Genomic DNA, 57,671 nt, shown 5'->3' on the forward strand with positions numbered 1-57,671 from the left:
CTCGCTCACGTGCCGATTGACAACGCAGGCCAAGCCTTAACTACCCGGCATTGGGTTCTAACCGGTCTAAACACTCACGACCCCGATCAAGGCAGCCAGCGGCGGGCTTTCGTTATCTCGTCAGGCGAAAGTCCTTCGCAGGCGCGGATCTCGCCCTTGCGGACATCCACCAGTGTCGTCGCCAGTTCGGCGCCGAAAGTGGAGTTCAGCAGCTCGTCCGACTCGAACGCGGCGACGGCCTCGGCCAGCGTGGACGGCAGGCGTTCCGCGTCGGGGAGGGTGCCGGGGTCGACGTCGAGTGGCTCCGGCAGTTCCGCGTGGCCGAGCATTCCGTCGAGTCCGGCGAACAGCAGCGCGGCGACCACGAGATACGGATTCGCGGTCAGGTCGAAACACTTGACCTCGAGATTGGGTGAGCGCCCCGCGATCAGCCGCAGCGGCGCCTCGCGGTTTTCCAAGCCCCAGCAGCGATACACCCCGGCCCAGTGGTGCGGTTCGAGCCGCAGGTAGCTGACCACCGAAGGCGTGCCGATCGCCATCAAAGCGGGCAGGCGCCGAAGGATCCCGGCACTGAAACCCTCCGCGAGCGCGGTCATCCCGAACCGCCTGTCCCCGCCGCCGAACAGGTTCTCGCCACCGGCGGACACGCTCAAATGCACGTGTCCGCCATTGCCGACGCCCTCAGGCGCGAACTTCGGCGTGAACGACGCGCGCAGCCCGTGCGACTGGCTGACCTTGCGGATCGTCTCCCTGACCAGCACCAGCGTGTCCGCCGCGCCGAGCGGGTCCTCCGCGCGGACGGACAGTTCGAACTGGCCTGCCGCGTACTCGGGATGGATCTGCTCGACCTCGACCCCCTGACCGTCCAAAGCGGACACGACGGCGCGCAGGTAGTCCGCGTGCTCGGAAAGCCGGGTGTACCCGTACGCGGGACCGCCGACCGGCTCGTCCAGCACGGCCATCCACTCGACCTCGAAGGCCAGCTCGACGGTGAAACCGCGGGTGCCGAGCATCCGCGTGGCGTGTTTCGCGAGGCCGCGCGCGTCCTGCGGGTGGACCGCGCCGTCCTGGGTGCGCCGGTCGCCGGGTGCCCACGCCCAGCCCGGCTGCGCGGTGAGCACGGTCAGCCGGTCCAGGTCCGGGTGCAGCCGCAGGTCGCCGACGGGACCGCGGGAGTACCGCCCGCCGGTGATCTCGTCGTTGAACAGGAAGAAGTCGAACGAGTTCGACGCGCCGACGCCCCAGGCGGCGGCTTCGGCCAGCTTGCGCAGCGGGACCGCCTTGGTGCGGACGATGCCGCTGTTGTCGACGAACGTGGTCGCGACCAGTTCCACACCCTGCGCGGCCAGCGGGCCGGTCAATTCCTGGGCCCTTGCCTCAATGGCTGCCCGATCGAACTCGCTCATGGCTCCCCTATCGCGGTTGAATGCGGGTCATGTCCGGACTCAAGCGCACACTGTCGGTCTGGCAGGCCGTGGGCCTGTCCGTCGCACTCATGGCACCCAGCATGGCCGCGAACATCAACCCGCAGCAAACCGCGGCCGCGGCCGGGCGCGCCGTCCCGCTGGCGTTCCTGCTCTCGGCCGTCGGCGTGCTGCTGGTGGCCTACGGATTCGTCCGGATGTGCCAGTACTACCAGCACGCCGGGTCCGTGTACGCCTTCGTCGGGTCGACGCTCGGGCCGCGCGCCGGGGTGGTGTCCGGGATCGGCCTGCTGGGGACGTACACCTTCTACGCCGTGGTCACCTGCTCGGCGGCGGGCAACCTGGGCACCGCGTTCCTCACCCAGATGGGGGTCTGGGCGAACCCGCCCTCGTGGGCGCCGTTCGCGTTGACCGGCGTCGCGCTGGCGGGCGCCTTGCTGCTCGCGGTGGTGCCCGCGAAGCGCGGCACGAGCCTGCTGCTGATCGTCGAGTGCCTGACGGTCGCGGTCATCCTGCTGATCACGGTGATCATCGCGGTCCGGCTGGGCTCGCGCTCCGAGGTGCGACTTGACGTATTCCAACCCGAAACCGGACCGTCCGGCCTCTTCTTGGGTGCGGTGTTCGGGTTCCTCTCGTTCGCCGGGTTCGAAGCGGCCGCGACGCTCGGCGAGGAGACGCGTGACCCGAAGCGCAGCATCCCGCGCGCGATACTGTGGACGGCCTTGTTCGGCGGGGTGTTCTTCGTCGTGGTCACCGCGGTCGAGATGCTCGCTTTCGGCTCTGACGCGGCGAAATTCCACGATTCACCGTCGCTGCTCGGTGACCTCGGAACGGCCTATGTCGGCGCGTGGGTCGGCGATGTGATCACGCTCGGCGCGGCCGTCAGCGCGTTCGGCTGCTGCCTAGCCTGCGTGGTCGGCGGGTCGCGGCTGCTCTTCGCGCTCGGCCGGGACGCCTTCGAGGGCCGTGGGGTCGCCAAGACCTCCGAGAACGGCGCGCCCGCGGTCTCGGCGACCGTCGTCACCGGACTCGCCGCGCTGATCATCGTGGTCTGCGCGGTGTTCTTCGGTGCCACTCCGGCGGACACTTTCGCCTGGTCAGGGTCCATCGGGACGCTGATTCTGCTGATCGTCTACCTGCTCACGACACTCGGCTCGATCCGGCTCGTGTTCATCCAGCGCAAGCTCGCCGTGCCGCGCTGGCAGCTCGTTTTCCCACTCTGTGCACTCGTGCTGCTCGGATACACGGTCTATGTCAATGTCATCCCCTATCCGGAGTCAGGTCCGGCACAATGGTTCCCGGTGGTCGCCGCGACGGTGCTCGTGCTCGCCGTCGTGGCTGTGCTCGCCAGGCCAGCGTTCGCCCGTCGAGTGGGGGAGCGGTTGTCCCTCGCCGAAGGAGGAGCGTGACGGTACTGCCTTTCGTGGAGGATCTGCCGTTGGTGGATCACCACTGCCACGGCCTGGTCACCGCGGAACTGGACCGCGCGGGCTTCGAGGAGATGCTCACCGAGGCCGACACGGTGTCCCCGCTGGGCACGACCGTGTTCGAGTCGCTGATCGGGCTCGCGGTGCGCCGCTGGTGCGCGCCGGTGCTCGACCTGCCGACCCGCGCGCCGGCCGCCGAATACCTCGAGCGCCGCGCCGAACTCGGCGCCGACGAGGTCAACCGGCGCTTCCTGCGCGCCACCGGCATCACGGACTTCCTGGTCGACGGCGGATTCCAGCCCGACAGGCTGACCACGACCAAGCAGCTCGCCGGGCTCGCGGGCGCGCGGGCACACGACATCGTCCGGCTGGAGGTGGTCGCCGAGGACGTGGTCCGCGGCGGCACCACGGCGAGCGGTTTCGGCGACGCGTTCGCCGCCGAGCTGGCCCGTCGCGCGGCGGGCGCCGCCGGGGTCAAGTCGATCGCGGCCTACCGGGTCGGCCTCGCGCTCGCGGGGGAGCGCCCGAGCGCGGCGGAGGTCGCCGAGGCCGCGGGCAGCTGGCTGGCCAAAGTGGACACCGGCGACGAGGTCAGGCTGGTCGACGAGGTACTGCACCGGTTCCTCATCTGGACCGCGATCGATCTGCGGCTGCCGGTCCAGCTGCACGTCGGCTACGGCGACTCGGACGTCGACCTGCACCGGTGCGACCCGCTGCTGCTGACCGACCTGCTGCGGTCGACGCGCTCGTCGGGTGTGCCGATCCTGTTGCTGCACAACTATCCGTTCCACCGCAACGCCGCGTACCTCGCGCAGGTCTTCGAGCACGTGTTCGTCGACGTCGGGCTCGCGACGCACAACACGGGCTACCGGTCGTCCGCGGTGATCGCGGAGACGCTGGAGCTGGTGCCGTTCGGGAAGTTCCTGTTCTCCACGGACGCGTTCGGCCTCGCCGAGCTGTACCACCTGGGCACGCTGTTCTTCCGGCGCGGGCTCTCGGATTTCCTGTCGGCGGGACTCGAAGCGGACGAATGGTCCGAAGAGGACGCACTGCGGACCGCGTCACTCGCCTGCTTCGAAAACGCCCGTCGTGTATACCGGTTGGCAGAATGAACGACTTGCACGGACTCTGGGCGGATTGGCGCGCCGCCGTGTCTCACGAACTCCCCTTCGCGACGACGTTGCGCCATCGTCTGCACGCCGACCCCCGCATCTCCGGCGACGAGGAGGACACCGCGCTCGCGGTGCTCGAAGCCATGCCAGCGGGTGAAAGCCTGCGCGTCGCGAAGACCGGCCGCGCGCTGCGGCTGGGCTCGCCCGACGGCCCCGCGGTGGCGTTGCGCGCGGAACTCGACGCGCTGCCGGTGCTCGAACGGACCGGCGTCGCCTGGGCGTCCGAAACGGACTTGATGCACGCGTGCGGGCACGACGTGCACCTGGCCGCCTTGGTCGCGGTGTGCCGCGCGGCTGCCGAAATCGACTTGCCACAACCGATTCTCGCGTTGCTGCAACCGCGCGAGGAGACGCCGCCGTCGGGTGCGCTGGACATCGTCGACTCGGGAATGCTGCGCGACCAGCAGGTCACCGCGGTCATCGGCGCCCATGTGCAGCCGCGGTTGCCCGCGGGCGTGGTCTCGGTGGTGCCCGGCCCGATCAACGCGTCGACCGACGAGTTCGAGGTGGTCGTCACCGGCCACGGCGGCCACGCGGGCTACCCGCACCTGCTGCGCGACCCGATTCTGGCGCTGGCCCAGATCGTCGTGAGCCTCCAGCAGATCGCGTCCCGGCGGATCGACCCGGTCTCCGGGGCGGTCTGCTCGGTCGGGCGCATCCAGTCGGGCACGGCCGCGAACATCGTCCCCAACCAGGCGACGGCACTCGGCTCACTGCGCGTGATGCGCGACTCGGACCGTGAAGCCGCGTTGGCCAACCTCCGCGAGATCGTCCACGGCACCGCCCGCGCCTACGGCTGCGAGGCCGAACTGCGCATCATGCCGTGCGAGCCGGTGCTGCAGAACGACTCCGCGCTCGCGCTCGGCGCCGCCGGGTGGCTGACGGGCGGCGGTGTCACGGTCGACACGGCGTTCCGGTCCTTCGGCGCGGACGACTTCGCGCACTACTGCGGCTCGACGCGCGGGCTGATGATGTTCGTCGGCCTCGGCGACTCGGCGGGCGCGCCGACCTTGCACGACGAACGCTTCCTGCCACCCGACTCGTCCATCGAACTGGTCGCCACAGCGCTGGTCGCGGGCTACCTCGCCGCTCTGGGGTCGTGAGTGTTTTGACCGGTTAGAACCGGCCGTACCACTCACGACCCGAGCAGGCGGTGGCCGAGCTTGGTCAGGGTGAGCCGGACGCTCTGGCCCGCGCGGCGCGTGGTGAGCAGGCCGGCGTCGCGCAGGACCTCGAGGTGCGCCCAGATCGTCGACTGCGGGACGCCGAGCCGGATGGCCAGCTGGGTCGCCGACGAGGCGACCTGGAGTTCGGTCAGCACGCGGGCCCGCTCCGAGCCCAGCAGCCGCCCGAGCGTGCTGGACTGGCCGAGGTCGGCGCACGGGTAGACGAGCACCGGCGGCTGCTCGGGGTCGACCATCGTCACCGGCGCGCCCCAGCAGAAGGACGCGGGCACCAGGGTGAGGCCGCGGCCGCGGAGGTGGATCGTGTGGTCGCAGAGGTAATCGGCCTCCAGCACCGGGTAGCGCCAGCGGATCGACGGGTGCAGCCCGTTCAGGAGGCCGTCGACGCCGGTGCTCAGCGCCTGCCTGGCACGCAGCGCCCGGTCCGCCTCGACGGCCCGGCGCACGTCGGGCCAGCGGGTCAGCAGCGCCGACTCGTGGAAGTCGCGCAGGCCGGCGACCAGCCCGTCCAGGCGGCCGGTGTCGTGTGCTTCGCGGGCCCAGTCCGGGACCGTCGAGCCGTAGGTGAGCTCCAGGTCCTTGCGGACCGAGCGTTTCGGGAGGTGGAGCATCGCGTCGAAGTGCGCATCGATGTCGGCGTCGTCGAGCGGCGGGGTGAGGAAGTCGGGGAACGAGGTGCCCGGCGGGGCGAGCGCGGCGATCCGGCCGGCGTCGGCCGAGGCGCGCCAGGGCCGGAAGCGCTCGGGGGCGGTGTGGCTGTGCAGCGTATTGATGCCCAGCACCAGTTCCCAGAGCGGGTGCGGGTGCTCGGCGACCCGGACGCGACTCAGGTCGTCACGTGTGAAAACGATGCGCAGGACCATGGATTCCCCCACGGCCATCGTACCCGGCAATCGTTTGCCGGGAGGCTCACCGGGGTGTTCTCCTCCCGGGGGTGGGCGCGGCACGTTACGGTGACCCCGTGATTTCCGCTGCCGCTCCGTTACTGGCCACGATCCCCAGCCCTGATCGCGGGGTATGGCATCTCGGGCCGATCCCGATCCGGGCCTACGCGCTGTGCATCATCGCGGGCATCGTGGTGGCGCTCTGGTGGGGCGAGCGCCGCTGGATCGCGCGCGGCGGCTCGAAGGGCGCGGTCGTCGACATCGCCGTGTTCGCGGTGCCGTTCGGCCTGGTCGGCGGCAGGCTGTACCACGTCATCACCGACAATCAGCTCTACTTCGGCGAGGGCAAGAACCCGCTGAACGCGCTGCGCATCTGGGACGGCGGCCTGGGCATCTGGGGCGCGATCGCGCTCGGCGCGGTCGGCGCGTGGATCGCGTGCAAGCGCAAGGGCATCCCGCTGGCCGCGATGGCCGACACGCTCGCGCCCGCGATCGTGGTCGCGCAGGCGATCGGGCGGCTCGGCAACTACTTCAACCAGGAGCTCTACGGCGACCACACGGACCTGCCGTGGGGCCTGGAGATCTACGAACGCATCGACGCCGCGGGCAACCGTGACCTGCTCGGCGGTGTCGCGGTCGGGCACGTGCCGCTGGCCGACAGCCCCGTGCACCCGACCTTCCTCTACGAGCTGCTGTGGAACCTCGGCGTCGCGCTGCTCGTGGTCTGGGCCGACAAGAAGTTCAGGCTCGGGCACGGCCGCGCGTTCGCGGTGTACGTCGCGGGCTACACGGCGGGCCGGTTCTGGATCGAGAACATGCGCTCGGACTCCGCGAACCACATCTTCGGCCTGCGGGTCAATGTGTGGGTCTCGCTGCTGGTGTTCGTCGGCGCGGTCGTCTACCTCGTGCTCGCCAAGAAGAAGGGGCCGCGCGAGGCGCCGGAAACCTTGCGCGGCAATGATCCCGACGACGCCGAAGACACTGTGGACAGTCCGGAGACGCCGGTCGAAGAGCCCGAGAAGAAGGCCGACGAAGAGCCGGCCGACGTCACGGCCGGTGCGTCAGCGCCGGACGAGGCCCCGGCCGGTGACGAGCGGAAGGTCGAGGGCGGTCAGTAGCCCCGGAGGCGCCGCCACCACGGCCGGGATCGCGTTCACCAGTCGCATCGCGGTGGCCTTGAGCCCGGCCGTGTTGTGGTCGCCGTCGGTGCCGAGCAGCCGCAGGTCGAGCGTGTAGTTCGGCTCGCCGGTGACCTGCACGCGATAGCACCCCTGGCCGGTCGGCTGCTGCCAGTCGGGGCCGAGATCGGGCCGCAGCCGCGTGATGTGCTCGAGCACGCAGACCGGGCGGCCGCCGAGCATGCCCCGCACCTCGAAGTGCAGCGCCGCCACGGTGCCCTCCTCGATCGTCCCGGACGCGATCTCGAACGTCTCCGGCGCGGGCAGGCGCTCGTAGCTCTCCTCGACCGAGTCGAGTTCGACGTCCAGGCCGGCCGCGAGCTGACGCACGACACTGCCCCAGGCGAGGCTGAGCACGCCGGGCTGCAGCAGCAATGGCAGCTCGTCCATCGGCTTGCCGAAGCCCATGATGTCGAACAGCACCTTGCCGTTGTCGTACGTCGAGTAGTCGAGGATCTCCAGGCAGCGCACCTCTTCGATGCGCTCGCACACCCCGGTCAGCACGAGCGGCAGCCAGTCGTTGGCGAAACCGGGGTCGACGCCGTTGACCCACAGCGAAGCTCCGCCCGCCCGCGCGGCCTCCCTGATCGGGTCGCTCAGTTCGGGCGGCACGACGCCGTCGGGGTACTGCAGGAACACCGGGCTGCTGGAGACGACGTTGATGCCGGCCGCGAGGAACCGCTTGAGGTCTTCGACGGCTTCCATCAGCCGGTCGTCGGCCATCGCGGTGTAGACGACGCAGTCCGGTTTCAACGCCAGCAGCGCGTCGGCATCCGTGGTCGCGGTGACGCCGAGCGTCCTGCCGAGACCGGCCAGCTCACCGGCGTCCTTGCCTTCTTTGTCCTTTGAGGACACCCAGACGCCTGCCAGTTCGAGATCCGGCCTGGCGTCGATGCCCGCGATCGCGTGCCTGCCGACGTTTCCCGTGCTCCACTGAACGATCTTCATAGGTCGGGCAGCCCCAGTTCCAGGTTGGGTGTTTGCAGTCCACCGTCCACTTCGAACACTTTGCCGGTGACGAACTGCCCGGCTCGTGACACGAGATAGACGATGGTGGCGGCGATGTCTTCGGCCTCGCCGATCCGGCGCAGGGGAGTGGCGTCCTCCATTTTCCCGCGCAGCTCGGGGTTGTTGACCACGATGTCCAAAGCGGACGTCGCGACCGAGCCGACCGAGATCGCGTTGACCCTGATGCGCGGCGCGAGGTCCGTCGCGGCGAGCCGGGTGTACTGCGCGAGAGCGCCTTTCGCGGTGCCGTAGGCGAGAAAGCCGCGCCCGGCGAGCCTGCCCATCACCGACGAGATGTTGACGACCGCGCCGCCGTCGCCCCCGAGCATGGCGGGTGCGGCGGCCACGGTGAGCGCGTGCGCGGTGGAAACGTTGAAACGAAAGGCTTCTTCGAGGAAGTCGGTCGACGTTTCGAGTATCGGGCGGGGATAGGTCCCGCCCACGTTGTTGACGACGATGTCGAGCCTGCCGAACGCTTCTGTCGCGGCCTGTGCGAGTTCGGCGGCTTTGGCCGGGTCGCTCAGGTCGGCCGCGACCACGTGCGCGCGGCGTCCGGTGGCTTCGACCTGCTTGGCGACGAGGTCGAGCTGATCACGGGTGCGGGAGGCGATCACCACGTCGGCGCCCGCTTCGGCCAGCGCGACCGCGGTGGCCGCGCCGATCCCTCGTCCGGCGCCGGTGACCACGGCGACCTGCCCGGTGAGCTGGAAACGGTCCAGGATCATGGGGCAAAACTGTAACACGTTCTACTGTGGAAATCCCGCACTGAAGAAGAGGGGCCGGGGCGTTACGATCGGAAGGATCGAGCGCGACCTATACTTAGCGGTACGAAGCACTCGCGTGACATCAAGAACGACGTCGTTCTGACCATCCAGATCGTTACCGTTCAGGTGAACAGTGCGTCGCATCTCATGCTGCCGATACGTTTCCTGGGTGTTAAAGTCGCGCTAACGAGCGGGCCATCGTCGTCCCGTGCGCACTGGACCTGGGGATTTCCACCACTGAGCACGAATACGACGAAGGAGGTCCCTTCATGATCTTCTCCGCCATGCCCGAGAAGCAGGGTCTTTACGATCCCGCCGCCGAGCAGGACTCCTGCGGCGTCGCCATGGTCGCCGACATCCATGGGCGACGCACCCATGGCATCGTCACCGACGGACTGGCCGCCCTCACCAACCTTGACCACCGCGGTGCCGCGGGCGCCGAGCCGACCAGCGGCGACGGCGCCGGCATCCTCCTGCAGCTGCCTGACGAGCTGCTTCGCGACGAGGTCGACTTCGAGCTTCCTGAGGCCGAGCAAGGAAAACACCGTTACGCGGCCGGGATCGCGTTCCTGCCCGCCGGCACCGAAGACCGTCGCAAGGCCGTCGAGCTCATCGAGCAGGTCGCGACCGAAGAGGGCTTGAACGTACTCGGCTGGCGCGAGGTGCCGATCGATCCTGACAAGGCCTATCTCGGCCCGACGGCGCGGTCGGTCATGCCGCATTTCGCCATGTTGTTCGTGGCGGGGCACGGACTCGGCCCGAGCGGGCTCGAACTGGACCGGCTCGCGTTCTGCCTGCGCAAACGCGCCGAGCACGAGACCGAGGCCGCGGGCGTCGGCACCTACTTCTCGTCGCTGTCGTCGCGCACGCTGGTCTACAAGGGAATGCTCACCCCCGAGCAGCTCCCGCTGTTCTTCACCGACCTGGCCGACACCCGGCTGGCCAGCGCCATCGCGCTGGTGCACTCGCGGTTCTCGACCAACACCTTCCCGTCGTGGCCGCTCGCGCACCCGTTCCGGTTCGTCGCGCACAACGGCGAGATCAACACCATCCGCGGCAACCGCAACCGCATGCGCGCCCGTGAGGCGCTGCTCGAGTCGACGCTGGTGCCCGGCGACCTGAACAGGCTCTTCCCGATCTGCTCCGCCGACGCGTCCGACTCCGCCTCCTTCGACGAGGTGCTGGAGCTGCTGCACCTCGGCGGCCGCACCCTGCCGCACGCGGTGCTGATGATGATCCCGGAGGCGTGGGAGAACCACACCACCATGGACCCGGCGCGGCGCGCGTTCTACAAGTTCCACGCCAGCCTGATGGAGCCGTGGGACGGCCCCGCCTGTGTCACCTTCACCGACGGCACGCTGGTCGGCGCGGTGCTCGACCGCAACGGCCTGCGCCCGGCGCGCTGGTGGCAGACCGCCGACGGCCGCGTCGTGCTCGCCAGCGAGGCGGGCGTGCTCGACGTCGCACCCGCCGACGTCGTCGCGAAGGGACGGTTGAAGCCGGGCCGGATGTTCCTGGTGGACACCGAGGCCGGGCGGATCGTCAACGACGACGAGGTCAAGTCCGAACTCGCCAGGCAACTTCCCTACGAAAGTTGGTTGCACGCCGGGCTGCTGCAGATCGCCGAGCTGCCCGACCGCGACCACATCGTGCAGAGCCACGACTCCGTGCTGCGCCGCCAGCAGTCCTTCGGCTACACCGAAGAAGAGCTGAAGATCCTGCTCGCGCCGATGGGCGAGAAGGGTGCCGAGCCGCTCGGCTCGATGGGCACCGACACCCCGCCCGCGGTGCTGTCGCAGCGATCCCGGCTGCTCTACGACTACTTCAAGCAGAACTTCGCGCAGGTCACGAACCCGCCGCTGGACGCGATTCGCGAAGAGCTCGTCACCTCGATGAAGCGCATCATGGGCCCGGAGCAGAACCTGCTGGAGCCGGGCCCCGCGTCCTGTCGCCACATCCAGCTGCCGTACCCGGTCATCGACAACGACGAGCTCGCCAAGCTCATCCACATCAACGACGACGGCGACCTGCCGGGGTTCTCCTGCTCCGTCCTTTCCGGACTGTACGAAGTGGACGGAGGAGCCGAGGCGCTGGCCGACGCGATCGAGCGGGTCCGGCGTGAGGCGTCCGAGGCCATCTCGGCTGGCGCGCGCACGCTGGTGCTGTCCGACCGGGACTCCGACCACCGGATGGCGCCGATCCCGTCGCTGCTGCTCGTGTCCGCGGTGCACCACCATCTGGTGCGCACCAAGGAAAGGCTGCGCGTCGCGCTGGTCGTCGAGAGCGGCGACGCCCGCGAGGTGCACCACATCGCGCTGCTGCTCGGCTACGGCGCCGCGGCCGTCAACCCGTACCTGGCCTTCGAGTCCATCGAGGACTTGATCGCCACCGGCGCGCTGCCGCAGATGGAGCCGATCAAGGCCATCCGCAACTACGTGCAGGCGCTGGTCAAGGGCGTACTGAAGATCATGTCCAAGATGGGCATCTCGACCGTCGGCGCGTACACCGCGGCGCAGGCGTTCGAATCCTTCGGCCTGTCACAGGAACTGCTCGACGAGTACTTCACCGGCACGGTCTCGAAGCTCGGTGGCGTCGCGCTCGACGTGCTGGCCGAAGAGGTGGCCGTGCGGCACCGCCGCGCGTATCCGGACAACCCGACCGACCGGGTGCACCGCAGGCTCGACACCGGCGGCGAGTACGCGTACCGCCGCGAGGGCGAGCTGCACCTGTTCACCCCGGAGACCGTGTTCCTGCTGCAGCACGCCAGCAAGACCGGCCGCGAAGAGGTGTACCGCAAGTACTCCGACGAGGTGCACCGGCTCTACCGCGAGGGCGGCACGCTGCGCGGGCTGTTCGCGTTCAAGACCACCCGCGAGCCGATCCCGGTCGACGAGGTCGAGTCGGTCGAGGCGATCTGCAAGCGGTTCAACACCGGCGCGATGTCCTACGGCTCGATTTCGGCCGAGTCACACGAAACACTGGCCATCGCCATGAATCGCATCGGCGGCCGGTCGAACACCGGCGAGGGTGGCGAGGACCCGGAGCGGCTCTACGACCCCGAGCGGCGCAGCGCGATCAAGCAGGTCGCGAGTGGACGGTTCGGTGTCACGAGCGAGTACCTGGTCAACGCCGACGACATTCAGATCAAGATGGCGCAGGGCGCCAAGCCGGGCGAGGGCGGTCAGCTGCCGCCGAACAAGGTGTACCCGTGGATCGCGCGGACCCGGCACTCCACACCGGGCGTCGGGCTGATTTCCCCGCCGCCGCACCACGACATTTACTCCATTGAGGACCTCGCTCAGCTCATTCACGACCTGAAGAACGCGAACGAGCAGGCACGGATCCACGTGAAGCTGGTGTCTTCACTGGGTGTCGGCACGGTCGCGGCCGGTGTGTCCAAGGCGCACGCGGACGTCGTGCTCATCTCCGGCCACGACGGCGGCACCGGCGCTTCGCCGATGAACTCGCTCAAGCACGCGGGCACGCCGTGGGAGATCGGCCTCGCCGAGACGCAGCAGACGTTGCTGCTCAACGGTTTGCGTGACCGGATCACCGTGCAGGTGGACGGCGCGATGAAGACCGGCAAGGACGTCGTGATCGCGGCGCTGCTCGGCGCCGAGGAGTACGGTTTCGCGACCGCGCCGCTCGTCGTCGCGGGCTGCGTGATGATGCGGGTGTGTCATTTGGACACTTGCCCGGTCGGCGTCGCGACCCAGAACCCGGAGCTGCGCAAGCGGTACACCGGCCAGGTCGACCACGTGGTGAACTTCTTCAAGTTCGTCGCGCAGGAAGTCCGGGAAACGTTGGCTTCACTGGGTTTCCGGTCGCTCGACGAGGCCATCGGGCACGCCGAGTTCCTCGACACCGACGAGGCCGTCCAGCACTGGAAGGCCTCCGGGCTCGACCTCAAGCCGATCTTCGAGATGCCGTCCGAGACCCCGTACGGCGGCGCGAGGCGGCGCACGCGCGGGCAGGACCACGGGCTCGAGCACGCGCTCGACCGCACGCTGATCCAGCTCGCCGAGGCCTCGCTCGAGGACGCGCACCCGGTCAAGCTCGAACTGCCGGTGCGCAACGTGAACCGGACGGTCGGCACGCTGCTCGGCTCCGAGATCACCCGGCGCTACGGAGGCGAAGGCCTGCCGGAGGACACGATCAACGTGGTGCTCACCGGTTCGGCCGGGCAGTCGCTCGGCGCGTTCCTGCCGCGCGGCATCACGCTCGACATGGTCGGCGACGCCAACGACTACGTGGGCAAGGGCCTGTCCGGCGGGCGGATCATCGTGCGCCCGCACCCGGACGCGAAGTTCGCGGCCGAGCGGCAGACCATCGCGGGCAACACGCTCGCGTACGGCGCGACCGCGGGCGAGATGTTCCTGCGCGGTCAGGTCGGCGAGCGGTTCTGCGTGCGGAACTCGGGCGCGACCGTGGTCGCCGAGGGCGTTGGCGACCACGCCTTCGAGTACATGACCGGTGGCCGGGCCGTGGTGCTCGGGCCCACCGGGCGCAACCTGGCGGCCGGCATGTCCGGCGGGGTGGCGTTCGTGCTCGACCTCGACCGCAAGAAGGTCAACCACGAGATGGTCGATCTCCAGCAGCCGCAGTCCGATGACATGGCATGGCTGAAGAAGATCGTGCAGAAGCATTACGACCTGACCCGCTCGGCCGTCGCGGCTTCACTGCTCGGCGACTGGCCCCGGCGGTCGGCGTCGTTCACCAAGGTGATGCCGCGTGACTACCAGCGGGTGCTGGACGCGGCGAAGGCGGCACGCGCGGCTGGCCGCGATGTCGACGAGGCGATCATGGAGGCGGCTCGTGGCTGACCCGACCGGTTTTCTGAAGCACGACCGCGAAGAGCCGAAGAAGAAGTCCACTGAGGACAGGCTCGCGTCGTGGGGCGAGGTGTACGCGGACATCCCGCCCGCGGTGCGCAACGAGTCCGTGCGCAAGCAGGCTTCGCGCTGTATGGACTGCGGTATCCCGTTCTGTCACTCGTCCGGTTCCGGGTGCCCGCTGGGCAACCTGATCCCCGAGTGGAACGACCTGGTCCGCCGCGGCGACTGGGAAGCGGCGAGCGACCGTCTACACGCGACTAACAACTTCCCAGAGTTCACCGGGAAGCTGTGCCCCGCGCCCTGCGAGGCGGGATGCGTACTGTCCATTTCGGACCTGTCAGGCGGCCCGGTCTCGATCAAGCGTGTCGAGCAGACGATCGCGGACCAGTCGTGGGAAGCGGGCTACGTCCAGGCGCAGGTCTCGTCCGTCTCATCGGGACAGAAGGTGGCCATCGTCGGCTCCGGCCCGGCGGGTCTCGCGGCGGCCCAGCAGCTGACGCGTGCCGGTCACGAGGTGACCGTGTACGAGCGCGACGACCGGCTCGGCGGCCTGCTGCGCTACGGCATCCCCGAGTTCAAAATGGAGAAGAAGGTCCTCGACCGCAGGCTCACCCAGCTGCGCAAGGAAGGCACGAAGTTCGTCACCGGCTGCGAGGTCGGCGTCGATCTGTCCATTGAGGACCTGCGAGCCCAGTACGACGCGGTGGTGCTGGCCGTCGGCGCGTTGCGTGGCCGTGACGACAAGACCACCGAGGGCCGCTCGCTTGCGGGCATCCACCTCGCGATGGAACACCTGGTTCCCGCCAACCGCCAGGTCGAAGGCGACGGACCGTCCCCTGTGGACGCTCAGGGCAAGCACGTGATCATCATCGGCGGTGGCGACACCGGCGCCGACTCGTACGGCACCGCGACCCGCCAGGGCGCGCTTTCGGTCACCCAGCTCGACCAGTACCCGACCCCGCCCTCGGTCCGCGACGACGACCGTTCGCCGTGGCCGACCTGGCCGTACATCCTGCGCACGTACGCCGCGCACGAGGAGGCGGGCGAGCGCAAGTTCGCGGTCGCGGTCAAGCGTTTCGTCGGCGACTCCGACGGCCACGTCCGTTCGATCGAGCTGCAGCGTGTCCGTGTCCAGAAGGACCGCGCGACAGGCCGCCGCGAGGTCATCCCGGTCAACGACGAGATCGAGACCCTGCCCGCGGACCTGGTCCTGCTGGCGATCGGCTTCGAGGGCGTCGAGCACATGGCGCTCCTCGACGGACTCGGGTTGTCGCTGACCCCGCGCGGCACGCTCTCCTGCGGCCCGGACTGGCAGACCGAAACCCCGGGCGTCTTCGTCTGCGGCGACGCCCACCGCGGCGCTTCCCTTGTCGTGTGGGCGATCGCGGAAGGCCGCTCGGTCGCGCACGCGGTCGACGCCTTCCTCACCGGCGCCTCGGACCTCCCGGCCCCGGTCCACCCGACCGCCTTGCCGTTGGCTGTGGTTTAAGGGCTCGTGAGCGTTGCGGGCGGTTCTATTCGAGGGGAAAGCCAAATGTGGCGTGCCCCAGGGCAGTTGGGTGAGGGCCTCTCTCACCCAACCCAAGTTTGATGAGGGCCTCCCTCACCCAGATATGCGGGTGAGGGAGGCCCTCACTCGAGCCGGGGAGTGCACGAGCACGCCACCTTTGGCCTTCCGTGCGATAGCCGTCGAAAACGCTCACGGCCCCCGGCCGGTGGGTCGCGTAGCGTGCCCGTGTGCGCAACGTCAACTTGATGGGCACCGGGATCGCCGGGCTGCCCGAGTCGCTGTGGGATTCGGCCGACCTCGAAGTGCTGAACGTCGGCGATAACGAGCTCGATGTCTTGAGTCCCCGGATCGCCGAGCTCGCCGGACTTGTCGAGTTCTACATTCACGGCAACCGGCTGACGGCCGTGCCCGACTCGATCGGTGAACTCCGCGGCTTGACCGTACTCGACCTGGGGCACAACCGGCTCGAACAGCTGCCGCCCGGCATCGGCCGATTGTCCTCATTGGAGTTCCTGTACGTCAGCGACGGCGCGCTCGAGGAATTGCCGGAAGAGATCGGCGAGCTGGCTTCGTTGCGCTATCTCGGCGCGACGGACAATCGGCTGGGTTCCTTGCCAGCGGCCATCGGCAGCCTCAAGAAGCTGGTGGAACTCCGGTTGTACGGCAACCGGCTCACCACGCTCCCGGACTCGATTTCCGGCTTGGAGCGGTTGCTGGAACTGCACTTGGACAGGAACCGGATCACTCACCTGCCCGCGGGCGCCGCGGGGCTGTCCGAGTTGCGCATACTCAGCCTGCGCGGCAACGCGCTGACCGAGTTTCCCAGTCAGATAGCGGGATTGCCGCGGCTTCAGTACCTGGATCTCCGGTCGAACCGGATCCGCCGGTTGCCGGAGACACTCGCGGGGCTGCCCGCGCTGGAGAAGTTGGACCTGCGCTGGAACCCGCTGACCGGAGAGCCGCCTTGGCTGCGGGCGCTCATCGAACGCGGATGCCGCGTCTACCGATCGCGGACGGCGGCTTTGGGCTGAGGCTGTCAGCCGCGCAGCGCGGCCAGGATCGCCCAGAAACCGAAGCCGCCGACCACCAGTCCCATCACGGTTCCCGAAAGCACCTCGGCGAGCGTGTGGTCACCCAGCTCGACGCGCGACCAGCACACCCAGGCCACCAGCGGCAGCAACACCCATGCCCACGGCCCGTACGTGAAGAGCAGCACCACCAGCGCGCTGACCGCGACGGCCGCGTGCAGCGAGATCTTGAACTTGAAGCCGAACGTGATCGCCACGCTCACCACGAGCGAGGCCAGCATCGACGCGGCCAGTGCGATGATCTCGTCCGGCGCGTGCCACGCCACCAGGACCACGAAACCCGTGCCGAGCGAAATGCCCGCCACCAGCAGCGGCACCGCTCGGCCGGCGCGGTTGGTCACGTGGTGGCCGTCCCACTTCCCCTTGCGGGCGCCGCGGACGATGACGGCCATCGGGATCAGGGAGCCGGTCACGGCGACGAGCAGGCCCCACAGCAGGGTCGGGCCGAGGCGTCCGGTGGCCATCCAGGCGACGGCTAAGGGCAGGCCGAGCACCCAGACCCAAGGCGCCAGCAACTCGGTGCCCCAGCGGGCGAAGCGATGCACGGCGAAACCGTAGCGGGTAGCCCGAATGGCCGCGCAGAGCGGCCGATCAGCGGCTTGTACGCAGAGTAGTCAGCGACTTACTTTCGAGTAGCTCTTTCGGCAATTCACCGTCAACGCAGAAGGTGGGTGTGTCATGAAGCGAACTTCGCTGGCAGCGCTTCTGGTGGCGCTTTTCGGGCTGGTGGCTCCACCGGCTCACGCCGGGCCCGAACACTGGACCGCGCAGGACATGCGCGAAGCCATCCCGATGGAACAGCTTGTCAGGGCACCCGCCTTCACGCCGAAGGATGTCGAAAAGGGTCTCCCGATGAGCATCCCGAACGGCGGGGGCGCGTGGACCGGCTCCGGCAAGATCACACAGACGGCGGGGCGGGTGTTCTTCACCATGCAGGGCCGGAAGGCCTCGTGCTCCGGTGACGCCGTGACCAGCACCAACGGCAGCGTGGTCGTCACCGCCGGGCACTGCGTCAAGTACCAGGGCGCCTTCCACACCGACTGGGTCTTCGTGCCCGGCTACAACAACGGCAACGCCCCGTACGGCCAGTGGGCGGCCAAGACCACGCTGACCACGCCTCAGTGGCAGGCCAGTGAGGACATGAACTACGACGTCGGCATCGGCGTGGTCAACCAGCTCAACGGCCAGCGCCTCACCGACGTGGTCGGCGCGCAGGGGATCGCCTTCAACCAGGCACGCAACCAGTCGATGTACACCTTCGGCTACCCGGCCGCGGCGCCGTACGACGGCACCAAGCTCATTTACTGCAGCGGGTCCACGATCACCGACTTCCTGCTCACCAAGGACCACGGGATGAGCTGCAACATGACCGGCGGATCGAGCGGCGGGCCGTGGTTCCTGAACTTCAACGAGGCCACGGGCACCGGCATCCAGGCGTCGGTGAACAGCTTCGGTTACGTGTTCTTGCCCAACTACATGTTCGGCCCGTATTTCGGCACCGACGCGCAGAACCTGTACAACAAGGCCCAGACCACGTAGTTCCACTTTTTGAGAGAATCGTCCCGGCGGGCGGGAGGAGATCGGGGAGCTTTATCCTGGTCGAGTGAACTGGACAGTGGACGTTCCCGTCGACACGCTCCCCGAACTCCCCCCGTTGCCACCCGAGCTGCGTGCGCGCCTCGACGAAGCACTGTCGAAGCCGGCCGCCCAGCAGCCGGAGTGGCCAGACCCCGAGCTCACCAGGCGCGTTCGCAGCCTGCTGGAGAGCGTTCCCCCGATCACCGTGCCCAACGAGATCGACCGGCTGCGCTCGCACCTGGCGATGGTGGCGCGCGGCGAGGCCTTCCTGCTGCAGGGCGGCGACTGCGCCGAGACGTTCGAGTCCAACACCGAGCCGCACATCCGCGCCAACCTGCGCACCCTGCTGCAGATGGCCGTCGTGCTCACCTACGGCGCCAGCCTGCCGGTGGTCAAGGTCGGCCGCATCGCGGGCCAGTACGCCAAGCCCCGCTCGAACACCACCGACTCGCTCGGCCTGCCGGTGTACCGCGGCGACATCATCAACTCGCTCGTCGCCAAGCACGAGCTGCGGGTCCCCGACCCCGGCCGCATGGTCCGCGCGTACGCGAACGCCGGCGCCGCGATGAACCTCGTCCGCGCGCTGACCGCGGCCGGCATGGCCGACCTGCACCAGGTGCACGACTGGAACAAGGACTTCGTGCAGCGCTCGCCCGCCAGCGAGCGGTACGAGGCGCTGGCCGCCGAGATCGACCGCGGCCTGCGGTTCATGTCGGCCTGCGGGGTCACCGACACCTCGCTGCAGTCCACCGAGATCTTCGCGAGCCACGAGGCGCTGCTGCTCGACTACGAGCGCGCCATGCTGCGGATGGACAACGCCGACGCGGCCAACCCGAAGCTCTACAACCTCTCGGCGCACTTCCTCTGGGTCGGCGAGCGCACCCGTCAGCTCGACGGCGCGCACATCGCGTTCGCGGAGCTGCTGGCCAACCCGATCGGCCTCAAGATCGGCCCGACGACCACGCCGGAGCAGGCCGTCGAGTACGTCCGCCGCCTCGACCCGCGCAACGAGCCCGGCAGGCTCACGCTGATCGCGCGGATGGGCAACGGCAACGTCCGCGAGGTGCTGCCCGCGATCGTCGAGAAGGTCGAGGCCAGCGGCCACAAGGTGATCTGGCAGTGCGACCCGATGCACGGGAACACGCACGAGTCGTCCACCGGCTACAAGACGCGGCACTTCGACCGCATCGTCGACGAGGTGCAGGGCTTCTTCGAGGTGCACCGCAAGCTGGGCACCTACCCCGGCGGCATCCACGTCGAGCTGACCGGCGAGGACGTCACGGAGTGCCTCGGCGGCGCGCAGGAGATCTCGGACGTCGACCTGGCCGGTCGCTACGAGACCGCCTGCGACCCGCGCCTGAACACCCAGCAGTCGCTCGAGCTGGCCTTCCTGGTCGCGGAGATGCTGCGCAGCTGAGACCGCTCACACGAAGGCCCCCATCACCCGGTGATGGGGGCCTTCGTCCGTTTTCAGCCCTGCCTGAAATGACAGCGCCATGGCAGGACTCTGGGTCAGTATCCAGGCCATGATCAAGACGACGACTCTCGTCGCCCTCGCGGGCGCGGCACTGACCATCGGCACGTCACTGGCACCGGCCGCCTCGGCCACGACGGCGGGTGACCCGTACCGGTGCGTCGACGGCAACGTCTGTGTGTGGCAGGACCCCGGCTACGCGGGCGGCCTCGCGCAGTTCGGCCTGGTGTACCTGAACTACCAGAACGCGATCTACGACAACGGCCTCGGCGTCAACGACACGGTCACCTCGATCTTCAACCGCACCCGCGATCGCATCAACTTCTACCGGAACTCCGGCGCGAACATCAGGGACCTCTGCTTCACGGTCGAGCCGGGCGCCTCGGTCTACAACCTCGCGGGCTCCGGCTGCGACGACGCCATCAGCTCCCACTACTCGGTGAACCTCTGAACGGCGTTCTAGGCGAGCAGCTGGGCCGCCGACTTGGCGACGGCGTCGGCGAGGCCGCCGATGTCCGGCACCGCGGCGCCGTTCGCCTGGAGTCCGATGTGGATCCCGCCGCGATACGGCGAGACCGCGAAGCCTAACGCCTGGCGAGGCGCCAGCGGGACGAGCGGATACATCTCCGTCAGCTGGGCGCCGTCGAGCGACATGCGCACGTTCGGCAGCGGCACGTTCGTCACGACCGTGTCGAACAGCAGCGGCGCCGCCTGACCGGTCACCCGGCCCGTCAGGCGGTGCAGCATGGTCGGCACACGTCCGGCCAGCAGAGGGAACGCTCCGGCGCCCTTGGACGGCCCTGAAGCCTTGTTACGCGCCATCGCGCGGCGCACGATGCGCAGCCGTTCAATCGGGTCGTCCTCGCCGATCGGCAGCTCGCACAGGTATCCCGAAAGCTTGTTGCCGCCGACCTGCTCGGTCTCACGCGCACGCACGCTCACCGGAATCAGCGCGCGCAGCGAGCGCCCGTCGGCGCGCTGGCCGCGGTTCACCAGCCAGCCACGCAGCGCGCCGGCCAGTACCGCGAGGATCACGTCGTTCGCGGTCCCGCCGTGCTCCTTGCGGATGCGGCGCACGTCGGTCATCTCCAGCCGGACGAAGCCGACGCGGCGTTCCTTCGACGACGGCGCGGTGATCGGCGAGATCGGATACGGGCGAGTGGCTCGGACCACTGACCGTGCGATCGACGCCGTTTCGCCTGCCTGGGACAGCGTCGAGCCGATCGTGTCCAGCAGCGTGTCCAAAGTGGACCGGTCGGACGTTTCCACGACCGCCGGTTTACGGCGAGCGGGCACCGTGATGTCGTCCAGCAGTCCGGAGGCGATCGCGAAGGCGCCGGCGCCATCGGTCAGCGCGTGGTGCAGCTTGAGCAGCAAGGCGAAGTCGTCGCCCGGCAATCCGGTGACAAGATGCAAGTCCCACAAGGGTTTGCTGGTGTCGAGCGGCTCCGCGATCCAGCGCGACGCGTAGGCGGCGAGCGGGTCGGGCTCGTACAGGGTGCTCACCCGGTGCAGGTGAATATGTTGCAGTGGCGTGAAATCCGGGTCATCGGACCAATTCATCGCACCAGGCGGGAAGAACGCGGGCGTGGCGAGCCTGCGGAATTGGGGAATCCTGGCCGCGCGTTCGGCGAGCAGGACGGCCAGCTGAGGAGGATCGATCGGCTTGCGGGGACGGAACGTCACCACCGCCCCCATGTGCATGGGTGTGTTTTCGCCTTCCATGCTTAGGAAAGCGACATCGAGTCCGCTGAGCTGAGTGCCCGACATCCAAGACCTTTCGACCGAGGCGAGTAGGGGGAATTGCCCATACTGCACCAGCCACACATGACGGGGGAGTGGTCCTTATGTTTCGTTGGCGCTAACGGCGGTCTCTTTCACCCGATCGGGGGCGAAGATTCTGTCATGCGCGAAAGTGTTGCACGTGCAGCGTGCACGTGAACCCGGCTCGAGGTCAGGTTAGGGGCCCCACTGGGGTGGCGTGGATCACGCCCGTGGCGCGGACTCGCCACCGGGTTCCTGGGCGCCGAAAGCACTCCAGCCGTCCGAGGCGTCCGGCGTGTGCCGGGTGACTCTGCGTATCGGGAGTCCGTGATGGACACGCTTGGGCAGCCCCGGCCAGATCTCCTTGGCGTCCGCGGCGGACTTGCGGATCAGCGTGCCGTCGAGCTCGGTGCGGGTCTCTTCGATCTCGCGCTCCAGCCACTGCACGACCACCTGCATGGGACCGTCCGGTGGCAAGGGCCAGATGAACACGTCATGCCGGAAGTGGAAGCTGCTGCCGCCGCCGCTGTCCGCCCGCAGCACGGGAGTGTCCGGTTTGGTGGGTGACGGCATCGAGATCGTGTCCGAACCGGCGCGCCTGCCGTCGGCGAACAGGACGCCGATCAGCAGCGCGTTGCGGTCGGGGACGCGGCGGTGGTCGACCAGCTTGGTCTTGGACTCGTCGAGCAGGTTGTCCCGCGAATACACCGAGACCCGCAGTGTCAGCGACTCCGGCCAGACGTCGATGTTGCGCAGTGCGACGATGGTCCGCTCGGAGCGGCCGAGCGGCAGTGACCACGGCAGTATCGCCGGGACGATGTACTCGGTGGGCGCGCCCGTCCACGGCCGCCCCGGGTACCCGTGTAGCTCTTTCTCGGGTACCGGGAACAGCGGCCGCGGACGAGGCTCCTCTTCGAAGAAGTTCATCGCCTAGTACTTTTCGCGATTTCCCTCGGTTGCGCAATCGTTGAACGGGGCAGGACTCAGTCCTTGGACGTCAGATCCTTGGTGGTGAAGTCGCTGACGTTCACTTCGCCGTTGTTCTTCGACGGCTTGTCCGGCGAAGCCGACTGGCCCATGGCGTCCATCAGCTGGCGAGCCAGGCCGAGGCCCGTTCCGCCCAGCGAAAGCGCCTTGGCGAACATGTCCGACATTCCGTCGGCGCCGTTGAGCACGACCAGGTTGTCGATGTTGCTGAACGCCTGCGCGCCTGCCTCGACGATCTCCGGCCAGCGCTCGGCCAGCTGCTGCGCGACGACGGCTTCCTGGTTCTCGGCGAGCGCGGACGCGCGTGCCTTGATCGCGTCGGCCTCGGCGAGACCCTTGGCCTTCGCCGCCTCGGCCTCCGCGAGACCCTTCGCGCGGGTCGCCTCGGCCTCGGCCAGGCCCCGTGCCTGCGCCGCCGCCGCCTCGGCCTCACCGGTCGCCCTGGTCGCGGCGGCCGCCGCTTCCGCACGGGCCTTCACCGACTGCGCCTCGGCCTCGGCCGCGGTCTTGACCCTGGTCGCGTCCGCCGCCGCACGCAGCTCGGTCTCCTTCGCCTCGGCCTGCGCCTTGGCGATGGAGGCGTCACGGGCCGCGTCGGCCGAAGTACGCGTGTCGTACGCCTTCGCGTCCGCGGGCTTGCGGACCTGCGACTGCAGGCGCTGCTCGGCGAGCGCGGCCTCGAGCTCGGCCGCGCGGGTCTCCTGGACGACGACTTCCTGGCGCGCGGTCGCCTCGGCCAGCGGGCCGGACTGGCTGGCCTTCGCCTTGGCCTGGTCGACCTCGGCCTGGTAGCCGGCCTGCTTGATCTGGCTCTCGCGCGTCGCGCTCGCCCGGAGGGTGGCCGCGACCTGCTCGGCCTCGGTGGCCTCCTGGTCGCGCTGGGCCTCGGCGATACGGGCCGAGGCGGCGACGGCCGCGGCGTGCGGCTTGCCCAGATTGAGGATGTAGCCGGACTCGTCGTCGATCTCCTGGATCTGCAGCGAGTCCACGATCAGCCCGAGCTTGATCATCTCGTTGGCCGAGGACTGGCGGACCTCACCGGTCAGCGCGTCCCGGTTGTGGATCATCTCCTCGATGGTCAGCCCGCCGACGATCGAGCGCAGGTGACCCGAGAACAGCTCGTGGATCGTGTCGTTCATGCCCTTCTGCTGGTCCAGGAACCGGCGGGCGGCGTTGGCGATCGAGGCGAAGTCGTCGCCGACCTTGTAGATGACCACCGCGCGCACCGTCACCGGCAGGCCCTGCTTGGTGACACACGAGACCTGCAGGTTGACGCCGCGCGTGTCGAGCGAAAGCCGCCGCGCGGTCTGGAAGCCGGGGATGACGTTCACGCCACGGCCGGTGATGATCTTGAAGCCGAGGCTGTCCGCCGTCTCGGCGCGGTTCACCCGGACTCCCCAGCCCGAAATGATCAGCGCCTCGTTCGGCTCGGCCACCTTGTACAGAATCCGCAAGATCACGAAAAGCACGATGATCGCGCCCACCGCGGTCAATGCAATGGTCAACGCGTCCATGCGTCTACCCCCATTTCAGGACAACTTGGTGTCCCTCACACGCCGTTATCGACCCAGAGGTTGCCACCGTTCGACGTAGACCGTACGCGGTTCTTCGAAGTCCACCACCAGAACCTGGGTTCCCTGCTCAAAACGTTCTTCGCCGTTCGCCGGATAGGCGTAAAAAGCCTCTGTCCCACCGCGCACGGCGAGTAAGACCTCACCGATCAGGCCGGGGCCGATCGTGCCGGTGACCCGGCCCCGGCTGCCGATCATCTGCCGAATCCCTTCAGCTTGATCTTGGTTCCCGCGGGCACCCGCGTGCCAGGCTGGGGATCCTGGTCGATGACGAAGTTGAAACCGCCGCCGTGGCCGTTGCCGTCCTTGAAATCGGCTTTGAGCCCGGCCGCTTCGAGGATCTGCTTGGCCTCCTCGAACTGCTTGAAGCGCACATCCGGCACCTCGACGCTGTTCGCGGTGAACACGCCGACACGCTTGCCGACGTTCGTGGCGCCCGCGGCGGGATCGGTGCGCGTGACCGTTCCCGGCTTGGCGTCGGAGTTCTGGTCCTGGCCCGCGTCGAACGGCTCGAAACCGGCGGCCTTGAGGATCTTGAAGGCCTCGTCCTTCTGCTTGCCGACCACGCTGGGCACCGGCGGCAGCGGCGGCGGGCCCTTGGAGAGCGTCAGCTTGACCTCGCTGCCGATGTCCACCGAGGTGCCGGGCTGCGGGTCGACCTTGAGCACCGCGCCCTTGGGCACGTCGGGACTGAAGTCCTCGCCGACGCGCGCCGGCTTGAGCTGCTGCTCGGTGATCGCGGCTTCGGCGCCCTCGAGGTTCTGGCCGATGCTGATGTTCGGCACCACCGGCTTGCCCTTGGAGAGCAGCACGGTGACCTCGGAGTTGAACGCGACCTCGGTGCCCGCGGCGGGGTCGCTGCGGACGATCGTGTTGGCCGGGACGGTGTTGCTGAACTCCTTGACGTACTTCGGCGTGAGCTTCGCCTGGCGCAGCGCGTTGCCGGCGTCGGCCTGGTTCATGCCGGTGAGCTGCGGGACGGTGGCGCCGGTCGGGCCGTCGTCGGACAGGATCCAGGCGCCGGCGCCGATCAGGCCGCCGAGCAGCAGCACGGCGACGATGGCGAGCACGAGGGTCTTCTTCGGTGGCTTGCGCTTCTCTTCCGGCTCGCGCGCGCCGCCCGGCGGGGTGACCGGCGGAGGCGGTGGTGGCGGCTGGTGTGCGTGCACCGGCTGGATGGCCTGGGTGGCCTGCATGGCGTTGGCGGGGACCGCGCGTCCGATGGCCCTGGTGCCCTGCGGGCCGGTGACCGGCAGCGTCGCGTCGGCCAGCGCGGGCACGGCCGGGATGCCGGGAGTGGTGCGCTCGACGTCGGACACGCCGTCGGCGTCCGGCGGCGGCGGGATCGGCACGGCGACCAGAGGCAGGCCCAGCACGCCGCGCACGGCCTGAAGCTCTTGGAGGAACACGCCCGCGTTGGCGGGGCGTGCCTCGGGATCGCGGCGGGTGGCGCGCAGGATCAGCTCGTCCAGCGCGGGCGGCAGGCCAGGGCGGATGTCGCTCGGGCGCGGGACGTCGTCGTTCACGTGCCGGTACGCCACGGAGATCGCGGTGTCGCCGGTGTACGGCGGATGCCCGGTGAGCATCTCGTAGAGCAGGATCCCGGCCGAGTAGACGTCGCCGCGCGCCTCGGTGATGCCGGAGGTGACCTGCTCGGGGGAGAGGTAGGCGACGGTGCCGAGAATGACGCTGGAGCTGGTGGTCCCGGCGCTGGCGACGGCGCGCACGAGGCCGAAGTCGGCGACCTTCACGACGCCGCTGCCGCCCAGCGCCCCGCCGCGGCCGATGAGCACGTTCTCCGGCTTGACGTCGCGGTGCACGAGACCGGCGGTGTGCGCGGCGGCCAGCGCGGACAGCACCGGCTCCGCGATGCTCAGCGCGAGCGCCACGTCCAGCGGGCCCTGCTCGTTCAGCAGGTCACGCAGGGTGCCGCCGTCGACCAGCTCCATCACCAGGAAGGCGCGGCTGCCCTCGTCGGGGCCGTTCGGGTAGTCGTGGCCCTGGTCGTGCACGGCCACGACATGCGGGTGGTGCAGCTGGGCCGCGCTGCGGGCCTCACGCTCGAATCTTTCGACGAACGACCGGTCGTCGGCGAAGCGCGGGTCCATGATCTTGATCGCCACGTGGCGGTCCAGACGCGTGTCGACCCCGCGGTACACCGACGACATTCCGCCGCGGGCCAGCAGCCTGTCGACCCGGTACCGGCGTTCGAGCAGGGTGCCGACCAGGCTGGTGTCGGTTCGTGTCACAGCTCCCGATCGTACGGATACGCTCATGCCTGGTAATACGGACCCGCGAACCCGGTGGACACTTCAGGTTCAGTTTTCGTTGCGATGCTGCTCGGAGTAGACGGCCATGTGGCAGAGTGTCACCTGTGAGTGGGATTCCTGTCGCCGATGACGTCCTCGATGCCGATGTAGCCGTTCTCCCGCTGGCGGAGGTGGCCACCGCGCTGGGCACCTCGGCGAACAAGGTGCGGCAGATGCTGCGCGACGGCCAGCTGATCGCGGTGCGCCGGGCCGGTGACCTCTGGGTACCGGCCGCCTTCCTGGTCAAGGACGGCGTCGTGAAGGGACTCTCCGGCACCATCACGGTCCTCGCCGACTCCGGCTTCAGCCGCACCGAGATGCTCCGCTGGCTCTTCGCGACCGACGAGTCGCTGCCCGGCAACACCCCGGTCAACGCACTGCGCACCAGTCACGGCACCGAGGTCAAGCGCCGCGCCCAAGCCATGGCCTTCTAGTCCCCACATTCCCGCTGACCAGCGCATTTCCTGGGAAAAAAATCCCAATGCGGCATTCGTCAGGTTTCAGCCTCCCAATGTGGCTTTCGTCAGCCCAGAGCTGACGAAAGCCACATTGGGATTTTTTGGCTAGCCGTTGATCTTGTCGCGCCAGGCGATCCAGGTCTTGAGCAGGCTCAGGTCGTAGTCGGGGCCGCCCGAGCCGACCGTGAACGTCGTGACGCCCAGGTCGAGCAGCTTCGCGCCGAGCTCGCCGGGGTTGTCGCTCTGCACCCCGACCGAACGCTCGATCTCCGACGGGTCGCGGCCGAGGTCGGCGCAGTGCCGGTCGAGGACGGCGACCTTGCGCTCGACGATCTCGGGGTCGCCGAAGCCGTGCCAGATGTCGGCGTGCTTGGCGACGAACTTGAGCGTCTTCTTCTCGCCGCCGCCGCCGATGAGCACCGGGATCTTGCGGGTCGGCGCCGGGTTCAGCTTCGAGAGGCGCGACTCGATGCGCGGCAGCGCCTCGCCGAGGTCGTCGAGACGCCCGCCGGCGGTGCCGAACTCGTAGCCGTACTCCTCGTAGTCCTTCTCGAACCAGCCGGAGCCGATGCCGAGGATGAGCCGCCCGCCGCTGATGTGATCGACGGTGCGCGCCATGTCGGCGAGCAGTTCGGGGTTGCGGTAGCTGTTGCAGCTCACCAGCGCGCCGATCTCGACGCGCGAAGTGGATTCCGCCCAGGCGCCGAGCATGGTCCAGCACTCGAAGTGCAGGCCTTCCGGCTCACCGGAGAGCGGATAGAAGTGGTCCCAGTTGAACACGATGTCGACGCCGAGGTCCTCCGCCTCGGACGCGGTGCGGCGGATGGTCGCGTAGTCGGCGTGCTGTGGCTGAAGCTGCAGGCCGATGCGAACCGGCCTGTTTCCTGCTGAGGTCATGCGCACCAGCCTAAGCGATGCGCTGCGCCAATGCTCGGGAGAAGACGATCAGCCTGCGTGACAAGGGAACGGAGACTCGACGATCCAGCACCCTGTAGTTACTCCAGCATATCTCGTCGAGAATGCCTTCGTACAACGTGAGAGCCGTTTGGACACACGGCCTGGATTCCTTGCGCAGCAACGGAATCCCGACCTCGGCTCGGCGGTACACCGCACGTGTCCGCGCGACCGCGTAGGCGAGTGCCCGTTCGATGCGCGCGTCCGAACGGCCGGTCGACCTGGCCCAGCGGAGCAATTCACGGTCGACGCCGAAAGCCGCGAGTTCCGTCGTCGGAAGGTAAATCCGGCCACGGTCGAGATCCTCGCCGACATCGCGCAGGAAATTGGTCAACTGGAACGCTTCGCCCAGCGCGGCCGCACTGGGCGCGGCCTCGGCGCGCGGGACGACCGTGCCGAGCACCGGCATCATCTGCAACCCGATCACGGCGGCCGAGCCGTGGATGTACTCGGCGAGATCCGCGTAGGTCGCGTACTCGGTGACGTCGAGGTCCATCCGCATCGAATGCAGGAACGCGTCGAACAGCTCGCGGTCCAGCGCGTACCGCCGCACCGTGTCGGCCAGTGCGGCCAGCACCGGGTCGGCCGGGTCGTGCCCGTCGAACACCCCGTCGAGGTGCCCGGCGAGTTTGTCCAGCGCCACCACCGGGTCCGTGCCGGGCTCGGGGTTGTCGACGAGCTCGTCGGCGCTCCGCGCGAAGCCGTACAACGCGTGCGCCGCGGGCCGGGCATGCCTCGGCAGCAGGCGCGTCGCGAGGAAGAACGTGCGCCCGTGGTGCGCGTTGATCCGGCGGCAGCGGACGTAGGCGGCACGGAGCGCGGCGCCGGAGATCCCGGCCGCGTCCAGTTCCTTCGCACTCATCCGGTGACCCGCGCGGCGGCCAGCTTTCCCGAGATCAGCACCGGCGGGATGCCGACGCCCGGCGTCGTGCCGCAGCCCGCGAGCACGACGTTGTCGACGCCGCGGATCAGGTTCGACGGCCGGAACGGGCCGGTCTGGGAGAACGTGTGCGCCAGCGAAAACGGCGTTCCCGCGCCCATCCCGCGCGCGGCCCAGTCGGCGGGCGTGACGACCTCGGTGACTTCGAAATCGCGGGAAAACCCGTCCAGGCCACGCTGTTCCAAAGTGGACAGCAGCTCGTCGCGGTAGCGCGGGCCGATGCGCCGCCAGTCGATCTTGCCGCGGTGCAGGTTCGGCGACGGCGCCAGCACGGAGACGACCTGGCGGCCGTCCGGGGCGAGCGAAGGCTCGGTCGCGGTCGGGCGGGTGACCAGCAGCGACGGGTCGCTCATCAGCTTGCCCTCGCGGATGATCTCCGCGAACGTCCGCTCCCAGGCGCGGCCGAAGAAGATGGTGTGATGGTCCAAAGTGGACCAGGTGCGCGCGGTGTGCCCGTGCACGACGACCGCAGACGGCGAATAACGCAGTGGCAGCAGGCGTTTCGGCCGCGCGCCGAGCAGCCGGTACGAAGTGGACAGTTCGGTCGCGAGCACCACGGCGTCGCATTCGATGCGCTCGCCGGTGCGCGTGCGCACCGCGCGCACGCGCGAGGAAACCCGTTCCAGCCAAGCCGCTTCGGTGCCGAGCCGCACGTCGGCGCCAGCACGTTCGGCGGCCTCGGTCATCGCCTCGGCGATCCGGCCCATTCCGCCCAGCGGGTAGTAGACGCCGCCGACCGTGTCCATATAGGAGATGACGCCGTACGCGCCGATCGCGCGCATCGGGTCCAGCCCGGCGTAGAGCGACTGGAACGAGAACAGCCGCTTCACCCTGCCGTCGTTCAAGAACCGGCCGACCTGCGGGCCGAGCCTGCCGAAACCGCCCAGTGCGGCCAGTTTCGCCAGTTCCGGGCGCATCAGGTCGAGCGGCGAGTCGAAGTTGCCGCCGATGAAGTGGTCCTTCTGGACCGCGTACAACTCGGTCAGCCACGCGCGCAGCCTGCGGTAACCGTCGGCCTCGCGCGGGCCCGCCTTGGCGCGGATCTCGGTCTCCATCGCCTCGGCGTCGGTGTGCACCGAGATCGTGCTGCCGTCCGCGAACTGCGCGCGGTACGCCGGATCGAGCCTGGTCAGCGCCACGGACTTCTCGCCGACCGCGGCGAAGGCGTCGTCAAGCAGTTCCGGCATGGTGAGCACGCTCGCGCCGGTGTCGATCGAGTAGCCGTTCTCCTCGCGGCGCCCCGCGCGGCCGCCGGGCCGCTCGTCCCGTTCGAGGAGCGTGACCTGGCGTCCGGAGCCCAGCAGATGCAGTGCGGCGGACAGCCCGGCGAGCCCGGCGCCGATGACGACGACGTGGTCGGTGCGCCCCGGAAGACTGCGCACGTCAGTACGTCCTCTTGGTCGCCTTGGCCGCCAGCGCGATGAGTTCGGAGGTGGCAGGCTCGACGAGGTTCGCCCGGTCGAGCGCGGCCAGCGCGGAGGTGGTCAGCTGGTCGATCCGCGCCTCGACGGCGTCCACCGCGCCGACGGTGACCAGCGCGTCGCGCACGACGTCGACGGCGGTGTCGGACAGCTCCGCGTCCCCGATGGCCTCTTCGATGACGCGCGCGGCGGCGGTGTCGCCCTTGGCGGACGCCTCCTGCATGCCCAGCGCGACCAGCAGCGTCCGCTTGCCCTCGCGCAGGTCGTCGCCTGCCGGCTTGCCGGTGACCGACGGGTCGCCGAATACCCCGAGCAGGTCGTCACGCAGCTGGAACGCGACACCGAGATCGCCGCCGAACTCCATCAGCGTCCCGATGAGCCGCTCGTCGGCACCGGCCAGCGCCGCGCCGAGGTGCAACGGCCGCTGCACGGTGTACGCGGCGGTCTTGAGCTTGTCGATGCGCAGCGCGGCCTCGGGCGAGGAGTCACCGACGGCCTGCGTGCGCACGTCGAGGTACTGCCCGGCGAGCACCTCGGTGCGCATCGCGCGCCACGCGGGCCGCGCGGCGGCGATGGTGGCGGCGGGCAGCGGCGCGTCGGCGAACATGTCATCCGCCCACGCCAGCGCGAGGTCACCCATCAGCACGGCGGTGGCGAGCCCGAACGTGCTCGCCGAGCCGAGCCAGCCCTGATCGGCGTGCTGCTTGGCGAACGCGATGTGCACGGTCGGCGAGCCGCGGCGCGAGTCGGAGGAGTCGATCAGATCGTCGTGGATGAGCGCGCACGCCTGGATGAGCTCGAGGCTCGCGGCGGCCTGCAACACCCCTTCGGCGTCGGGGCCCTCGGGGTCGCCGCCCGCACCGCGCCAGCCCCACCAGGCGAAAGTCGGCCGCAGCCGCTTCCCGCCGCCGAGCACGAACCCGGCGAGCGCGTCGATCCCCGCCTGCACACTGGGCTCGGTCTTGACGATCTCGTCGCCCGCGCGGCCGAGGAACTCGGCGAGCGCTCGTTCCACCTGTGCCGGGAACTCTGCGTCGTACGCGGGGAGGCTCATGGCTCTATATTCCGTGAACCCGCCTCGGTCCTGACCTCCGGGTGCCCTTGATGTGGCGAACTAGACGCCCCAGAACTCGCCGCGCAGCCCCACCGAGGCGAAGTATTCGGCCGCCTTGGCGGGGTCCCGGAGCCGGTAGCCCGGCTCGAACCGGCCCTCGTACCAGCCGGAAGCGAGCCGCCACAACGTCGGCAGGTCCAGCACGCAGCCCTCGTCGTTGCCGGACGCGCCGAGCCAGTCGTCCACACAGGATCGCCCGCAGAAGATGCGCTGGTTCCCGCACGTGTGCACCACGTCGTCCCACACCTTGGACATCGGCACGAGGAAATGCGCGACCTGCGAGCCTGCCGGCGGCTTGTCCTTGCCGACCACCCAGGCGTGCGGCTCGTCGCAGGCGGGACATCGGGTCGCCACCAGCACTTCCGGCTCGTCGGGGACCACGTGCGGTAACGCGAACGAGTCCCACGCGCAGCCTCCCCACCACAATGTGGACGCGCCCATCACCGAGAAGCCCATCGGGACGGCCGAGAACGGATGCGCCATCAGCACGTGGTCGCAGACGTCCAGCACCACGTGGTGCGCGTCGGCCAGTCTGCGCAGCGCGTGCTTGGCCCGCGCCGAAGAACCGCCCGCGACCTGGGCCAACTCGGCCGGGGTCGGCGGGATGCCCCTGGCGGCGAAGGTGCGGTAGACGGCCAGCCGGATGTCCTCGTCGACCTCGCTCATGTGGCCATTATCGCTTCTCCCAGCCCGCGAGACGGTTTCCCAAAGGGCGGACTTTCACCGATACCATGAGTGACATGACGTCGGTGATCGAGCGGTTGCGGGGAGACACCCCCGCCTTTTCTGTCGAGTTCTTCCCTCCCCGCGACGAGGCCGACGAAGCGATCCTCTGGCGTTCCATCCGCGAGCTCGAGCCGTTCGACCCGGCGTACATGTCGATCACCTACGGCGCGGGCGGGTCCAGCCGCGACGGCACGATCCGCAACATCGCCCGCGCCGCCACGGAGACCACGCTCGTGCCGATGGCGCACCTGACGGCGGTCGACCACTCCGTCGCCGAGCTGCGCAACGTCATCGGCTGGTACGCCGCCGTCGGCGTGCGCAACATCCTCGCGCTGCGCGGCGATCCACCAGGCGACGTGTACGGCGACTGGGTGGCGCACCCGCAGGGCCTCAACTACGCGGAGGAACTGGTCGAGCTCGTCCGCTCGCTCGGCGACTTCTGCGTCGGCGTTTCGGCGTTCCCCTATGGACACCCGCGCTCGGCCAACCTCGAAGCCGACACCCACTTCCTGGTGCGGAAACTGCGCGCGGGCGCCGATTTCGCCATCGCGCAGCTGTTCTTCGAGCCGGAGGACTTCCTGCGCCTGCGCGACCGGGTGGCCGCGACCGGCTGCGACGCCGTGATGATCCCCGGGATCATGCCGCTGACGACACCGAGGACGTTGCGCACCACCATCAAGCTGTCCGGCGCGTCCGCGCCGCGCGCGCTGCTGGACCGGCTCGAACCGCTCGCCGGCGACGCGAAGGCGTTCCGCGCCGAGGGCATCGACGTGGTCACCGAGCTGGGCGAGCGGCTGCTCGCGGAGGGCGTGCCCAACCTGCACTTCTACACGTTCAACCGGTCCAAGGCGACGCGTGAGGTGGTCAACCGGCTCGGGCTGGTACCTGCCAGGGCGTGACGACCGGTAGCGTGCGCGTCATGGGTGTGCACGAGATCTGTGACCGGTTCGCCGACGAATACGCGGCCGCCGACCCGGTCGTGGCGACGACGATCGGCATCGCCGGTCACGACGACCGCTTGACCGACTATTCGCCCGCAGGACACGAACTGCGCGCCGGGATCGCGCGCCGCGCGCTGCGTGATGTGCTGGCCGCCGAGCCGACCAATGACAGTGAGCGCGCGGCCAAGGCCGTCTTCACCGAGCGCATCGGGCTCGAGGTCGAGATCCACGACGCCGGGCTGCCGCTCGCCTCGCTCAACGTGATCTCCTGCCCGGTGCAGGAGATCCGGATGGTCTTCGACCTGATGGACGCCGAAACCGCGCAGGACTGGGCGGTCATCGCCACCCGGCTCGCGAAGGTGCCGGAGGCGCTCGACGGCGTCCGCGCCTCGCTGCTGGTCGCGGCCGAGCGCGGGCAGGTCTCCGCGCTGCGGCAGATCGGCAAGACGGCCGAGCAGGCCGAGACCTGGGCGGGGCTGCACGGCAAGGAAGGCTTCTTCACCGCGTTCGTCGCGGCCGCCGAGCAGGTCGACGGCGCGCCGCTGGACGAGCTGGCCCGCGCCGCGCGCGCCGCGCAGGAGGCGTACGCCGAGCTCGCCGGGTTCCTGCGTGCCGAGCTCGCGCCGCGCGCGCCGGTCAAGGACGCTGTCGGCGAAGAGGTCTACCGGCTCTGGTCGCGGTACTTCACCGGCGCCACGTTCGACCTGCGGGAAGCCTACGAATGGGGCTGGGCGGAGTTTTCCAGGCTGGAGAACGAGATGATCGCCGTCGCCGCCAGGATCAAGCCGGGCGCGACGCTGGCCGAGACCGCCGAGGCGCTCGACGCCGACCCCAAATACCGGGTGCACGGCCAGGCCGCTTTCGAGGCCTGGATGCAGAAACTCTCTGACGACGCGATGCAGTCGTTGCGCGGCAAGCACTTCGACATCCCCGACGAGATCATGAAGCTCGAGTGCAAGATCGCCCCGCCCGGCGGCGGCGTCGGCGCGTACTACACCGGGCCGAACGAGGACTTCAGCAGGCCGGGCCGGATGTGGTGGTCCGTGCCGGCGGACAAGGAGGAGTTCTCCACCTGGCGTGAGGTCAGCACCGTCTACCACGAGGGCGCGCCCGGTCACCACCTGCAGATCGCGATCGCGGTCGCCGAAGCGGCTTCGCTCAACAAGTACCAGCGGCTGATGGGGTTCACCTCCGGCCACGGCGAGGGCTGGGCGCTCTACGCCGAGCGGCTCATGCAGGACCTCGGCTACCTCGACGACGACGGCGACCTGCTCGGCATGCTCGCCGAGCAGCTGTTCCGCGCCGCGCGCGTGATCGTCGACATCGGCATGCACCTGGAGCTCGAGATCCCGGCGGGCACCGGCTTCCACGAGGGCGAGCGCTGGACCCCCGACCTCGGCCTCGAGTTCATGCTCACCCGCACGATCACCGACGAGCACCACGTCCGCGACGAGATCGACCGCTACCTGGGCTGGCCAGGCCAGGCACCCGCCTACAAACTCGGCGAGCGCCTCTGGCTGGCGGCCCGCGACGAGGCCCGCGAGCGCGCCGGCGACTCGTTCGACATCAAGGAGTTCCACTCCCGAGCCCTCAAACTCGGCGGCATGGGCCTCGACACCCTGCGCGCCCAGCTCGCCGAACTCGGCTAACCCTGGGAAAAAAATCCCAATGCGGCATTGGTCAGGTTTCAGCACGCCAATGTGGCTTTCGTCAGCTCTGAGCTGACGAAAGCCACATTGGGATTTTTTCCTGGTACTTTGGGGCCCATGCACCGGATCTTCCTCGTCACACCACCTCCCGCCTCCTGAGCGAGGTGCGTGTCAGCCGTCCGGCGTGAATGCCGCACGGCTCTTCGGTGACTTTCGCGCCTCGCGTCGTCGTGTCCTTTCCCAACGACGCTGGAGCGTTTCCTCATGTCCGCTGTTCTCATTCGCACGCGTGACCGGTCCGCGGTCGCGCTCGTTCTCGCCGGGGTGCTCTGGGGCACCGGCGGCCTGGCCGGGTCCGTCCTTTCCGCCGAAACCGGGTTGCACCCGCTGGCCGTCGCCGCGTACCGGCTGCTGCTCGGCGGCTGTTTCGCCGTCGGGTTCCTGTGGCTCACGGGTGGGCTGAAAGCCTTACCCCGCACCAAAGCCGTCATCGTCAGGCTCATCACGGCGGGTGCGCTGCTCGGGTTGTTCCAGTCGAGCTACTTCATCGCCGTCTCGCTCAGCTCGGTCAGCATCGCGACCATGACGACCATCGGCAGCGTGCCCGTGTTCGTCGCGGTCGCGTCGGCGGTCAGTGACCGCAGGCGCCCGAGCCGCTGGACGGTGCTGTCGATCGCGGTCGCGCTGGCCGGGCTCGTCCTGTTGCGCTGGTCGCCGGTCGACGTCGGCGCCTCGCGGCTGTTCGGCGGCTTGTTCTTCGCGCTGCTGGCCGGAGCTGGGTTCGCGACGCTCACGCTGGTGACCGGCCGTCAGGTCGAGGGCCTGGATCCCTTGCGTACCACGGCTTTCGGCTGTCTCATCGGTGGCCTGCTGCTCACACCGGCCGCGCTCGCCTTCGGGATGGGCCTGTCTGCCGAGCCGAAGGTCATCGCGCTCGCGTTGTACCTCGGCGCGGTGCCGACCGCGCTGGCGTACGCGGCGTATCTGCGTGGGCTCACCACCGCGCATCCCGTGCTCGCGGCGTTGTCGGCGTTGCTCGAACCGGTGACGGCGGCGGTGCTGTCCGCGGTGCTGCTCGGTGACCGGCTCGGCCCGGTCGGCTGGAGCGGGGCGGCGTTGCTGGTCGGTGCGCTGGCGTTGAGTTACTGGCGGCCGGAAGGCCGTTAACTACTGCGCCTGCTTCACCGGCTCGTCGAGCGGGATCCCCCGGCCGAGTATCGCGAACGGCCGGGGGTCACCCGCGAAGTGGTAGTCGCGCAGCACGTCGACGAAGCCGAGGCGCCGGTACAGCTTCCACGCGCGGTTCGGGCCCTCCGGAGTGGACAGCAGCACGTTCGAGCTCGGCACCCCGTCGAGCAGCCGCCGTAGCAGGCCCTCGCCGATCTGGTTGCCCTGGCTCTCCGGGCGCACGTGGATCTCGGTGAGCTCGAAGTAGTCGCTGAGCCAGCTTTGCGCGGCCTGGTCGCCGCCCGCGCGGGTCAGGCCACGGCGGACCTGCTCGTGCCACCACTGGCCTGGCCTGCCGCGGTAGCCGTAGGTGACACCGAGCATGGTGCCGTCGGCGTCGAGCGCGGCGATGCAGCGCCAGCCCTCGCGCAGCGCGTGCGTGAGCCACATGGGCGCACGCTGCTCGGCGGTGCCGTCCGGGTAGCGCATCGCGTTCACGTACAGCGCCAGCGCTTCGTAGAGCCTGGCCCTGAACTCGTCAGCGGAGAGCTGGACGTACCGGGTGCAGCTGGGGGACATCGCGGTCACGGGTGAATATCCTGCACGGGCGCCGCGACGTCCGCAGCACGGCCCCCGGTCAGGTCGAGCAGCCCGTCGAAGGTCGTGGGGTAAACCGACTTCGGATGACCGGCCGCGGCCCAGACCACCGGATGGTCCCGCAACGCCGTGTCGACCAGCGTCAGCAGCGGCGCGGGGTGCCCGACCGGCGCGACCCCGCCGATCGCCTGGCCGGTGTGCTCCTTGACGAAGTCCGCGTCCGCTTTGCCGACCTTGGTGGCGCCGATGAGCGCCGCCAGCGTGTCCGTGTTCGCGCGGTGCCCGCCCGAGGTGAGTGCGAGCAGCGCCGTCGCCCTGCCGTCGAACTCGGCGCGGAAGATCAGGCTGTTCGCGATCGCGGCGGGCTCGATGCCGAGCGCCTCGGCGGCCTGCGCGGCGGTGCGCACCTCGGCGGGCAGTATCCGGATCCCCTCGGCCGAAGCGTGCTGGCCAGCCTCGGCGAGCGCGGCGGCGACCTTGGCCACGGCGGGGTAGTCGGGCGTGCTCATGACCGTATGAGATCACGAACCGGCCGCGCCGGGCATCAGGGTTGAGATATCACGCCGAGTGGGGTTACAGTGGAATTGATCGAACAAACGTTCGACGTCCGGTGTAGGTGTGCCGGTGCGGTGGCCGGGGCTGGGACGGGGGAAGCGTCTTGGTCCCGGTTGCCACCGGACACGGTGTGGAGGGGCCATGGCAGTAACGGTCGCGTCCCGCGCTGAGATCGTGCAGCCCGAGTTACCGATTCCCGCCCAGGCGAAGGGGCCACCGGCCCCGCCCGCGGCGCTGGCCCTGTTCGCGCAGGCCAGGCGCGGCCTGGGGGATGCCGAGCGGGAACACGACCCCGCGGAGCGGTTCATCGCGTCGTATCTGGCGGCGTTGCGCGCCGCCGCGGCCGTGCTCGCCGCGCGCGGCAGGCCGCATCGTGGCAGGGCGAAGCCCGCCAGCACCTGGGTGCTGCTCGAAACGGCGGCGCCCGAACTCAAGGAATGGGCGATCTATTTCGCCTCTAACTCGGCGGCCAGGGCATCGGCGCAGGCCGGGATCACCAGGGGAATGACCATCGAGGTCGCCGACGACCTGCTCCGGCAGAGCCGCCGGTTCGTGGCCGTCGCCTGGCAGGCGATGAAGGGAAGTGGATAGGTGACCGGGCAGGCGATGATCGACCCCGGCCGTCTGCTGGACGTGCTGGCGGCCGAGGGCGAGGTGCTGGCCGACACGGCGCATGACGCGTCGGCGGAGGCACCGGTGCCCACGGCCCCCGGCTGGACGATCGGGGCGACGCTGCGGCACGTCGGCAGCGTCTATCGCTTCGTGCTCGCCTGGCTGCTCGACGGCAGGCGGCCGTCGGAATGGCAGCGGGATCCGGAGCCGGGCCAGGCGGTCGAGGAGTACTTCGAGGAGAGCAGGCGCGAGCTGCTCGACCACCTGGGCGCGCACGACCCGGCCGAGCCGGCGTCCACCTGGTGGCCAGCCGACCGCACGTACGGGTTCTGGCGCCGCCGGATGGCGCACGAGACGATCATCCACCGCTTCGACGTCCAGAACGCGGCGGGTGTGGCGATCACCGAGATACCGAAGGACGTCGCGGTCGACGGTATCGACGAGATCCTCACGGTGTGGTTCGGGCAGAAGCTGCCGTTGCTCGGCCTGACCGGCACCAAGGCCGGTCAGGCCGGTATCCGCTCCGGCGGGCACAGCTGGATCGCCAGAGCGGGACCCGACGAGACCACGGCATGGCGCTGCTCGCCGGAGGAGGCCGACCGGTCGGCCGCGCTGGTGTCCGGCGGCGCCGCGCAGGTGTATCTGTGGCTGTGGGGCAGAGCGAGCCCCACCGCGGTCACCTACGGCGGCGATCTGGACATCTCCGGCCAGCTGTGGGCGTTGCTGAGGCTCGCGACACGCTGATTTCGGTTTGCGGGGAAGCACAACCGGTATCGCGTACGAGCCAGGAGAGACCGGCCGGCGTTAGCGCCGGCCGGTCTTTGTTTTGCCCGGCAATCCGGTCGAGGGCATGGCAGGCTGTCCTGAATGGCGATCCGTAATCTGGTAATCGACGCGGAGGACCCCGGCGCGGTCGCGCGGTTCTGGGCCGGCTTGCTGGGCTGGCAGCCGGCCGGCGAAGCCGAAGTCCGCCCGCCCGCTTCGGACGGCTGTGAGTTCGGCCTGGTGTTCGATCAGGCGCACCAGCCGAAACAGGGCAAGAACCGCCTCCACCTGGACCTCGCGAGCCACACTCCCGGCCATCAGAAATCCATTGTGGACAAAGCGCTGTCGCTGGGCGCGCGGCACCTCGACCTCGGTCAGGGCGACGTCCCATGGGTGGTGCTCGCGGACCCGGAGAACAACGAGTTCTGCGTGCTCGAACCCCGCGACGTGTACCTGGAGGCGGGCGCGCTCGCCGCACTCGTCATCGACGCACACGAGCCGGATGTGCTCGCCACGTTCTGGTCGGGCGCCACCGGCTGGCCGATCAAGAACAGGGATCCGGCGATCGTCGGCCTGCACGCCCCCAGCGAACGCGGTCCCTGGCTGGAATGCTTGCGCACCAAGGACATCAAGAACGGCAAGAACCGACTGCGTCTCGAACTCGAACTCGGACTCGGTGAGAACCGGGACACCGGCACCGGGCGGCTGCGTGCGGCAGGCGCGATGCCACTCGAGACCGGAGATCACCTGATGGCCGATCCCGAGGGCAACGAGTTCCACCCGCACGGGTACCCGCGGGGCGTTACATTCTGATTGCCGAGGCCCGGACACCCTGACATGGGCGAAACATCGGCGTCCCTGCTCGGCAACAACCGGGAGGGACGGTGGATGAATGCAGCAGACGCCCCGTGCCCAGACGACGCAGACCGCGGTGGTCGAAGCGACCGCCTCGCTCACCTGGCGGCTCAGGATCCGCATGGACGACCGGCCGGGAACGCTCGCCAGGATCGCCATCCGGCTGGCCGACCTGGAGTGCAACATCCTCGGCCTGTCGGTGCTCCCCGTCCCCGGCGGGGTGCTCGACGAGATCGTCGTCCGACCGGCGACGGGGTTGACCAGGAAACACCTGGTCGAAGCCATCCGCGCGGAGGGTTGCGAATGCACCGGCATCGTCGACGCCGACGTCCGCGAGCTCGTCGACAGCGCGACAGCCACGCTCGGCGCCGCCGCCCGTGCTGTCGACGAGCCCGCCAAGACGGCGGACATCCTGCGCGAGGTCCTCGCCGCGGACCTGGTGACACTGGTCCCGGTCGCGGAGGCCAACGAGAGCAGGACCGAAGGCGGCCACCGCGCGGTCTTCGAGGTGGACGGTGAGCACGCACTCGTCGCCCGCCGCCGCTGGGCGCCGTTCGTCCAGCTCGAGCTCGCCAGAGCGACCGCGTTGCTCGGCTTGCTGTGCTCGGTGCGTGCCAACGTGTCCGGCCCGATCGTGGTCACCTGCCGCGACGGAGCCGAACTCGTTCTCAGACCCGGTCGGCCTCGCGACGCCGACGCGGTGCTCGCCCTGCACGACCGGTGCTCGACGGCGACGTTGTTCCACCGCTATCACACGGGAACGAGCACGGTCCCGCGCCGCTGGCTCCACCGGCTGCTCGTACCACCGCGCGGCGTGAGCCTGCTCGCGGTGTGCGGCAGGGAGATCATCGGCCTGGGTCAGCTGATCCCGGCAGGCAACGGCGAGAGCGCCGAGGTCTCCTTGCTGATCGAGGATTCCTGGCAGCGCAACGGAGTCGGCACCGCGCTGCTCGCCAGGCTGGCCGTCCTCGCCCAAGCCCGCGGCCACCGCGAGCTGACGGCGATCTGCCTCCCGAGCCAGGACGCCATCTACCGCACGGCCGTCCGCGCGGGCCTCGGCCCGACCCCGCCCGGCGAACCCGGCGGTGTCCTCCGGATCGACCTCACCCGCTAGCCCGGAAGCTCAGCGCTTCCAGAACCAGTCTTTGCCGCGGGCCTCGCCGAGTGCCTTCTTCTTGCGCTCGGGCGTGAGGCGGTCGAGATAGAGCTTGCCGTCGAGGTGGTCGGTCTCGTGCTGGAGGCACTGGGCGAGCACGTCGAAGCCTTCGACCTCGATCGGGTTGTTGTGGACGTCGACGCCGCGGACGACGACTCGTTTCGGGCGGACGACCGGGAACCAGAGCTCGGGGACCGAGAGGCAGCCTTCGGTGATCTCGTGGGTCTCTTCGGAGACCTCGACGACCTCGGGGTTGATCACGTAGCCGGTGAGGCCCTCGACGTCATAGCTGAAGGCACGCAGGCCGACACCGATCTGGTTCGCCGCGAGGCCCGCCCTGCCGGGGAGCTTGACCGAGTCCATCAGGTCCTTGACCAGAGCTTCGAGGTTCTTGTCGAACTTCGTCACCGGATCGCAGACGGTCTTGAGCACCGGGTCCCCGAAGTAGCGCAGCTCGCGCACGGCCATCTCTATCGTGTCCTCTCCTAGACGCAGACCAGGATCCTAGGGAGGACGTCACGCCCGCAAGCGAAGCCCCTTCGGCGTCGCCCGGAAACCGGCCTCCACGAGTATTTCCGACAGCACCGAGGTCAGCGCGTGCTCGCCGTCGGCCTTCTGGACCGCGAGCTGACCGAGCCAGCCTTCGCGGACGGCGGTCGAGAGCGCCCGCGCGCCCGCGCGCAGGGTGTCGGAGTCTTCGGTGAAGCTCAGCAGCGACCGGCCACCCCGTTCGACATAGAGCGCCGGTATCCCGTCGACGAGCACCGCCAGCGCGCCTGCCTTGCGTGCCGGGCGGTGCTTGGTGTCGCCGGTCGCCGCGGGCCACGGCAGCGCCGCGCCGTACGGCTGGGCCGGATCCGCCGCCGCGAGCACGACCGCGCTGGTCTTGTTTTCGCGAGGCGTCCCCGTATCGGACAACGCGCGCAGCCTGTCGACGGCGCCCTTAGCGGCGAACTGGGCGGCGCCCAGTCCTTCCACCACGTAACCGCGCACGACCTGGCCGCTGTCTTCCATACCGCGCAGCACCTTGTAGATCCCGGAAAAACCACCGGTGACGCGCTCGGTTTCGAGCGCGCCCCTGGTCAGCACGCCGTGCCGCTCGAGGAACGCCTCGGTGCGCGCGTGGGCACGCCGCGTCGGCTCCGTTTCCCGGTGCGGGGTCAGCGCCCAGCGACCGGCGACGGTCGGCGGGCCCGACCGCGACGGCATTTGCGGACGTCCGGCCCGCATCCGCGCGTACCGGCCGCGCGGCGCCGCGCGCCGCGGTTTGTGCGTGGCGCCCTTGCCGGACACTTGCGCGCGCAACGGACCCAGCGTGTCGCCGCTGACCACACCCGCCCACACCAGATCCCACAGCGCGGCCACCACGTCGGCGTCGTTCGGCGCGGTGTCGACCAGTAGCGTCGCCCGTTCGACGAGCTGGCGGAAGAACTGCGCTCCACCCTCCAAAGTGGACACGATGGCCTCGTGCAATGGGCCGCTGGGCGCGGTTTCCTCGATTTCGGGCAACAGCAGGTCGGCCACATCGGTCGGTGCGAGCGCGACCCAGCCGTCGCCGCCCGCGAGCGAACCGCAGCCCGCCCAGGTGACCTCGCCTGCCGTGGTCAGCTCGTCCAGCAAGGCGGGGGAGTAGCCGGGGAGCCTGCTCGGCAGGATGAGCGACTCCACCGCGCTCGCCGGAAGCGGCGCCCCGGCCAGCTGCTCGATCACCGAGAGCACGTCGTCCGCGGTCGGCGCCGACCGCACGCGCGCGCCGATCCCGTGCCACGCGGGCAAGAACCGGCCGAGCGCAGCCGGTTCGACCGGCTCTACCTCGGCACGCAGCTTGGCCAGCGACGCCCGGCGAAGCCTGCGCAACACGGCCGCGTCGCAATACTCGACCTCGGCACCGGCTCCGAGCGGACTCAGCTCCCCGCGAACCAGCCTGCCTTCGCCGGTCAGCCTGTCGAGCACGCCGTGGACCACGGCCGCACCCAGCCCGAACCGCGCGGCGGCCCGTGCGGCGGGGAACGGCCCCCGGCCGCGGGCGTAGCGGGAGAGCAGGTCGCCCACCGGATCGGCGACCGGTTCGGTGAACGCCTCCGGCACCCCGACCGGGAGCGCCGCGCCGAGCGCGTCCCGCACCCTGCCCGCGTCCTCGATCGCGAGGAACCTTTCCTCACCGGCGATGCGCACCCTGATCGCCCGGCGAGCCGCTTCCAGCTCGTCGAGCCATTCGGGCCGGATGCCGCGTGCCGCGGCCTCGTCGACGGTCAGATCTCCCAGGAACCGCAGCAAATCCGCGGCATCCTCGACGTTGCGCGCCTGCCTGTCCTCGTCCAGCCGCTGCAGCGACCGTTCGATCTCGACCACGACATCGGCGTCCAGCAGCTCGCGGATCGCCTCGGTGCCGAGCAGTTCGGCCAGCAGTGTCGAGTCCAGAGACAACGCCGCCGCCCGGCGCTCGGCGAGCGGTGCGTCCGTCTCGTACAGGAACATGCCGACGTAGCCGAAGAGCAGGCTGCGCGCGAACGGCGACGGCGACGGCGTCTCGACTTCGACGACCTTCACTCGGCGGGCGCGGACATCGCCCATCAGTTCCTTCAGCCCGCCGACGTCGTACACGTCCTGCAGAACCTCGCGCATCGCCTCGAGCACGACCGGGAACCGCTCGTACTTCGCCGCGACCGAAAGCAGCTGCGACGCCCGCTGCCGCTGCTGCCACAGGGGAGTCCGGCGCCGGGGATCACGCCGGGGCAGCAGCAACGACCGCGCCGCGCACTCCCGGAACCGCGCGGCGAACAACGCCGAGCCGCCGACCTCGGCGACGATGATCTGCTCGACCTCCTCCGGGTCGATCAGCACGTCCTCGACGCTGACGGTGACCTCGCCGCCTTCGGAGTCGAGCGCGTCGGGCAGGCGCAGGACGATCCCGTCGTCAGAGTGGGCGACCTGCGCGTCCACCCCGCGGTTCTCCCGCAGGCGTGCCGCGATCGCGAGCGCCCACGGCGCGTTGACCTGAGCGCCGAACGGGGAATGCAGGATGATCCGCCAGTCGCCCAGCTCGTCGCGGTAGCGCTCCAGCAGCACGATCCTGTCGTTCGGCACGTGCCGTGTCGCGGATTTCTGCTCCTCGAGATAGGCGAGCAGGTTGTCGCAGGCGCGCTCGTCGAGCCCGGCCGTCTCGGCGCGTGTCCTCGCCTTCGCCGAGTCCGAAGTGGACAGTTCGCGGACGAAGGAACCCAGCGCACGGCCAAGTTCCAAAGGCCTGCCCTGTGCGTCGCCCTTCCAGAACGGCATCCGCGCCGGTTCGCCCGGCGCCGGCACGACGATCACCCTGTCGTGCGTGATGTCCGTGACCCGCCACGACGAGGTGCCGAGCAGGATCGTGTCGCCGACGCGCGACTCGTAGACCATCTCCTCGTCGAGCTCACCGACCCGCGAACCCGGCTTGTCGTCGGCGCCGGGCGTCATCACGGTGAACAGGCCGCGGTCGGGGATCGTCCCGCCCGAGGTCACCGCGAGCCGCTGCGCGCCAGGCCTGCCGCGCAGCTCACCGGTGACCCTGTCCCAGGTGATCCGCGCGCGGAGCTCGCCGAACTCCTCGCTCGGGTACCGCCCGGCCAGCATGTCGAGCACCGCCAGCAGCGCGTCGTCCGGCAGCGCCGCGAACGGCGCCGCGCGCCGGACCAGCCGCGCGAGGTCCTCGACCGTCCACGGTTCCAGCGCGACCATGGCCACGATGTGCTGGGCCAGCACGTCCAGCGGGTTGCGCGGGTAGCGCACGGCCTCGATCGAGCCCGAGGCCATCCGCTCGGCGACCACGGCGCAGGAGACGAGGTCGCCGCGGAACTTCGGGAACATGACCCCGCTCGACACCGCGCCGACCTGGTGCCCGGCGCGGCCGACCCGCTGGAGCCCGGACGCGACCGTCGGCGGCGCCTCGATCTGGATCACCAGGTCGACCGCGCCCATGTCGATACCGAGCTCGAGCGACGAGGTGGCCACCACACAGGGCAGCCTGCCCGACTTCAGGTCCTCTTCGACGCGGGTGCGCTGCTCGCGCGACATCGATCCGTGGTGTGCCTTGGCGATGGTGGCCTCGGCGCCGGTGGACAGCCCCGACTGGCCGATCGCCTCGGCAGGGAATCGCTCCAGCTCGGCATGCTCGGCGACGAGTTCGTTCAGCCGCGCCGTCAGCCGCTCGGTGAGCCGTCGGGAGTTGGCGAACACGATCGTCGACCGGTGCTCCTTGATCAGCTCGAGCACCCGCTCCTCGACCGCGGGCCAGATCGACGGCTTCGGCGCGGGCAGCACCTCTTCTTCGAACGAGAACGGTTCGTCGCTGGGAGCCGCGGGCTTGGGCGCGTCCAGCTGGCTCATGTCGTCGACCGGGACCTCGACGCGGACCTCGATCGTCTTCGCGAGCTTGGGCTGGACGACCTTCACCGGGCGGCCACCGGCGAGGAAGGCGCTCACCTCGTCGATCGGGCGGACCGTCGCGGACAACCCGATCCGCTGGGCGGGCTTCGGGAGCAGCGCGTCCAGCCTTTCGAGTGAAACCGCGAGATGCGCGCCGCGCTTGCCGCCCGCGACCGCGTGCACCTCGTCGATGATCACCGTCTCCACGCCACGCAGCGACTCCCGCGCCGACGAGGTCAAGATGAGGAACAGCGACTCCGGCGTGGTGACCAGCACGTCCGGCGGGGTCTTGCCGAACGACCGCCGCTCGGCCGCCGTGGTGTCGCCGGTGCGCATGCCGACCTCGATGTCCGGCGGTGCCAGGCCGAGGCGCCGCGAAGCCTGCGAGATCCCGGCGAGCGGAGCCCTCAGGTTGCGCTGGACGTCGACCGCGAGCGCTTTGAGCGGAGAGACATAAAGGACGCGGCAGCGTTTCTGCGGTTCGGCGGGCAGCGGCTCGACCGCCAGCCTGTCCAGCGCCCAGAGGAACGCGGACAGTGTCTTACCGGAGCCGGTCGGCGCCACGACCAGCGCGTGCTCGCCCGCGTGCGCCGCACGCCAGGCTCCTTCCTGCGCCGCCGTGGGCGCGGCGAAGGCTCCCGTGAACCAGGCGCTGGTCGCGGGAGAGAAGAGGTCGAGCACGTCAGGTGTTGCCACGCTGACCATCATGAACCCACCCACCGACACTTTCTGCCGGGTCCTGCTCACAGCGAGGTCAGAGTCGTGGCAGCATGCTCCGCAAACGTGTGCACACTCGTCCGTTCGGGCGAAGATAGCTAGGGGGAACCGTGCGGATCCTGTCGGTGGATCTCGGGACGTCCAACACCGTCGCCGTGCTTTCGGCGCACGGGCGGCCGCCCAGGGTCGTCGAGGTCGACGGGTCGGCCAACATGCCGTCAGCGGTGTTCGCCACCGAGGACGGCACGCTGATGATCGGCCGCGACGCCGAGCGCCGCGCCCGCCTGGACCCGACACGGTTTGAGCCCAACCCCAAGCGCCGCATCGACGAGCAGACACTGCTGCTCGGCACCGACATCGTGCCGGTCAACGAGGCACTCGCGGCCATCCTGCGCCGCGTGCTCGACGAGACCAGGCGCCAGCTCGGCGGCGAGTCACCCGACGAGGTCAGGCTCACCCACCCCGCGCAGTGGGGTCCGGTCCGCCGCAACGTCCTGCTGTCCGCGGCCCGGCTGGCTGGCATGGGCAACAACATCACGCTGGTGCCGGAGCCGGTCGCGGCCGCCGCGCACTTCGCGTCCTTCCCCGGCAAGGCGCTGGCGCCAGGCCAGGCGCTCGCGGTGTACGACCTCGGCGCGGGCACCTTCGACGTCGCCGTCGTCGGCGCGACGCAGAACGGGTTCACCGTCCTCGCCGAAGACGGCCTGCCCGACCTCGGCGGCCTCGACGTCGACCAGGCGCTGATGGTGCACGTCGGCCGCGAGGTCTCGCACAAGGATCCCCAGCGCTGGCAGCACTTGCTGCGCCCGGAGTCGACCCAGGACCGGCGCACCCGGCGTGCGCTGCAGGAGGACGTGAAGGCGGCCAAGGAGGCGCTCTCGCGGCACCCGCAGACCGAGGTCCCGATGCCGGAGCCGTTCAGCGACGTGCTGGTCACGCGCGCCGAGCTGGAGGCGCTGGTCCGGCCGTCGATGCTGCGCAGTGTCGAGCTGCTCTCGCGCACTGTCCGGTCCGCCGGGCTTTCCCCCGATCGTCTGGCAGGCATCTATCTCGTCGGTGGTTCGAGCAGGCTTCCGCTGGTGGGCAGCCTGATCGCGGAGAAGCTGGGCGTCGTGCCCGGCAGCCTCGACCAGCCGGAGACCGCCGTCGCGCTGGGCGCGCACCATGTCGCGCAGGACGGCATCGGCGTGCGCACGCAGAACGTCGAAGGCCAGGTCGCGGCCGGTTCCTACACGGCGCCGCCGCAGCAGGTCGCGAACGTCCCCGGCTACCAGACCGGCGCCTACCCGCAGTCCGCGTTCCCGGCCACCGGGCCTCAGCAGCAGCAGGCGCCGTCGAACTTCCCGGCCTACTCACCCGCTCCGAAGGAGCCGGAGGCCAAGAGCAAGAAGAAGTGGCTGATCCCGCTCGCGATCGCGCTGGTGGTGCTGCTCGGCGGTGGCGCCACGTACTACTTCACCACTTCGACCACCACTTATTCGGCCGACGAGTGCAAGACGCCGGGTCAGGCCGACGACAAGGGCTTCACCGGCTGCCTGCGCCAGCTCGCGGGCAAGGTCGCCGACACGGGTGACTGCAAGGCGGGGATGGGCAACGGGCCGACCGCGTCGGCGGAGAAGTTCGGCGCCTCGTCCACCTGCGCCGCGCCGGGGCGCGCCGGCACGCAGGTCACGTACCTGCAGAGCGACTCGGCTGGCACGCTCAAGACCTACACCGATGAGCTGCTGAAGTCCGCGGGCGGGGACATCGTCACCGCGGACTGGAAGGGCAACGGGCTGGAAGGCAACTACTCGTCCGCGGCGGGTGCGAACGTCGCGGTGCTGGTCTTCACGGTGAAGGACCGGCCGCTGACCGGCTTCCTGTACCAGGTGAATTCGTCGGGCCAGACGCCCGCGACCGCCGGGACACTGGCCACCTACTTCGAAGAGAGCGTCCAGCCGGGGTCCTGACCGCCGGTGCGTGTTGGTTACGCTGTCCGGGATGCGTATCACGGTTTTCCGGCGGATGATGGCCGACGAGTTCGGCTCAGCCAGGGCGGAAACCCTGTGCAGGGACCATGTTTTCAGCGCGCTGGGCGGGCGTACGGTCGAGCAGGCACTGGCCGTCGGCACGGCGCCCAAGGAGATCTGGCAGGCGGTCTGTGACGCCTTCGACGTGCCTGTCAAGCGGCGATGAGCGAAAAATCCTAGCAGTAGGGCGTGTCACTTTCGCCCTCGAACACGTGTTCGTCTAGCATGTTGTGCACATCGGGACCAACGATCCACAGATCTCTGCCGAGGCCTGGAATTGTCGGACCCCGCCCGTAGCGTCGGACCCGACACGCCACAACTGACAACCAACGAGGTGGACCCCATGGCACCAGCAGCACCCGACAAGGGCAAGGCGCTCGAGCTCGCGCTCGCGCAGATCGACAAGCAGTACGGCAAGGGCTCGGTGATGCGCCTCGGTGAAGAGGGCCGCGCGCCGATCGCGGTCATCCCGACCGGCTCCGTCGCGCTGGACGTCGCGCTCGGCATCGGCGGGCTCCCGCGCGGCCGGGTGATCGAGATCTACGGCCCGGAATCCTCCGGTAAGACCACCGTCGCGCTGCACGCGGTGGCCAACGCGCAGCGTGCGGGCGGCATCGCGGCCTTCATCGACGCGGAGCACGCGCTCGACCCGGAGTACGCGAAGAATCTGGGCGTCGACACCGACGCGCTGCTCGTCTCCCAGCCGGACACCGGTGAGCAGGCGCTGGAGATCGCCGACATGCTGATCCGCTCCGGCGCGCTCGACATCCTGGTCATCGACTCCGTCGCCGCGCTCGTGCCCCGTGCCGAGATCGAGGGCGAGATGGGTGACAGCCACGTCGGCCTCCAGGCCCGCCTGATGAGCCAGGCGCTGCGGAAGATGACCGGCGCGATGAGCAACTCCGGCACCACCGCGATCTTCATCAACCAGCTGCGCGAGAAGATCGGCGTCATGTTCGGCTCCCCGGAGACGACGACCGGTGGTAAGGCGCTGAAGTTCTACGCCTCCGTCCGGCTCGACGTCCGCCGGATCGAGACGCTGAAGGACGGCGGCGAGCCCGTCGGCAACCGCACCCGCGTCAAGGTCGTGAAGAACAAGGTGGCCCCGCCCTTCAAGCAGGCCGAGTTCGACATCCTCTACGGCAAGGGCATCTCCCGCGAGGGCTCGCTCATCGACATGGGCGTGGATCAGGGCATCGTCCGCAAGTCGGGCGCCTGGTACACCTACGAGGGCGACCAGCTGGGCCAGGGCAAGGAGAACGCCCGCAAGTTCCTGCTGGAGAACCCGGACATCGCCAACGAGATCGAGAAGCGCATCAAGGAGAAGCTCGGCATCGGCGCCAAGCTCGACGCGGAAGCCGAGGTCGCCCCGGCACCTGTCGACTTCTAATGCCAAAGCCGTCGGAGATTGGGTGAGCCGCGCTCGCGGAGTGCGCTCGCCAGGATCTCCTCCTCAGCGTCTTCTGGGGGTCGAACCCCCAGACCCCCGCCAGGGGGCAAGCCCCCCTGGACCCCCGGCGGTGGTCGGACTTGGCTTGGGCGCTTAGTTAGTGCGCGAGGAGTTTTATGCCAAAGCTGGATCCTTCGGAGCTGTCGCCCGAGGAGCGGTGGAAGAAGGCGAAGGAGGTCTGTTTCGACCTCCTCGCCGCTCGACCACGGACCAAGGACGAGCTTCGGAAAGCCTTGAAGCGCAAGGGTTTCGACGACGAGACCAGTGAGGCCTTGCTGGGCAAGCTCGACAAGGCCGGTCTGGTCAACGACGCGGAGTTCGCGGAGTTGTGGGTGCGTGCGCGGCATGTCCAGCAAGGACTGTCCCGCACCGCCATCGTCGCCGAGCTCAAGCGCAAGGGCGTCGACAGTGAGATCGCCGTCCAGGCGGCGAGCGAGGTCGATCGGGACTCCGAGGAGCAGCGCGCGCGGGAACTCGTGCGCAAGAAGATCCGCTCACTCGGCAACGTCGACGAGCAGACGGCCATCCGGCGGCTGCTCGGCGTTCTCGGCCGCAAGGGTTACCCGCAAGGGCTTTCGTACACCGTGGTGAAAGAGGAACTCCGGGCGGTCGGCGCCGAGTCGACCATGCTCGACGACGCCGTCAGCGAGTGACCTCTTCACGCCGCGAACGCCGGCGCAGGCGCAGGTGGATGGCCACGGCCGCCACCGCGCCGAGCACCGCCATGGTGATGTCCTTGTGCGGATCCCACAGGTCGCCCTGCTGCCCGTTGTAAGCCTCGGCGACCTCGGGCGCGAAAAGCGACGCGATGCCCCACTCGAACAGCTCGTACAGCGCGCTCGTCGAAAGCACCACCTCGACGGCGATCACGGCGCACCAGCGGGCCGCCCGGCCGCCTTTGTCCAGCAGGTACCGGTAGAGCACCGACGCCGCGCACACCCCGTAGGCGAAGTGCACCAGCCGGTCGAAGTGGTTGCGCCGCCAGCCGAACACGTCCGACAGGCGGAAGCCGAACAGATCGGCCGTCCATCGGTCGTACGGCACGTACGAGTAGAGCCAATGCGCGGCGATCTCGTGCAGCGACAAGAAGACCAGCACGAAGATCCACGAGGACAGCGGCAGCCGGAACCGCCGGTGCGCCCAGAACAACGCGACCAAGCCGACCACGGTCAGCGAATCGTGCAGCGCCTTCTCGGCGGGCCAAGGCTCGCCGAGCCAAGTCGCGCACCACAGCACGACGAAACACGACACCGCGGCCAAGTGCGCCTTCGGCAACCCCGCCCGGCCGGCGACGGGATCGCGGCGGTGATCAACGCTCGCGCCCGCAGACTAGCGGCTGACAGGTCCGTGTGAACGCCACTTTCGCAACGTTGAGCGTTGTGGAAGTGGCGTTCACCCCTGGCGGGTCGTTGGCGGCGGTGTGATGGAAGTGATGACAAAAACGGTCAAGCCGACTCTTGGTGCTTGACCTGTCGCGGGTCGTGACGCCACGATCAAGTGATCCGATGACTTAACCGCTATCCGCCGTAGCATTCCCACAATGTACGAATCGGTGTCTTCGCGCTGCTTTCGTGCAGGTCATACATCGGATGTTACGGGCTCCGTTGTGGAGGATCTATGAGATCGCGTCCCCGTCGTACGACCACCGTCCTGGTCATGTCAGCCGCTTTGCTCAGCGCCATGGTGACCAGTGCGCCCGCTTACGCCGCCGCACCCGAGCCGGTCTCGGTCCCGCTTGACCAGTACTTCGACAACGATGGCATCGACACGGCCGCCGCGCGTGGCGGGGACTTCGACGGCTCGGGGTACAGCTTCCCCGGTGACGCGCTGCCCAGCGGGCGGGCGAGTGTGGACGGGATGCCGTTCGCCATCCCGTCGTCCGCGGCCGGTGCCAAGAACAACATCGTCGCGCTCGGCCAGCAGGTGGCCGTCCCGCGCGGGCGGTACCACTCGGCGCACTTCCTGGTTGCCGGAAGTTATGGCATGGCCGGTGGCGCCGTGACCGTGCACTACGCCGACGGCGGCACGAGCACGGCTTCGCTGAGCGGCGCCGACTGGTATGGCGCGTCCGGTCAGATCGTCGCGCCGTTCCGGTACGCGCCGGACGGCAAGACAGACCAGAACCCGGTTTCGCTCAGCGTCGCCCAGCTCTGGCTGGACGCGAATCGCGAGGCCGTCTCGATCACCTTGCCCGTCACCAAACCCGCGCAAGCCGGGCAGACGAGCCTGCACGTCTTCGCCATGACCATGCAGGGATCGAGTCATGGCAAGGCGCTCACCCTGCGCGGATCCCGGTCCACGCCCAAGCTTCTCGACAACGCGCAGGCCGTCGAAGCGGTCGTGACCAACCTCGGGGACGAGTGGATCACCGAGCGGGACGAGCTGATCGTACGGGCCGAAGTGTTCGGCGCCCGTACCGTCCAGCCGGCTCCGGTGCGCAGGCTGGCTCCGGGCGAACAGGTCCGGGTGCGCATCGGGATCACGCGCACCGGCGCCCCGGTCGACACGATCGTCACCGGGAAGATCGTCGCGGAAGGCAAACGCCTGCGCGCCGAACAGGCGGTCCGGTTCACCCTCGGTGTCGCGGACTACCAGGCGACCGACGCTTCGCTCGGCGCGCACGAGTCGCCGTACTGGTTCGACGACGCGAAGTTCGGCATCTTCATCCACTGGGGCCTGTACTCGGTTCCCGCCTGGTCGCCGCCGGGCGAGCAGTACGCCGAGTGGTACTGGCGCTGGATGGAGGACCAGAACAACGCCGTCCACGCCTATCACGAGAAGACCTACGGCAAGGACTTCAAGTACGACGACTTCATCTCCGGCTTCACCGCGGCGAAGTTCGACCCGAAGAGCTGGGTCGAGCTGTTCCAGGCCGCCGGCGCGAAGTACTACGTGCTGACTTCCAAGCACCACGAGGGTTTCGCGCTCTACGACTCGAAGGTGTCCGGCCGCGACTCCGTCGACCTCGGCCCGAAACGGGACCTGGTCAAGGAGTTGTTCGACGCCTCGCGCAAGTACACACCCGGCCTGCGCAACGGCGTCTACTTCTCGATGCCCGAGTGGTACAACCCGGACAGTCCGTGGATGGGACACGGTCCGCGCAACCCGTACACCGGCGCGGCCGAGCCGTACACCGGCTATCAGTCCGGCCGTGACTTCGTGAAGGACTACCAGGGCCCGCAGATGAGCGAGCTGGTCCACCAGTACGACCCCGACGTGATCTGGTGCGACATCGGCGGCGCCAACGACAGCCGCCGCGTGCTGGCCGACTACTTCAACAACGCGAAGAACCGCCAGCGCCCCAAGGACGTCACGGTCGACGACCGCTGCGGCATCCCCACCCACGACTTCACCACGCCGGAGTACGCGACGTACCCGGACACCGTGGTCAAGAAGTGGGAGGCCAGCCGCGGCCTCGACCCGCGCTCCTATGGGTACAACCAGGCCACCCCGGACAGCATGTACATGACCGCGGACGAGGTCGTGCGCACACTGGTCGACACGAACAGCAAGAACGGCAACTTCCTGCTGGACATCGGACCGCGCGCGGACGGCAGCATCCCGGAGATCATGCAGACCCGGCTGCGCGAGACCGGTGACTGGCTCAAGGTCAACGGCGAGTCCGTGTACGGCACCACCTACTGGTCGCGGATGGCGGCCTCGGGTCCGTTGCGCTTCTCCGTCAAGCAGAACGAGGCGTTCTACGTGACCTCGCTCGAACGGCCGGGCGCCCAGCTGACGGTCGACGCGCCGGTACCCGTCAAGGACGGCGACCGGGTGACCATGCTCGGCTATCCGGGCGAGCTCAAGTGGACCAAGAAGGACGGCAAACTGGTGGTCGACGTGCCGGAAGCGGCGCGCGCGGCAGGCCGGCACGCGTGGGTGTTCAAAATCGAATATCGCTGATCAGTCAACCTGATCCCTCCGGCAGGCGTGTAAAGGTAAACGCGCCTGCTGGAGGGATTCCATGTCCGTACGGAGAAAGACCTGGTGGCCGGTCGGGGTCGTGGTGGCCGCCGTCGCCGGGATGGCCGGCGTCTACGCCATCCGCACACCGCCGCCCTCCCCGCTGTTCGAACCGCCCGCGATGTCCATGTCGGCGCCGGATTCGGTGCCGTTCGACCTCCTCACCCACTGCGGGGTCGACGAAGCCAAGATCGGCGGCGTGTACTTCGAAGCCGAGGTCCCGCTCATCGGCACCGCGCAGAGCGCGCCGCCCGGCTGGGGGAATCCCAGGCAGGCGGGCCGGATGACGTTGTTGACGCCGAGCCGCGCCGTTTTCCGCGACGACCTCGGGCATGAGGTCTTCTTCCGTGCCAGGCCGGGCGCGACCGAGCCCAAACTCATCTGCGACTGAGGCCGACCGGCCGTTGCCGAGACGGCCGCGACTGTGCGACGACTTATCCCCATGAGCCGCGCCGTGCACCGGACCATCCTCGTCGTCGACGTCGCCGGGTTCGGTGACCTCCGGCGCACCAACCTGCACCAGGTCGCCGTGCACGGTGGGCTCTACCGCGTGCTGACGCGCGCGTTCGCGGCCGCGGGGATCCCTTGGAACGTCTGCGAAGACGAGGACCGCGGCGATGGCGCGCTCGTGTTGATCCCGCCGGGCGTGCCGAAAAGCCTGCTGGTGGAGGCGTTGCCTGGCGCGTTGCTGGACTCGCTGCGTGAGCACAACCGGGCCCATCGCGCCGAGGAGCAGATCCGGCTGCGCATGGCGTTGCACGCAGGGGAGATCCACTACGACGAGCACGGCGTTGTCGGCAGGCCGGTCAACCTGACGTTCCGGCTCCTTGAACTCCCGGTGCTGAAACGGGCTTTGGCAGATTCCGGCGGACTGCTGGCGGTGGTCACCTCCGCGTGGTTCTACGACGAGGTCGTCTGGCACAGCCGCGAACGCGACGACTATCACCAGGTCCGCGCGAAGGCCAAGGAAACCGACACCACGGCCTGGATCAGCGTGCCGGGGATGGTGCTCTCGCCGGAGCTGCTCGCGCCGATCGCCGAGGAGTCCGCGCCGCATCAGCTGCCGGCCGGCATCCGGCAGTTCGTCGGCCGCGAAAGCGAACTCGGCAGGCTGGACACCATATCCGGGGCGGCGGGCGCGGTGATCATCACCGCGATCGACGGCACCGCGGGCATCGGCAAGACGACGCTGGCGATGCACTGGGCCCATCAGGTCAAAGACCGGTTCCCGGACGGGCAGCTGCACGTCAACCTGCGCGGGTTCGACCCGAACGAGCCGATGGACCCCGGCCAGGCACTGCACGGTTTCCTGCAGGCGCTCGAGGTCGCGCCCGGCAGCATCCCCGCCGATCTTGAGCCGAGGGCGGCGCTCTATCGCAGCCTGCTCGCCGAGCGCCGGATGCTGATCGTGCTCGACAACGCCCGCTCCGCGGACCAGGTCCGGCCGCTGCTGCCCGGCACGCCGACCTGTCTCGTGGTGGTGACCAGCCGGAACCAGTTGCGCGGCCTCATGGTCAGGGAAGGCGCGTACCGGATCGCGCTCGACGTACTGCCCGCCGAAGACGCGCGCGCGTTGCTCGCCGAGCGGATCGACGGCGACCGCCTCGCCGCGGAACCGCGCGCCGTCGCCGAGCTGATGGAGTTGTGCGCGCGGCTCCCGCTGGCGTTGAGCATCGTCGCCGCGCGCGCGGCGAGCCAGGCCAACCTGCCGCTCGCCGCGCTCGTGCACGAGCTGAACGACGAACGTCACCGGCTCGACGCGCTGGACCTCGGCGAGACCGATCTCAGTGTCCGCGCGGTCTTCTCCTGGTCCTACAACGTGCTTTCCCCGGCGGCGGCACGGCTGTTCCGGCTGCTCGGCGTGCATCCGGGCCCCGACATCGACCTGCTCGCCGCCGAGGCGCTGGCCTCGGACGCAAGGCAGTTGCTGAAGGAACTCGTCACCGCGCATCTGCTGGCGGAGCACGTGCCGGGACGCTTCCGCTTCCACGATCTTCTGCGTGCCTATGCCGCTGAACTCGCGGCGACGGAACCGGATCGCCGCGCCGCCGCGGAACGCATGCTCGACCATTACCTGAACGCCGCCGACCACGCCGATCGGCAGATCCAGCCGGTGCGGCCCGGTTACGAGGAGGCGATGAGCTGGTTCGCCGCCGAGCACGACACCTTGCTCGCCATGGTCACTTTCGCCGCGGACCAAGGATTCGCCGAGTACGCGTGGCGCCTCGCCTCGGCCTGCCAGATCTTCCTGCGCCGCGTCGGCAGACGGCATGAGCGCGTCGCCGTGCACCGGACGGCGTTGGCGGCGAGCCGGAAAGCCGGTGACCAGCACGGCCAGGCCACCGCACTCCGGCAGCTCGCGCAAGGCCTGTCACGGCTCAGCCGGTTCGACGAGGCGAAGGAGCTACTCGACGAGGCGTTGGAACTTTCCCTTGCGCTTAAGGACGAATCGCATCTGCTCCACGTGCATCTGGCCTACTGCAGGGTGTTCGAGGCACAGGGGCAGCACCAGCTCGCGCTCGATCACGCCAGGGCGGGATGGGACCTCGCCAGGCACAAGACCGGTGGGGGCAACAAGGCCGCCGCGCTGACGGCGATGGGTAGGCAGGAGTCCATGCTCGGGCAGTTCACGGAAGCGGCCGAGCACAGCGCCAAGGCGCTCAGTTTGTACGCCGCGATGCCGGACAAGGAAGGGGAGGCGAATGTGCTCAAGAACATCGGCGAACTCGAACTGCGGCTCGGCAAGCTCAGCGAAGCGCTCGTGAGCTTCGAACGGTCGCTGGCGCTGGACCGTGAGCTCGGAGATCGCTACTGGGAGGCGCACGCGCTCGACTGTATTGGCGCCGTCCACGCGGCGGGCGGCGACGAAACGCGGGCGAAAGCGTTGTGGCGGCAGGCTTTCGCCATCTTCACCGAGCTTCGGCATCCGGACGCGGCGGACGTCCGAGCCAAGCTCAGCTCGCCAGCGAACGGGGGGTGAGGCCGCACAGCAGCCGGTCGACCGTGTGCTCCCAGCTGAGCACGCCGATCAAGCGGCGCCTGATCTCGTGCGCGTCGTGGAACGCCTTCTCCCGGTCGCTCAGTATCCGTTTCATGGCGGCCTTCCAGCGTGCGACATCCTCGCCGGTGTCGTTCGTCTCGACGATCATGGTGGCGGCCAGCGAACCCAGATGCTGGCGCAAGGTTTCCGCGACGCCGCTCTTGCTGCTCACCAGCAGCGGGGTGCCGAGGCTGATCGCGTCGAGCGCGGCCATCCCGAAGCCTTCGACCCGCGACGGGATGATGCTCAGCGACGCGCGCTTGAGGTCCTGGCCGAGCTCGTCGGGATCGTCGGTGAACGCGCGGACGTCGATGCGGTCGCGGGCCGCGCCCGACATGGCGACGAGCTTGCCGTGCAGCGACGCGCATTCCGAGCCCGGCGCGCCCCGCACGTAGAGGACCGGTTTCGGTTGCCCTGTCGGCAAAGTGAGTCCGGCGGTCGCCTTGGCGGCGATGTCGAGGCCTTTCAGCTCGATGTCACCGGTGCGGCCGAGCACCAGCACGGTCGGTTCGGCCAGCGCCTGCCGCATCCGGCCGTCGAGCCCGGCGGGCACGGTGAGACCGGGGTCGAGCTGGAGCACCGGCACACCGCCGAACCCGTCGCACACCACGGCTTCGGCGTTGCGCCGCAGCCTCGGCCCGACCGCGGCGACGACATCGGCGTCGGCCGCGATGTCCCTGGTCATGCGCTCGCGTTCGGCGATCCGGCGCGGTGCGTTCTCGCCGCTCTTGTACGGCTCGATCTCGGACGGCGCGGTGTGCACGATGTGCACCAGCCTGGTCCTGCGGTATCGCCTGGCGTAGGTCCACGCGACCGCGCCACTCACCCGGTCGTGCCCGACCACGACATCCGGCAGCGTCCGGAGCGCCTGCTCGGCGCGGACGTAGAGGTTGGGCCCGGCCGGTGTGCGCTCGGCGACCACGAGTTCGACGCCGCGCTCGGCCGCGTCCGCACGGTCGCGCGCCGTCGCGTGCTCCACCAGGCATGCCGTGCGGCAGCCCGAGTTCGCCAGCGCGGTCGCCAGCAGCCGGTTGAACGTGGAGATGCCGCCGCGGGTCGGCGACCACTCGTCGTTGATCAGCAGAAAGGACAGGCGTTGGTCACCTGGTGAGTCCGGATCAGTTTGTCCGCCCATCGTCGCCACCCCTCCGGAAAACCGCCGCCACTGCTCAGATGCCGTACCTTTTGTAGTATTTGTCGAGAATGCCCAACGCCTGCTCGTGCATTCTGCGTTCGGCCCGCCCGCGGGCGATCTCGGCGACTTCCTCTGGTGTGTAGCCGAGCTTGCGCATCAGGTTGAGCGCGATGCTGATCACGTCGATCACCTCGTTCGCCGCCGCCTTGTCGTTCTTGTTGCGCAGGTGCGTCTCCAATTCTTCGAACTGGACGTCCGTCGCGACCTTGAAATGCCTGATCGGTTTGGCCTTCACCTCGCTGTCGGCTTCGTTCCACGCCGTCCAGAGCGGCTGGAAAGGTCCCAGCGTTTCGGTCTTGGTGATCATCGGTCTCCGTCTTTTCCGGTGTCGTAGCGGTCAGACCGCGGCGATCCTGTTGAGTGTGCCGAGGTCGTGCAGCACGATCTTCCGCCTGCCCGTCGACAGCAGACCTTTCTCCCGCAGCTTGCGCAGCTCGATGGCGACCGCGTCCCGTGAAGCCCCGATCCGGCTGGCGATGTCCTGCTGGGACAGGAGCAGCTCGATCGTCCAGCCTTCGTCGGTCTGCTCGCCGACCTCGGCGGCGATGTCGAGCAGCCAGCGAGCCAGCCGGTACTTCACATCGAGCCTGCCCAGCAGCGTGCGCTGATCCGACTGGCGGCCGCGTGCCACGACCGCCTTGTACATGGTCGGCCAGAGGTCCTCTTCGCGGACGAACCGCCGCAACTCGTCCGCGTCGACGTCGACCGCGGACAGCTCGGTGATGGTCGTGACGGTGGCCGACCGCGGCTCGTCCATCAGCACGCCCTCGTCGCCCAGCAGCTCGCCGCTACCGCGGATGGCCAGGATCATCTCGGTGCCGTCGGG

The 57,671-nt window shown here is 69.3% G+C and carries 48 protein-coding genes (1 of these 48 running past the window's edge); 25 read left to right on the forward strand and 23 right to left on the reverse strand.

All coding sequences use genetic code 11. The features are described from left to right. Positions 1–86: 86 nt before the first annotated feature. Complete coding sequence (locus tag ACFV15_RS26245; RefSeq protein ID WP_378353253.1) at positions 87–1,406, reverse strand: glutamine synthetase family protein; 1,320 nt, start codon at positions 1,404–1,406, stop codon at positions 87–89. A 29-nt stretch (positions 1,407–1,435) separates the two neighbouring features. Here ACFV15_RS26245 and ACFV15_RS26250 point away from each other — a divergent pair, with 29 nt between their 5' ends. The 3 genes from ACFV15_RS26250 to ACFV15_RS26260 are packed head-to-tail and all read left to right on the forward strand — an operon-like array spanning position 1,436 to position 5,126. Continuing rightward, positions 1,436–2,833, forward strand: coding sequence for an APC family permease (locus ACFV15_RS26250; protein ID WP_378353254.1), 1,398 nt, complete (start codon positions 1,436–1,438; stop codon positions 2,831–2,833). Further along, positions 2,830–3,963, forward strand: coding sequence for an amidohydrolase family protein (locus tag ACFV15_RS26255; RefSeq protein WP_378353255.1), 1,134 nt, complete (start codon positions 2,830–2,832; stop codon positions 3,961–3,963). The genes ACFV15_RS26250 and ACFV15_RS26255 overlap by 4 nt, the downstream gene beginning before the upstream one ends. After that, the gene (locus tag ACFV15_RS26260) at positions 3,960–5,126 is read left to right on the forward strand and encodes a M20 family metallopeptidase (protein ID WP_378353256.1); all 1,167 of its coding nucleotides are present in this window, start codon (positions 3,960–3,962) and stop codon (positions 5,124–5,126) included. Before ACFV15_RS26255 ends, ACFV15_RS26260 begins: the two co-directional genes overlap by 4 nt. A 32-nt stretch (positions 5,127–5,158) precedes the next feature. Here the strand turns inward: ACFV15_RS26260 and ACFV15_RS26265 are convergent, their stop codons facing one another. Further along, entirely contained in the window at positions 5,159–6,070 is a 912-nt protein-coding gene (locus ACFV15_RS26265; protein WP_378353257.1) for a winged helix-turn-helix domain-containing protein, read from the reverse strand. 98 nt (positions 6,071–6,168) lie between these two features. Between ACFV15_RS26265 and lgt the strand changes: the two genes are divergently transcribed. After that, the gene (lgt, locus tag ACFV15_RS26270) at positions 6,169–7,209 is read left to right on the forward strand and encodes a prolipoprotein diacylglyceryl transferase (RefSeq protein ID WP_378353258.1); all 1,041 of its coding nucleotides are present in this window, start codon (positions 6,169–6,171) and stop codon (positions 7,207–7,209) included. Here lgt and ACFV15_RS26275 read toward each other — a convergent pair. Together ACFV15_RS26275 and ACFV15_RS26280 are read right to left on the reverse strand one after the other, a co-directional pair. Next, positions 7,153–8,217, reverse strand: coding sequence for a diacylglycerol kinase (locus ACFV15_RS26275; protein WP_378353259.1), 1,065 nt, complete (start codon positions 8,215–8,217; stop codon positions 7,153–7,155). The two genes, lgt and ACFV15_RS26275, sit on opposite strands and share 57 nt — an antisense overlap. Next, positions 8,214–9,002 carry an SDR family oxidoreductase gene (locus ACFV15_RS26280; RefSeq protein ID WP_378353260.1) on the reverse strand — a complete coding sequence of 263 codons (789 nt, stop codon included), beginning with the start codon at positions 9,000–9,002 and terminating at the stop codon, positions 8,214–8,216. Before ACFV15_RS26280 ends, ACFV15_RS26275 begins: the two co-directional genes overlap by 4 nt. A 308-nt stretch (positions 9,003–9,310) precedes the next feature. On the opposite strand from ACFV15_RS26280, the gene gltB reads away from it, so the two are divergent. The 3 genes from gltB to ACFV15_RS26295 all read left to right on the forward strand — a co-directional run bounded on the left by gltB (position 9,311) and on the right by ACFV15_RS26295 (position 16,417). Next, positions 9,311–13,864: a glutamate synthase large subunit gene (gltB, locus tag ACFV15_RS26285; protein WP_378353261.1), complete on the forward strand. Its 4,554-nt coding sequence runs from the start codon at positions 9,311–9,313 to the stop codon at positions 13,862–13,864. Next, positions 13,857–15,365, forward strand: a complete 1,509-nt coding sequence (locus tag ACFV15_RS26290) for a glutamate synthase subunit beta (RefSeq protein ID WP_378353262.1) — start codon at positions 13,857–13,859, stop codon at positions 15,363–15,365. The genes gltB and ACFV15_RS26290 overlap by 8 nt, the downstream gene beginning before the upstream one ends. Before the next feature lie 248 nt (positions 15,366–15,613). Continuing rightward, positions 15,614–16,417 carry a leucine-rich repeat domain-containing protein gene (locus tag ACFV15_RS26295; RefSeq protein WP_378353263.1) on the forward strand — a complete coding sequence of 268 codons (804 nt, stop codon included), beginning with the start codon at positions 15,614–15,616 and terminating at the stop codon, positions 16,415–16,417. Between the two features lie 5 nt (positions 16,418–16,422). Here the strand turns inward: ACFV15_RS26295 and ACFV15_RS26300 are convergent, their stop codons facing one another. After that, positions 16,423–17,019 carry a hypothetical protein gene (locus tag ACFV15_RS26300; protein ID WP_378353264.1) on the reverse strand — a complete coding sequence of 199 codons (597 nt, stop codon included), beginning with the start codon at positions 17,017–17,019 and terminating at the stop codon, positions 16,423–16,425. Between the two features lie 133 nt (positions 17,020–17,152). Here ACFV15_RS26300 and ACFV15_RS26305 point away from each other — a divergent pair, with 133 nt between their 5' ends. The 3 genes from ACFV15_RS26305 (at position 17,153) to ACFV15_RS26315 (ending at position 19,977) form a co-directional block, all read left to right on the forward strand. Next, a complete protein-coding gene (locus ACFV15_RS26305) occupies positions 17,153–18,013 on the forward strand; it encodes a trypsin-like serine peptidase (RefSeq protein WP_378353265.1) in 861 nt (286 codons plus the stop codon). Positions 18,014–18,077: 64 nt separating this feature from the next. Next, positions 18,078–19,469: a class II 3-deoxy-7-phosphoheptulonate synthase gene (locus ACFV15_RS26310; RefSeq protein ID WP_378353266.1), complete on the forward strand. Its 1,392-nt coding sequence runs from the start codon at positions 18,078–18,080 to the stop codon at positions 19,467–19,469. A 79-nt stretch (positions 19,470–19,548) separates the two neighbouring features. After that, positions 19,549–19,977 carry a peptidase inhibitor family I36 protein gene (locus ACFV15_RS26315; RefSeq protein WP_378353267.1) on the forward strand — a complete coding sequence of 143 codons (429 nt, stop codon included), beginning with the start codon at positions 19,549–19,551 and terminating at the stop codon, positions 19,975–19,977. 8 nt (positions 19,978–19,985) lie between these two features. Here ACFV15_RS26315 and ACFV15_RS26320 read toward each other — a convergent pair whose 3' ends face one another. The 5 genes from ACFV15_RS26320 to pknB all read right to left on the reverse strand — a co-directional run bounded on the left by ACFV15_RS26320 (position 19,986) and on the right by pknB (position 26,097). Beyond that, on the reverse strand, positions 19,986–21,251 hold the full coding sequence (locus tag ACFV15_RS26320) for a wax ester/triacylglycerol synthase family O-acyltransferase (protein WP_378353268.1): 1,266 nt from the start codon (positions 21,249–21,251) through the stop codon (positions 19,986–19,988). A 261-nt stretch (positions 21,252–21,512) separates the two neighbouring features. Further along, positions 21,513–22,217, reverse strand: coding sequence for a hypothetical protein (locus ACFV15_RS26325; RefSeq protein ID WP_378353269.1), 705 nt, complete (start codon positions 22,215–22,217; stop codon positions 21,513–21,515). A 56-nt stretch (positions 22,218–22,273) separates the two neighbouring features. Then, a complete protein-coding gene (locus ACFV15_RS26330) occupies positions 22,274–23,791 on the reverse strand; it encodes a flotillin family protein (protein ID WP_378353270.1) in 1,518 nt (505 codons plus the stop codon). 45 nt (positions 23,792–23,836) lie between these two features. Further along, positions 23,837–24,046: a hypothetical protein gene (locus ACFV15_RS26335; RefSeq protein ID WP_378353271.1), complete on the reverse strand. Its 210-nt coding sequence runs from the start codon at positions 24,044–24,046 to the stop codon at positions 23,837–23,839. After that, on the reverse strand, positions 24,043–26,097 hold the full coding sequence (gene pknB / locus ACFV15_RS26340) for a Stk1 family PASTA domain-containing Ser/Thr kinase (protein WP_378353272.1): 2,055 nt from the start codon (positions 26,095–26,097) through the stop codon (positions 24,043–24,045). The genes ACFV15_RS26335 and pknB overlap by 4 nt, the downstream gene beginning before the upstream one ends. 125 nt (positions 26,098–26,222) lie before the next feature. Between pknB and ACFV15_RS26345 the strand changes: the two genes are divergently transcribed. After that, complete coding sequence (locus tag ACFV15_RS26345; protein WP_378353273.1) at positions 26,223–26,591, forward strand: Rv2175c family DNA-binding protein; 369 nt, start codon at positions 26,223–26,225, stop codon at positions 26,589–26,591. A 129-nt stretch (positions 26,592–26,720) separates the two neighbouring features. Here the strand turns inward: ACFV15_RS26345 and ACFV15_RS26350 are convergent, their stop codons facing one another. From ACFV15_RS26350 to merB, 5 genes are read right to left on the reverse strand one after another with little or no spacing between them, the layout of a single operon-like run. Then, a complete protein-coding gene (locus ACFV15_RS26350; RefSeq protein ID WP_378353274.1) occupies positions 26,721–27,512 on the reverse strand; it encodes an LLM class F420-dependent oxidoreductase in 792 nt (263 codons plus the stop codon). A 10-nt stretch (positions 27,513–27,522) separates the two neighbouring features. After that, positions 27,523–28,431: a phytoene/squalene synthase family protein gene (locus ACFV15_RS26355; protein ID WP_378353275.1), complete on the reverse strand. Its 909-nt coding sequence runs from the start codon at positions 28,429–28,431 to the stop codon at positions 27,523–27,525. Then, positions 28,428–29,891 (reverse strand): phytoene desaturase family protein, encoded by a 1,464-nt coding sequence (gene crtI / locus ACFV15_RS26360; protein WP_378353276.1) that lies wholly within the window; start codon positions 29,889–29,891, stop codon positions 28,428–28,430. Before crtI ends, ACFV15_RS26355 begins: the two co-directional genes overlap by 4 nt. Position 29,892: 1 nt before the next feature. After that, complete coding sequence (locus ACFV15_RS26365; RefSeq protein ID WP_378353277.1) at positions 29,893–30,984, reverse strand: polyprenyl synthetase family protein; 1,092 nt, start codon at positions 30,982–30,984, stop codon at positions 29,893–29,895. 60 nt (positions 30,985–31,044) lie between these two features. After that, positions 31,045–31,710 carry an organomercurial lyase gene (merB, locus tag ACFV15_RS26370; protein WP_378353278.1) on the reverse strand — a complete coding sequence of 222 codons (666 nt, stop codon included), beginning with the start codon at positions 31,708–31,710 and terminating at the stop codon, positions 31,045–31,047. Positions 31,711–31,784: 74 nt separating this feature from the next. Between merB and ACFV15_RS26375 the strand changes: the two genes are divergently transcribed. From ACFV15_RS26375 to ACFV15_RS26385, 3 genes are all read left to right on the forward strand, one after another. Next, a complete protein-coding gene (locus ACFV15_RS26375; RefSeq protein WP_378353279.1) occupies positions 31,785–32,669 on the forward strand; it encodes a methylenetetrahydrofolate reductase in 885 nt (294 codons plus the stop codon). Positions 32,670–32,689: 20 nt separating this feature from the next. After that, positions 32,690–34,360: a DUF885 domain-containing protein gene (locus ACFV15_RS26380; protein WP_378353300.1), complete on the forward strand. Its 1,671-nt coding sequence runs from the start codon at positions 32,690–32,692 to the stop codon at positions 34,358–34,360. 264 nt (positions 34,361–34,624) lie between these two features. Then, positions 34,625–35,527, forward strand: a complete 903-nt coding sequence (locus ACFV15_RS26385; RefSeq protein ID WP_378353280.1) for a DMT family transporter — start codon at positions 34,625–34,627, stop codon at positions 35,525–35,527. Here the strand turns inward: ACFV15_RS26385 and ACFV15_RS26390 are convergent, their stop codons facing one another. After that, the gene (locus ACFV15_RS26390; protein ID WP_378353281.1) at positions 35,528–36,115 is read right to left on the reverse strand and encodes a GNAT family N-acetyltransferase; all 588 of its coding nucleotides are present in this window, start codon (positions 36,113–36,115) and stop codon (positions 35,528–35,530) included. Continuing rightward, complete coding sequence (locus ACFV15_RS26395; RefSeq protein WP_378353282.1) at positions 36,112–36,633, reverse strand: YbaK/EbsC family protein; 522 nt, start codon at positions 36,631–36,633, stop codon at positions 36,112–36,114. The genes ACFV15_RS26390 and ACFV15_RS26395 overlap by 4 nt, the downstream gene beginning before the upstream one ends. Positions 36,634–36,820: 187 nt before the next feature. Between ACFV15_RS26395 and ACFV15_RS26400 the strand changes: the two genes are divergently transcribed. The 4 genes from ACFV15_RS26400 to ACFV15_RS26415 all read left to right on the forward strand — a co-directional run bounded on the left by ACFV15_RS26400 (position 36,821) and on the right by ACFV15_RS26415 (position 40,025). Further along, a complete protein-coding gene (locus ACFV15_RS26400) occupies positions 36,821–37,270 on the forward strand; it encodes an SAV_6107 family HEPN domain-containing protein (RefSeq protein ID WP_378353283.1) in 450 nt (149 codons plus the stop codon). After that, entirely contained in the window at positions 37,271–38,035 is a 765-nt protein-coding gene (locus ACFV15_RS26405) for a maleylpyruvate isomerase family mycothiol-dependent enzyme (RefSeq protein WP_378353284.1), read from the forward strand. It abuts the gene before it with no gap. Positions 38,036–38,158: 123 nt separating this feature from the next. Beyond that, the gene (locus ACFV15_RS26410; protein ID WP_378353285.1) at positions 38,159–38,869 is read left to right on the forward strand and encodes a VOC family protein; all 711 of its coding nucleotides are present in this window, start codon (positions 38,159–38,161) and stop codon (positions 38,867–38,869) included. 79 nt (positions 38,870–38,948) lie between these two features. Next, on the forward strand, positions 38,949–40,025 hold the full coding sequence (locus ACFV15_RS26415) for a GNAT family N-acetyltransferase (protein ID WP_378353286.1): 1,077 nt from the start codon (positions 38,949–38,951) through the stop codon (positions 40,023–40,025). A 9-nt stretch (positions 40,026–40,034) separates the two neighbouring features. Here the strand turns inward: ACFV15_RS26415 and def are convergent, their stop codons facing one another. Continuing rightward, a complete protein-coding gene (def, locus tag ACFV15_RS26420; protein ID WP_378353287.1) occupies positions 40,035–40,535 on the reverse strand; it encodes a peptide deformylase in 501 nt (166 codons plus the stop codon). Between the two features lie 48 nt (positions 40,536–40,583). Further along, positions 40,584–45,173, reverse strand: a complete 4,590-nt coding sequence (locus ACFV15_RS26425) for an ATP-dependent helicase (RefSeq protein ID WP_378353301.1) — start codon at positions 45,171–45,173, stop codon at positions 40,584–40,586. Positions 45,174–45,295: 122 nt separating this feature from the next. Between ACFV15_RS26425 and ACFV15_RS26430 the strand changes: the two genes are divergently transcribed. The 4 genes from ACFV15_RS26430 (at position 45,296) to ACFV15_RS26445 (ending at position 49,297) form a co-directional block, all read left to right on the forward strand. Further along, positions 45,296–47,134 carry an Hsp70 family protein gene (locus ACFV15_RS26430; protein ID WP_378353288.1) on the forward strand — a complete coding sequence of 613 codons (1,839 nt, stop codon included), beginning with the start codon at positions 45,296–45,298 and terminating at the stop codon, positions 47,132–47,134. A gap of 31 nt (positions 47,135–47,165) precedes the next feature. Further along, positions 47,166–47,360, forward strand: coding sequence for a DUF3046 domain-containing protein (locus ACFV15_RS26435; protein WP_378353289.1), 195 nt, complete (start codon positions 47,166–47,168; stop codon positions 47,358–47,360). Between the two features lie 177 nt (positions 47,361–47,537). Next, on the forward strand, positions 47,538–48,584 hold the full coding sequence (gene recA, locus ACFV15_RS26440; RefSeq protein ID WP_378353290.1) for a recombinase RecA: 1,047 nt from the start codon (positions 47,538–47,540) through the stop codon (positions 48,582–48,584). Positions 48,585–48,769: 185 nt separating this feature from the next. Next, positions 48,770–49,297: a regulatory protein RecX gene (locus tag ACFV15_RS26445; RefSeq protein ID WP_378353302.1), complete on the forward strand. Its 528-nt coding sequence runs from the start codon at positions 48,770–48,772 to the stop codon at positions 49,295–49,297. Here ACFV15_RS26445 and ACFV15_RS26450 read toward each other — a convergent pair. Further along, positions 49,287–49,895 (reverse strand): DUF2238 domain-containing protein, encoded by a 609-nt coding sequence (locus ACFV15_RS26450; RefSeq protein WP_378353303.1) that lies wholly within the window; start codon positions 49,893–49,895, stop codon positions 49,287–49,289. The genes ACFV15_RS26445 and ACFV15_RS26450 overlap by 11 nt on opposite strands. 405 nt (positions 49,896–50,300) lie before the next feature. On the opposite strand from ACFV15_RS26450, the gene ACFV15_RS26455 reads away from it, so the two are divergent. From ACFV15_RS26455 to ACFV15_RS26465, 3 genes are all read left to right on the forward strand, one after another. Then, positions 50,301–52,550 carry an alpha-L-fucosidase gene (locus tag ACFV15_RS26455; RefSeq protein WP_378353291.1) on the forward strand — a complete coding sequence of 750 codons (2,250 nt, stop codon included), beginning with the start codon at positions 50,301–50,303 and terminating at the stop codon, positions 52,548–52,550. Positions 52,551–52,611: 61 nt separating this feature from the next. Then, a complete protein-coding gene (locus ACFV15_RS26460; protein ID WP_378353292.1) occupies positions 52,612–53,001 on the forward strand; it encodes a hypothetical protein in 390 nt (129 codons plus the stop codon). 51 nt (positions 53,002–53,052) lie between these two features. Continuing rightward, on the forward strand, positions 53,053–55,590 hold the full coding sequence (locus ACFV15_RS26465; protein WP_378353293.1) for an ATP-binding protein: 2,538 nt from the start codon (positions 53,053–53,055) through the stop codon (positions 55,588–55,590). Here the strand turns inward: ACFV15_RS26465 and ACFV15_RS26470 are convergent. The 3 genes in view from ACFV15_RS26470 to ACFV15_RS26480 are tightly spaced (at most 34 nt apart) and all read right to left on the reverse strand, a layout consistent with a single transcriptional unit that may run on beyond the window. Further along, on the reverse strand, positions 55,565–56,785 hold the full coding sequence (locus ACFV15_RS26470; RefSeq protein WP_378353294.1) for a glycosyltransferase family 4 protein: 1,221 nt from the start codon (positions 56,783–56,785) through the stop codon (positions 55,565–55,567). The two genes, ACFV15_RS26465 and ACFV15_RS26470, sit on opposite strands and share 26 nt — an antisense overlap. 34 nt (positions 56,786–56,819) lie before the next feature. Further along, positions 56,820–57,152 (reverse strand): hypothetical protein, encoded by a 333-nt coding sequence (locus ACFV15_RS26475; RefSeq protein ID WP_378353295.1) that lies wholly within the window; start codon positions 57,150–57,152, stop codon positions 56,820–56,822. Between the two features lie 30 nt (positions 57,153–57,182). Further along, positions 57,183–57,671, reverse strand: partial view of a Crp/Fnr family transcriptional regulator gene (locus ACFV15_RS26480; RefSeq protein ID WP_378353296.1) — the 3' portion only. 177 nt of this gene lie beyond the right edge of the window; the window shows 489 of its 666 coding nt (coding positions 178–666); its start codon lies beyond the right edge, outside the window — the gene reads right to left on this strand; the stop codon is at positions 57,183–57,185.

This window comes from Amycolatopsis sp. NPDC059657 (assembly GCF_042734395.1).
Taxonomy (GTDB): domain Bacteria; phylum Actinomycetota; class Actinomycetes; order Mycobacteriales; family Pseudonocardiaceae; genus Amycolatopsis.

Bases quoted from the DNA above. Each gene is read 5' to 3' on its own strand.
- ACFV15_RS26385 (WP_378353280.1), top strand. From the start codon at position 34,625: ATGTCCGCTGTTCTCATTCGCACGCGTGACCGGTCCGCGGTCGCGCTC.
- merB (WP_378353278.1), bottom strand. From the start codon at position 31,710: ATGAGCGAGGTCGACGAGGACATCCGGCTGGCCGTCTACCGCACCTTC.
- ACFV15_RS26415 (WP_378353286.1), top strand. From the start codon at position 38,949: ATGCAGCAGACGCCCCGTGCCCAGACGACGCAGACCGCGGTGGTCGAA.
- ACFV15_RS26335 (WP_378353271.1), bottom strand. From the start codon at position 24,046: ATGATCGGCAGCCGGGGCCGGGTCACCGGCACGATCGGCCCCGGCCTG.
- ACFV15_RS26275 (WP_378353259.1), bottom strand. From the start codon at position 8,217: ATGAAGATCGTTCAGTGGAGCACGGGAAACGTCGGCAGGCACGCGATC.
- ACFV15_RS26410 (WP_378353285.1), top strand. From the start codon at position 38,159: ATGGCGATCCGTAATCTGGTAATCGACGCGGAGGACCCCGGCGCGGTC.
- ACFV15_RS26325 (WP_378353269.1), bottom strand. From the start codon at position 22,217: ATGAACTTCTTCGAAGAGGAGCCTCGTCCGCGGCCGCTGTTCCCGGTA.
- ACFV15_RS26330 (WP_378353270.1), bottom strand. From the start codon at position 23,791: ATGGACGCGTTGACCATTGCATTGACCGCGGTGGGCGCGATCATCGTG.
- ACFV15_RS26350 (WP_378353274.1), bottom strand. From the start codon at position 27,512: ATGACCTCAGCAGGAAACAGGCCGGTTCGCATCGGCCTGCAGCTTCAG.
- ACFV15_RS26435 (WP_378353289.1), top strand. From the start codon at position 47,166: ATGCGTATCACGGTTTTCCGGCGGATGATGGCCGACGAGTTCGGCTCA.
- ACFV15_RS26380 (WP_378353300.1), top strand. From the start codon at position 32,690: ATGGGTGTGCACGAGATCTGTGACCGGTTCGCCGACGAATACGCGGCC.
- def (WP_378353287.1), bottom strand. From the start codon at position 40,535: ATGGCCGTGCGCGAGCTGCGCTACTTCGGGGACCCGGTGCTCAAGACC.
- ACFV15_RS26475 (WP_378353295.1), bottom strand. From the start codon at position 57,152: ATGATCACCAAGACCGAAACGCTGGGACCTTTCCAGCCGCTCTGGACG.
- ACFV15_RS26250 (WP_378353254.1), top strand. From the start codon at position 1,436: ATGTCCGGACTCAAGCGCACACTGTCGGTCTGGCAGGCCGTGGGCCTG.
- ACFV15_RS26465 (WP_378353293.1), top strand. From the start codon at position 53,053: ATGAGCCGCGCCGTGCACCGGACCATCCTCGTCGTCGACGTCGCCGGG.
- ACFV15_RS26460 (WP_378353292.1), top strand. From the start codon at position 52,612: ATGTCCGTACGGAGAAAGACCTGGTGGCCGGTCGGGGTCGTGGTGGCC.
- ACFV15_RS26280 (WP_378353260.1), bottom strand. From the start codon at position 9,002: ATGATCCTGGACCGTTTCCAGCTCACCGGGCAGGTCGCCGTGGTCACC.
- gltB (WP_378353261.1), top strand. From the start codon at position 9,311: ATGATCTTCTCCGCCATGCCCGAGAAGCAGGGTCTTTACGATCCCGCC.
- ACFV15_RS26365 (WP_378353277.1), bottom strand. From the start codon at position 30,984: ATGAGCCTCCCCGCGTACGACGCAGAGTTCCCGGCACAGGTGGAACGA.
- ACFV15_RS26395 (WP_378353282.1), bottom strand. From the start codon at position 36,633: ATGAGCACGCCCGACTACCCCGCCGTGGCCAAGGTCGCCGCCGCGCTC.
- ACFV15_RS26320 (WP_378353268.1), bottom strand. From the start codon at position 21,251: ATGGAAGGCGAAAACACACCCATGCACATGGGGGCGGTGGTGACGTTC.
- ACFV15_RS26265 (WP_378353257.1), bottom strand. From the start codon at position 6,070: ATGGTCCTGCGCATCGTTTTCACACGTGACGACCTGAGTCGCGTCCGG.
- ACFV15_RS26375 (WP_378353279.1), top strand. From the start codon at position 31,785: ATGACGTCGGTGATCGAGCGGTTGCGGGGAGACACCCCCGCCTTTTCT.
- ACFV15_RS26425 (WP_378353301.1), bottom strand. From the start codon at position 45,173: ATGGTCAGCGTGGCAACACCTGACGTGCTCGACCTCTTCTCTCCCGCG.
- ACFV15_RS26400 (WP_378353283.1), top strand. From the start codon at position 36,821: ATGGCAGTAACGGTCGCGTCCCGCGCTGAGATCGTGCAGCCCGAGTTA.
- ACFV15_RS26245 (WP_378353253.1), bottom strand. From the start codon at position 1,406: ATGAGCGAGTTCGATCGGGCAGCCATTGAGGCAAGGGCCCAGGAATTG.
- recA (WP_378353290.1), top strand. From the start codon at position 47,538: ATGGCACCAGCAGCACCCGACAAGGGCAAGGCGCTCGAGCTCGCGCTC.
- ACFV15_RS26355 (WP_378353275.1), bottom strand. From the start codon at position 28,431: ATGAGTGCGAAGGAACTGGACGCGGCCGGGATCTCCGGCGCCGCGCTC.
- ACFV15_RS26470 (WP_378353294.1), bottom strand. From the start codon at position 56,785: ATGGGCGGACAAACTGATCCGGACTCACCAGGTGACCAACGCCTGTCC.
- ACFV15_RS26305 (WP_378353265.1), top strand. From the start codon at position 17,153: ATGAAGCGAACTTCGCTGGCAGCGCTTCTGGTGGCGCTTTTCGGGCTG.
- ACFV15_RS26260 (WP_378353256.1), top strand. From the start codon at position 3,960: ATGAACGACTTGCACGGACTCTGGGCGGATTGGCGCGCCGCCGTGTCT.
- ACFV15_RS26315 (WP_378353267.1), top strand. From the start codon at position 19,549: ATGGCAGGACTCTGGGTCAGTATCCAGGCCATGATCAAGACGACGACT.
- ACFV15_RS26455 (WP_378353291.1), top strand. From the start codon at position 50,301: ATGTCAGCCGCTTTGCTCAGCGCCATGGTGACCAGTGCGCCCGCTTAC.